The organism is Thermoanaerobacter uzonensis DSM 18761 (genome assembly GCF_900129115.1).
In the GTDB taxonomy this organism is placed as follows: domain Bacteria; phylum Bacillota; class Thermoanaerobacteria; order Thermoanaerobacterales; family Thermoanaerobacteraceae; genus Thermoanaerobacter; species Thermoanaerobacter uzonensis.
This window is the reverse complement of the sequence record NZ_FQUR01000018.1, coordinates 1-46,964: the sequence shown is the minus strand read 5'-3', so window position 1 is coordinate 46,964 and position 46,964 is coordinate 1. Positions and strand designations below refer to the sequence as shown.

Here is a 46,964-nt window from a genome sequence, read left to right as displayed (position 1 = left end):
AATACTTGACGAACTTTTTGAGCAAATCTAAAATCAAGAAGGCTCATACCACTTTCATTTGCAAAATACGTATTATTAGGATCTACTTCATTGGTTCCAAGGTACCACTCGCCAAATGTAAAAACTGGTCTATAACTTAAAATAGAATCCATAAAGTTCTTTTGCCATCCAAATGCCATGTGTTTGACTGCATCCATGCGTATGCCATCAATCCCCATGTCTAACCATAGTTTAATTGCCGCTTTTAAATATGAATCAATAGTGCTATTCTGCTGATCTAAATCTGCTAAGTCAAATAAATTACGGTAAATCCCATCTTCATATGATGAAAAATTAGTTCCTCCATAATGATGAAAATATCCATTTGTATCATTGGTATAACCACCAAGTAATACTCCATTGTCATATAATCTACCATTTTCCCCATATGTAGGGTCTGTCTCTGATGCAGGAGATGTATGATTTGGTGCAAAGTCTATTATAACTTTTATATTGTGAGCATGAGCTGTTGCTATGAGATTTTGAAAATCTGTAAAGCTTCCAAAAAAGGGATTTGTCTTTTTGAAGTCTCGTGCCCAGTAACCATGATAGGATGTGCTTCCACCAAAAGTGGAATCTGGCAAAACTGCGTAAATGTTTTCTACAGGTTGCGAAATCCATATAGCTGTAATTCCCATACCAGTAAGATAACCATCATTAATTTTGTTAATAATACCCTGCCAATCGCCACCAAAATATTTCTTTAAACTAGTATGGGTAGGGTCATATAAGTCGCCTGTTGGATTATTACTGGGATTCCCATCTAAAAAACGGTCTGTGACTATCTGGTAGATTACATCTGTCGAATAATTGACAACATTGGAAACTGAAGTATCCGGTGCTGCCGGTACGGATGGAATTGAGCTGAAAAGAAGAGCAATGGTTATCAACAGAATCGACAGAAGTTTAAGCGTTTTCTTCATAAACAAACCTCCTTTCTAAATTTAGTACAAGCGCTTGCACTATAAGGATAGTATAAATTTCTCTTTTTGTTTTTTCAAGTGCTGTTAAGCTATTTTTTTGACTTTTAAACGTAATTTTTCGCTTTGTTTTAAAATAATTTAAAATAATTTGCGGTTTTTTATTAAATTTCAAGATAATTTAAAAATATGATATTAATGTAATATTTTAGTAAATTTTATATAATTAAAGCAAATCTGTTTTTACTTTAGTATGATATTTTAAGACTCTGCCATAATAAGCGTTTTGTGTGACATATAATTTTTTGTTTTGTTAGCATTTCAAATTGTACATTACAGAAGTTTTTTTCCTTATTTATTAATTTCTTTTTGAAGCCTTATATAAACCTAAAATTTTATCTGCTTAACTTCCTTTTGGTCTTTACTGTTCTTTTTCTTTTCTGGCTTTTAGGAGGAATAGGCGGAGGAGATGTAAAAATTTTAACTGCTTTGTTTTTCTATGCAGGTTTCAAGATATGGGATATTCTTTTGTGGGCATCTGTGATTTTTATCTTTTATTCCCTTATTTTACGCAAATTCAGAACAAAGCTTCCTTTTATGCCTGCTGTTTTTGCTGGAACACTAGTAGGTTTATTTATAGATTTTTGAAAGAAACCAGGCTGTCTTCCCCTTATAAGAAGCAGCTGGCAGGCAGAGGAGTAAAAACAGCTACAGATACTATTACCATCAGAGTGAAAGGTTCAATATACGATAACTCAAAATCACAGATTATTGGTCCAAAGTTTTGATGTAAAACCCTGTACAAAGCAGTCGCTCTATACAGAGGATGTTTTTTATTATTCATTTGTTTTTTTGTTTTATAGAGGAATAAGCAAAGGAGACATAGAAATTTTAACTGCTCTGTCTTTTTACACTGGTTTTGGGATATGAGATATTTTTTACTTTATGGTATTGTTTTCTTACTCTATTCTCCATTATTTACTTTTTTAAAATTTAAAAGAAGACTGCCTTTTATGCTCCTCGTTTTTATTGGAGTCCTCTTAACCCTTTTTATGGGTTCATAAGGAACAGAAAATGGTTTGCTTTCCTTTTTATGATAGTACAAAATTATTCGTTCTTTGCATAGAACTTTTTTTTGTTCATTAAGATTATATTTGTTATAATAACATTAAAGGAGGATGGAACGATGGAAAAAACTTCTACTTACTCATTTGGGGTTTCAAAGAGAGAATCTCATGATTCTTCCGCTTTCTACTCACGGGAAATTTATAAAAACACAGAGAATCCTTTACAAGTACTTAATTATGTTATTGAAACTCTTCGGTCAGAAAAAAATATAAACAATTCATATAATTTTCAACAAAGCACAGGGGATTGGATGAATAAGATTTATTGTCAGTCTAGTGAGAACATGTTTCAAATTCCAGATGGAAGTATAGCACTTGCTTTTACTTCGCCTCCATATAACAGTGGTAAAGAATATGATAAAAATTTAAATTTAATAGAATATCTTATTTTGCTTGCAAGAGTGGGTAAAGAAGTTTTTAGAACTCTAAAAAAAGGAGGAAGGTATGTAATTAATATAGCAAATCTTGGCAGAAAACCTTATATTCCTTTACATAGTTTTCTCTATATTATGCATATGGAAATTGGATTTAAACCGGCAGGAGAAATAATTTGGCAAAAAGGTAAAGCAGCTAGTAACAATTGTGCATGGGGAAGTTGGCTTTCAGCAAAGTCACCACGGATAAGAGATATACATGAATATTTACTTGTATTTGTCAAAGAGGATTTTAGTAGAGTTGATAAGGGTGTATCAACGATAAATAAAGAAGAATTTTTAAGTTATACTTTATCTATATGGGAAGTTCCCCCTGAGTCAGCAAAAAAAGTAGGACATCCTGCTCCTTTTCCTGTTGAATTAGCTTCAAGAGTTATAAAACTTTTCAGCTACGAAAATGATGTTATCCTTGATCCTTTTGTTGGCTCAGGAACTACTTGCGTGGCGGCTAAAAAATTAAAGAGAAATTTCGTAGGTTATGATATTAATGAAGAATATTGTAAAATTGCCTTAAAAAGATTACAGGAGGAATAATTGGAATGGTTACTGAACATGATTTTGAACAGTTATTCAAAGAATTAAAAATATACGAAACACTTTGGAGTAAAGATGTTGAAAAAGGATTTTTAAAAATGTACTTAAAAGAGTATGGAATAGACTCACTATTTTACAAAGTAGAAGAAAATGATAACATAAGATACTATACTTATTATCCTTCTTCAATTTCAAGGAATCTTAAAAAGAAAGATACTATCCAATCAAGAAACGCTCTTATAGGAGAATTTACTGAAAAATTTGTAAAGTATCTTTTCAGTAGAACTGAAATAGTATCCGAAAAAAAGCTTTATGTAGTAAATGATGTTATATGTCCAGAGTTAGGATTAACGGCAAGTAGCCCTGCGGATATAGTAATATCATCCAAAAACGAACGAGTACTTAATAAGGATGATATATACTTAATTGGAGAAATAAAAATGTCTCTTGTATGGAATTGGAGCTTTAACCCTGACTATAATAGTCTTACTGAAGAAGGAGATTTTACTTCTCATACTGGACAACCGAGCTTACTAAGGTCCGATTCTGTATTAAAAGCCATAGGGAAAGCAGTAAATATTCGTTTGTACAATTTTGAGGAAGTTATACCTATCGTAATCATTTGCAATACACCTTTACATTCTTCTTATTTAGAAAAAATAGATAACTTATTTTCGAAATATTTTATTCACGGAATATTATCACTAAACCCCTATCTTAAAAATGTTCATGGTAATTATATACATAACACAGAGTCAGGATCAGTAGTAACGATAGAAAATCTGTCTCATCTTAATGATAAAATGTTTGATCTTATAAAGGAAAAAGAAAGTAAGAAAAAAATAATTATCAAAGCTATCGATGGTAATTTTAGAGAAGAGCTCCAAAGAGAAATAAGATACATTAAAAACGCAGACGAAGCAATAGATATAGTTTTAAAAAGACTTGGAATTTAATGTTAGATATTCACTTAATAAACTTTAAATAAAGTATTTAAAAATTATAGAAACAATGATAAAGGAGAATAACAATGGAGAAAATTAAATTTTCCCCAGCACGTGATCAAATTTTAAAGATTTTAAAAGAAAATAATATTAATTCTCTTTGGCATTTTACTAGTATCATAAACCTTACTCTAATAAAAAAATTTAATGGGCTAAGAAGTAAGCTTTTTTTAGAGAAGCAAGGTTGTTTAAATGATGTAAGATGTGGAGGAAATAAAATATCCCATGATTTAGATAAGGTATTGGGAAACTGGGATAAAATTTCTTTAGGCTTTACTCCTCATACTCCCATAGCATTTCAAAAGAAAAAAGAAATTGGCCACTTAGTATTTATAGAAGTAGATCCAGAAGTTGCTGCATTTGAAGGTGTTTATTTTACTGATAGCAATGCCACAAGACTTCGAAATGGACATACTAGAGAAGAAGGTGTAAGAGGTTTAACTTCTGTTAAATTTAATATAATCAATAGTACACCCGAGCCTTGGAATGAGGAGTGGAAGAAATATGTCCAAGCCGAAGTTTTAGTTCCAAATCATATTCCAATTGAGTATTTTAAAAAAATACACTTTATAAGCGAAGCTTCTTTAAAACTTGGGCAATATCTATGGAGTGGTAATTCTAATATTTTTTGCATAAACTCCGAAGTATTTGCTGATTATAAACATGATGAAAGCGAGTGGAGTATCATTAATCCCTATGTGAAAGAAGTAATTGTAAGTTACGAAGAAATTACCAGAGAAAATGCCAGGGGAAAACATATTGATGTGGGGAATGTAATACAAAAAAGGACTTTTTGGATGAAAATCTTTTTATATGCAGTAACAGGTAGCAAGGTAAGACTTATTTTAAAAGATTTAACTGACAATATTATTGTTGACAAAGAGGTAGAATTTAAAAACGAAGATAGTTTTATTTGGTTCCCAAAGATTGATATACCAAAAGAATACGAATCTGATGAAATAATCATAGAAATAATGTTAGATGAAATCTTGTGGTATAAAGAAAAAAGAAAGGTGGTGTTAAAATGAAGCAGTTATCATTATTTGACGTTAATAATAAGTTTTTAGAAAAATTCCAAGCTTCTTTGGTTTTTAGCGGTGTTGGTGATTCATTAGGATGGCCTCTAGAGTTTAGTACCAGTAAGCCTAAAAAAAAGATAGAATCTTTTGTAAAATGGAAAAAGAAGATTGGAGGCAGATGGTGGGGATATGAAGAAGAAATAGAACCTGGTGAATATTCAGATGATACCCAGTTGATGCTCTCTGTCGCCCGTTCTATAAAGAGTAATGGAGAATTTGACCCTACTTATTTCGCTTATTTAGAACTTCCTTTATGGTTGAACTATGAGAGGGGGGGAGGAAAATCTATAAAATCTGCTGCCCAAAATATAATAAAAAGAGAAGCCTTTTGGTTTCGAAATTTTTATAAAACAAAAGAAGTTCAGTATTTGAATGCTGGAGCAAATGGAGCTGCTATGAGAAACTTACCAATTGCATTAGTCAATGTGAACAATGAAAAAAGGTTTATTGTTGACAGTATAAAAAATTCTCTAATTACGCATGGGCACCCCCGAGCTATACTGGGGAGTCTTATAATAGGGGCTGCCCAAATTTACCTGCTAAAGTATAATCCTGATCCTATTCAGGAACTATTTAAATATATTTTTTATATTCTGCATGAATCCGTCGCTCTTATAGAAAATTCCCAGGATAAAGAAATTGCTATTTGGTTAAAAGAAGTAAAGAACCGATATAAAGTAAATATTGAAAAAGATTTTGAAAAATATTTTAAGGAAGCCCAAGAATTTATCCAAAGAATTCCTGATTATTTAGCAAAACAGGATGAAGAATATTACTCTTTTATTAAAGCTAATAATCCCTCTTTTAAAGGTTCTGGTATTTCAACAACTTGCGCAGCTATTTATATGTTTATAAAATATTTAAGAAACCCCTATGAAGCATTGATAAATACAGCTAATTTTGTAGGAAGTGATACAGACACAATAGCGAGTTTTGTAGGCTCGCTTATTGGAGCTTATTTTGGATTTTCGGTAGATCCTAAATTGAAAGAACTAGAGGCCAGATTACAAGACAGAGAGTATATAATTAAAATTGGAAACAATTTATGGAAAACATATACAGGAGATATAGAAATTTCTGAGAGTTTATTGAAAGTAGAGAAAAAAGAAAGCTATCTCAAAATATTAGCATGGGAGATTGGCTTGCATGAGTTGTTTTGGGAAGCGCTTAAAGAAGGTGATAGAGTTATTCACCCAACTCTTGGAAAAGGAACTATTGAGCGTAAGGTGATAAAGCAAATTCCCAGGAAAAAAGATTATGTTGCAAAATTATTTAAAATTAAGTTCGATTGTGGACAGACTGCTTTTTTCCATTCGAGAGTATCTACTAAAAATGGTCTAGTTTTAGAAAGTATGGCGAGAGAAATTAGTAACTTATTAGAAAAATAAAGAAAATCAGGAATATATTAATAACGGTGCAGTTTTTGTAATTTGTATTGTACAATATTATGTATATCGTAAAAGCTATAGAGAAAAATTACTAGGTTCTACATTATAGAGTGATTTCAAAACTAGAGGCATTAGTAAAATATTGGACAAGACCTAGAATTTCCCTAAATTACTGATTCTAAAAATAAAAAATATGCTTAAATTCGACATTAAAATGAGTAAAAAAGGAACAAAAAAGCGCAAAGAGTTGCTCTGCAGACCTCATCTTTCATTTAAGTTTCTCAAATGGAGTTTTGTTTGTGGGAAAGTAAGATGTGAAAAGGGGGATAATAAAATGGTAATAAATATTCTTCTTATAGTTGCGGTGAGTATTAATGTTGTAGTTGCTTTACTGCTTTTATCCAAATACAAAAATTACTTGTTATTGATTAATGAAAACCAAAAAAATTTTGGTATAGCTTTAAAAGAAGAAATTTCTGAAAATAGGAAGGAAATAAGCGAGGCCTTGGAACGAATACGAGATTCGTTAACAAACCAAATGGCAGAGCAAATAAACACTGTGTCGAATATCCAAGCAAATCAGCTTAAGAATTTTTTTGACCAAGTAAATAAGTTGAATGAAACAGTGGAAAATAAACTTACTTTAATACAAAGAGATAACAATGAAAAGCTTGAGCAAATTAGAATGATTGTTGATGAAAAACTTCATAGTACTTTAGAATCCCGTCTTGGCGAATCCTTTAACAAAGTAAGTGAAAGGCTTGAAGCTCTATATAAAGAATTAGGAGAAGTACAGAGTCTTTCAGATGGGATCAATGATTTAAAGAAAGCATTGACAAATGTGAAGACAAGAGGAATGTGGGGGGAAATAGCACTTGGAAATATTATAGAAGATATATTAACTGACACTCAATATGAAAAGAATGTTATAACAAAAAAAGGAAGTAATGAACGGGTTGAATATGCAATAAAACTTCCTGGTCGCGATGATGATGGAAGGGTAGTTTATCTTCCAATTGACGCAAAATTTCCTCAGGAAGATTATCAAAAATTGATAGAAGCGGAAAATGAAGGTAACAAAGATAAGATTGAAGAATTGAGAAAACAACTAGAGAAAAGAATAAAACAAGAAGCCAAAAATATTTATGACAAATATATTGACCCTCCAAATACTACTGACTTTGCAATAATGTTTTTACCTACCGAAAGTTTATATGCTGAGATTTTAAGAATACCCGGTCTTTTTGAAGCACTTCAAAGAGATTTTAGAGTTACAATTGCAGGACCAACGACATTATCAGCTATATTAAATAGCCTGCAAATGGGCTTTAAAACACTTGCAATACAAAGAAGGTCAGCTGAAGTCTGGAAACTTCTCGGAGCAGTAAAGACAGAATTTAATAAATTTAGGGATATTCTTGAAAAAACTCACAAAAAATTACAGGAAGCAAGTAATACTATAGAAAATGCTACCAAAAGAACACTAGCAATTGAAAGAAAACTTAAAGATGTTGAACAACTTCCTGAAGCCGATACAAATTTTATTTTAGGAGAAGTAAGAGAGTTAGATATAGGGGGCGATATGCAAGAACTAGAAATGTAGGTTTATTGATATAAGTCTTTTTTATTTAAATAAATTTCATTTATATATGTAGCTGAAAAGTGTTTTAGGTTTTTTATAAAATAAAACCTTTGATAGTTATTTCAGCGAAAGCTAAGTTTATCAGTTATATTGGTCATTTCTAGTTGTTAACCATTTTTTAAAAATAAAAGTGTGTGTTTTTAGAAGAAAGAATTTCCTGTTTTTATAGAGATTCCCCCACGTACTCGTGGGGAATCTTTCTGCCAACTTAACTGTTTCTTCAATAATTGTTGTATCTGATAGCTTTACCCATCAAAGATTCGCAAATAATAGTGATATATTAAACATCTATCATCACTGCAGTTATTCACTCATTGTTTAAATTCTAAATTTGCTTTGACCTCAGCTGAAAATGTTCCTATATTCTTTTTATAATAGTTTTATACTGTTTTTCGGTTAACTTTTTTGCTATTTTTACTGATATTTAAACCTTAAAAAAAGAACGAATTCCTAGCATCATTTATTTGGGTCATTGTAAGTCTCCTCTATTCCTTTCTTGCAATTAATTTTCCTTAACTACAAGGATAATCGTTTTTCTGAGTGCGTCCAATGATCCTTTGTAAATGTAGGAATTTTTAAATTGCAGAAGTGAGGATTTTTTACAACTTTTTACATTTTTATTCTACAAAAAACAGGTATGACTATCTTATAACAAGGTATTTAGAAAGTTGTTTATTTGAATTATTTAATTGTCTAATAATTGTCTAAAAATTTCGTTTTTATTTATTTTCATTATATATTTCTTCAAGAGTTTTATAATGTTCAGGATCTTTTGTTTTTACCGCATTTAATACAATTTCGATTACTCTTTTGGTTACGCTTAGATCATTATGTATTAAACTTCTTTGTAATGATTGTTGATGAGAAAGCTCATTGACAAACTTATCTATCATGATTCGTTGTGATTCATCGTCAATTAAATATTCGAGTTGATCTATTCCTTTTGAATATTTAAAACCCATGAAAGCTTCTAAAAATCGTCTAACTATATTAGGTAATTGATATAAGCTATCAAAATCTGTTGAAAGATTGTCATTAAAAGATTTGATTTTATAAAACAGGAAATGATATTCTGACTTATATTTTAATAATGTATTGGGTAGATTCTTTAGGGAACTTATTTCTTCCCCATTTTTAGTGATTCTTTCAACTAAATAGAATCTACATTTTTCTCCTTGTTCTCTCATTCTCTTCATCCAGTCTTTAATTAAATTAAAAAATTCCAAATTGTGAGTTGAAATAAATAATTGATTGCAATCATTTAATTTTGAAGCAATTAATGCGTAAGTGTTATATAAATGTTGGGAATCTAAACTTGAAATAGGATCGTCTATAAAAACTATAGTGTTTGAAATATTAGTTTCTTTGTCTTCTAACCGAGTCAAAAAATACGAAAAAGCTATAGCTGTTTTTTCACCTTCACTTAAATTTTTGGCTTTTTCACCATTTCTTAAAATTTGAAATTTTTCTCTTCCGATAGGTTGTATTATCAGATGTTCTTTTCCAAAAATACTTTTGAGGTAATTATTAATTCTACCAGCAGCTTTTGAAATGTCAGATAATTCTGCTTCAATTCCTTTAATTTCTTTTTCTTTTTCTCTAATTTGATCCTTTATTTCTATTATTTTCGCTTTCAATTGGTCTATTTTTTCTTCTTGTTCAAAATAATTATAATTTTGAACAAATTCACTGGCATAGTGACGTTCTAACTCCTTAAAAGCTTTTTCTTGTTCTTCTTTATACATTTCAGAAATGGAGTTATGTTCACTTATTAATTTATTTACTTTGTTTATAATATTGTTAACCTGTACTATTTGGATATTCAAATCTGGAATATTTCTTATTTTTTCGAAGGGATTGTTAATTTTTTTGTTGATTAAATTTATTATCTCATCAAGACTATTTGTGTAGTCTTTTAAAACAGTAGCTAGTTTATTTTTCACCTCAAGATATTTATCTTCTAAGTGAGGGTAAAATTGGTCTTCGCTTGGTAATTTCAGGTAAAGAACTTGATTCCTGTAGTTATCAATTTGATTTTTTAACATATTTAGTTCTTTTAGAAATTCATCATATTCTTTAGAAAAATGTTTTTCATATTGCTCCAAACGTTCTTCCAATAAAGGGCCACCACAAAACTCGCAACGTTTTTTCCCTTTATGTATCTCTAAACCTTCCTTAATCCAATTATTAAGCCTTGGATTCTCTTTTAGACGGTCTATGATTTGTGAAATTACTGTTTTCTCAAGTGCATGTATTAGTCTATTTGTAAATTCTTCAGTAATTGTATTAATACTAACTTCAGGTATACTCTTTTTATTGTCACTACTTAACATCCTATATAAGTTTTTCACTTCTGATTCTTTTAGATAGAACTTTTTGAAATCATATTTAATTTCTTCTAAAACTTTTTTAAATTTTCTTTTATCATAAGGTGGCTTCATTCTATCTAATTCTCTTGCTTTGTTGGTAAGATTTTTTTCAATTTCATCTGTTAACTTTTTTATTTCATTATTTTTTGTCTCTTTATCATTACTTAACTTTTCTAAATCTTTTTTTAAAGCTTCAAGTTTTTTTTCTAGACGAATGTCTTTTTCTCCAAGGACAAAAAGAGGATTAGCTTCTTGTGAATCCCAATACAGGTTTTCTTTAATAAAATCTACATTAAATACTCTAAAATGGTAAGGAGGTGAAGATAAAGTATTTTGATCAATTTCATTTCCGTTTTCATCGATTAAAACGAATTCTGAACCATTAAAATCAAATGGTAAGGCTTGAACTTCAAAATTTCTAAAAACTCTTGCTAATGTAGTTTTTCCTGAATAGTTCCATCCATATATTAGATTGTATTTTTTAAATTCGCTAATATTTTCACTCCAACGAAAATCTTTAAAAAGTCCAAAGTTTTTAATTAATTTTATTCTTTTGATCATTTTATCTTGCCTCCTAAGTTTGGCATTATTTGAAAAGCCAAATTAAAACCGAAATGAACTTTCACATCTATATAGTTTACCATCAATAATTTTGTTAAAGTACGCATAATACAACCATTAAGAGATTTATAAGCCGTTAAAAGAATATCCAAATTGCTCATTTTTATGTATCAATTACAAATTCTATTCTTTGACTTATATTTTACCTCTCAATAAAAAATTGTCAAGCAATTCTTATTCCATTAAAATCCTTATATGAAGAAAATTGTAAAATCTTGTATTCTTAAAGTGTTTTATGAATATTTTTAAGAGCCATTATTTAAAAAACATATCAACCTCATATTCATACTGTGAAAAACCATTTTTAGGCGACTGAAATTTTATAAAATAATTTAAATTTGCATAAATCAGTAATAAACTTAGTGGGCCTTAATCTGATAACAGAGACTAACTAGTTTTAGCACTGAAGCAAACTTAAAAAGCGTTTCAAAAAATAACTTTGGGTATAAACTTATAAACATACAAAAAATAGACTTTTTATTTTTTCTATTTTTGAGCCAGTAAGTAATACGGATTTTTCATTTTCGCTCTGCTCAAATCAAAAATCCGGTTAAGAAAAAAGCACCTCTTGCTTTCGCAGAAGTGCTTTTTTTGTTTGCCCCCGCGTCATAGATTATACGCCTGCTCGCCTAACGGTCAAGGGGCAAGCCTACGGTCGGTGAGCATATCCTCCCTCGCTTGCGCTCGGTCCGGTATCCCTCCCCGACCCCTTGACCTTCGGCTCGCAGGCCGTTTTGTTTTAACTGCCGGGGGCAAACAATTGCATTCCACATATATTTTTCGTAAACTCAAAGCAAAACTTCCTTATTGATTGGTCACAAAATGGTCACATAATAAATAAATTTATGCATGAAATGAGGCTAACAACTTCCAATTTTAAAAACAAAAAAGCCTATTTTTTAGGCATTTTTAAGACTTAATAAAACCAGTTAAAAATAGTTAAATAATAAAATTTCCTACTTGTAATCAGCAGGTTGAAGGTTCAAGTCCTTTCGCCAGCTCCAGTATTTAAGCAGGTTTCAGGGTATCGATAAAAAGTCGATACCCTTTTTTGATTGCGAGTTGATTGCGAAAAATAAGCGCTTATAACTTTGGCTCTTTGTCAAGAGTTGGGGTGGGTATTTTCCTGAAAGCCTACCCTTTAGTTTTAAACTGAAGCATATAATCACCGTGACATCTTTCGTAAATTTTGTGATATAATTTATATGCTTTTATTATTATTCTCTTTTTATAGCAGGCATTTAGAGTAAGTCACTATTTTTTATGAATGATTTTTTCTCTGCCTCACCACTTTGTAATTTTTTCATTTTCGCTTTGCTCAAAACAAAAATTAGCCTTATGAAATCAGAGTCTTTTTGCTTCGTTCATTTGAAAAAAGAATTAATTATTTTTTAAAGAGGCGATAATAATGCCTAAAGAAAACGAAATTTGTGTTGTCGATAGTAGTCTATTGAAGATTTAGCAAAGGACTTATTTAAAGATGAAGAAAGATGGATAAATGTTAAAAAGGTGCATAATTTGAAGGAGAGGTTTTAGCTATGTACAAGAAGAGATTATTGTTGCCCTTTATATTAATACTATTTGCATTTATATTGACAGGCTGTATAATATTTGACAATACATCTACTCATGAAGTTCAACAACTTTTACAGGATAAGGGGACAAAAAGCCAGCAAGAAACAGTTAAAAAATCCGAAACAGTTAGTTTAACAATAAATTATATAGACGTAGGACAAGGAGACAGTATATTTATCCAAACTCCATCAGGGAAAACAATGTTAATAGATGCAGGAACGTCTGAAATGGGCAGTAAAGTTGAAAATTACATAAAAAGCCGTGGAATCAATAAAATTGATATACTTATCGGAACACACCCTCATAATGACCACATAGGTGGTATAGTAGAAGTTATAAAAACCTTCAAAATAGGAAAGTTTTATATGCCTAAAGTAATGACGACAACAAAGACATTTGAAGAAGTTTTAAAAGCAGCAAAATCAAAAGGACTTTCGATAAATGTCGCAAAAGCAGGAGTAGTAATTGACCTTGAAGATGGGATAATTGCAAAAATGCTTGCGCCAAATAGTTCCCATTACGAGGACTTAAATAATTATAGTGCAGTAGTAAAAATTACGTATGGTAATACCTCTTTTTTGTTTACAGGAGATGCTGGTGAACAATCTGAAAAGGAAATGCTAAGTGAAGGATATAATTTAAAAGCTGACGTATTAAAAATTGGGCATCATGGCAGTTCTTCAGCTTCTACGTGGGCATTTTTAAAGGCAGTACATCCTAAATATGCTGTTATATCTTGTGGTAGATACAATGACTATGGTCATCCCCACAAAGAAATAATGAAAAAGCTTAGGTCATTAGGAATAATAGTATATAGAACAGATGAATGTGGGACTGTAATTGCAGTAAGTGATGGCGAAACTATAAATTTTAATGTAGAGCCGGGTGATTATTTGTCGGGAAGTGAGATTAAAAGATAATTTACTTTAATACATTGCATTTATAAAGTGATATGATATAATAAAAGCATTGAAACCAGTTGAAATAAATTTTTAGGAGGATTATTATGGCTACAGTAAAACCCTTTAAGGCAATAAGGCCTGTACCGGGATTGGCAGATAAGATAGCGTCCCTGCCTTATGACGTCGTAAATACCGAAGAAGCGAGAAATTTGGCGAAAGATAATTCTTATTCATTTCTTCATGTGGATAGGGCAGAAATAGATTTAGCTCCCTCTATAAATCCTTACGATAAAATAGTTTATGAAAAAGCGAGAGAAAATTTTGACAAAATGCTTAAAAAAGGACTGTTAATAAAAGATAATGAGGAGAACTATTACATCTATAGAGAAATAATGAACGGCAGGAGTCAAGTGGGATTGGTAGCGACTGTTTCGATTGATGAGTATTTAGAAGGGATAATTAAAAAGCATGAGCTTACTCTGCCGGAGAAAGAACAGGATAGAATAAATCACATGGATTACTGTGATGCTCACACCAGTCCAGTTTTTTTAACCTACAAAGCCAACCCAGAGCTTAAAAAGTTGTTAAATAGCTGGATGGGGAGCAAAAATCCTGTATATGATTTTACATCAGAGGATGAAATAAGACATACAGTATGGATTATAGATGACAAATCCTTAATAAATAAAATTACTTATGTTTTTAAGGAAATAGACTATCTTTACATTGCAGATGGACATCATCGGGCTGCTGCTTCTGTAAAAGTAGGCTTAAAGAGGAGAGAGCAAAATCCTGATTATAAAGGAGATGAGGAGTTTAATTATTTTTTAGCAGTGTTAGTGCCCCATGATGAAGTTTTTATCATGCCGTATAATAGGGTGGTAAAGGATTTAAACGGCTATTCCGAAAGTGAATTTATCGAAAAAATAGAAGAGAAATTTGAAGTAGAGAAATGTAATGAAGGCCAGTCTTTCAATCCTTCGCAAAAGCACACTTTTGGCATGTATCTATCAGGAAATTGGTACAAACTTACTGCCAAAGAAGGTACTTTTAACCCATCGGATCCGATAGAAAGTTTAGATGTGTCTATCTTACAAAAAAATCTTTTGGATCCTATTTTGGGGATAAAAGATCCAAGAACTGATAAAAGGATTGATTTTGTAGGCGGAATTAGAGGCTTAGAAGAATTAGAAAGAAGAGTTAAGGAAGACATGAGAGTGGCTTTTTCTATGCACCCCACAACAGTTGAAGATTTAATTGCTGTTGCCGATACGGGAATGATAATGCCTCCTAAGTCTACCTGGTTTGAGCCTAAACTAAGAAGCGGATTATTTATTCACGAATTGAGCTAAAAGCACCTTTTCGCTTTTTAAGGTGCTTCAGACTGTAGACAAACTTTCGTAAAGGAGATATTTTGCATAAGGAGCGACTTGTTACAAAGCGGTAACAAAACTTAGCAAGACAGAGGGTGGAGGCAGGGCCGAAGCCATGGATGGCGGAGGCGGGCACCTTAAGGCATGGATGCCGATTGTGCCCGGTACCCTGCAGGAGCCCGAAGGTCGAGCTTTAGTTTTGTCGCTTTGGAACATCGGAGCGACGATGCAAAATATCTCCTTTTGAATATTTTTTAACTTTGTCAACAAACTGAAGTACCTTTTCGCTTTTTTAAGGTGCTTTTTTATTTTTTAAGTGAAAAAGTTCTATTATTTAAAAATTTGTACTAATATATATTGAAGGATAATTTAGGGGAGCTGGTTATATGAAAATAAAACAAAAAGCACTATTGGGTTTAATTATAGTTGTAATTGTCGGGTTAGTGCTTTATCTTTTACCTAAAGAAAGTCAACTTACATCTTACACAATTGAAGCAAAATACGATAACCAAAATAAAATAATTTATGCTACTCAAACAATAAAATATATAAATACTAATGATATTCCTTTAAAAGAAATATACTTTCATTTATATCCAAATGCTTTCAAAACACAAAAGAATTTGCCTTTCACAAAGGAAGAGCTCCCTTTTGCTTATCCTAATGGGTTCCAACCGGGATTTATAGAGATTGAAAAAGTTACTTTTGATAAAAATATTCCTGCAACTTACGAATTAGAAAAACCTAACGAAGAAATTTTAAAAATAAAATTACCTAAAGAATTAAAAAAAGGGGAAACAATACAAATTAATATGAGTTACAAAGTACAAATTCCACCTTGTAGAAGTAGACTTGGCTATGGGAACAATACTGTACAGGTAGGAAATTGGTATCCTATACTCTCTGTATATGATAAAAATGGCTGGAATAATGACCCCTACTATATTTTTGGCGATCCTTTTTATAGTAATATAGCAAATTACAAAGTAAAATTGTCAGTACCTAAAGACATGATAGTTGCCTCCACTGGAGAAATAAAAGAAGAGAAAAACTATGGAGATTCCAAAGAATTAGTTATTGAAGCGCAAAAAGTAAGGGATTTTGCTATGGTTTTAAGCACAAAATTTAAGATAGCAGAGCAGCAGGTAGATGGCATAAAAGTTAAATCCTATTATTTTACAGAAGGATATGGGGATAAAGCTCTTAAATTTGCTGTAGATGCGATTAAGTTTTACAATGATTATATTGGCAGGTATCCTTATAAACAATATTCTGTTGTGCAGACTGATTTTTACATGGGGGGCATGGAATATCCCAATCTTGTAATGATATCAAAGGATTTGTACACAAATGCTAATTTGTTTAATTTAGAATATGTAATTGCTCACGAGACTGCTCATCAGTGGTGGTATGGTGTTGTGGGAAACAACCAAATAAAAGAATCTTGGCTGGATGAAGGATTGACGGAGTACACTACAATTATGTATATAGAAAGGTATTACGGTAAGGCAACAGCTGATGAGATTTATAGACTTGTTATAGAAGGGGAATTTAATAAATTTCTAAATACTAATTCAGATATTTCGTTTGCTAAGACTTTGGCAGATTTTAAAGAATGGAAGGAATACACTAATATAGCTTATAACAAAGGAGCAATGGTATTTTACAATCTGAGGAATCTGGTAGGTGACGAAGAATTCAAAAAAGTTCTTCAAAATTATTACGATAAATACAAATATAAAATTGCCACTACGCAAGACCTAATTGACGTAGTGGACAGTGTTACAGGCAAAGATACAGGTGGATTTTTCCAAGAGTGGTTCTATTAAATTATCATTTTTCGTTTTAGTCTTATATCTTCACCGTAGAAATTAAGCAGTTTAAAATGGCCGAATATTCGTGAATAAATTCTTTCAGGGTAAATTGACATTATTTCTGATAGAGGTAAATTTGTAGAAATAATAAATTTTTTGCCAAGCAACAATCTTGTATTTAAAATATTAAAAAATTCCTGCAAACTAAAAGCAGTTATGGACTCTGTTCCCAAATCGTCGATTATAAGGAGATCACATTCTTTTAACAATTCCAAATATTCATTATAACTACTGCTATCAGCATTAAGCTTGTTTATTCTCAAACCTTCAATTAAATCTGGCGCTGTTCGATATATCACACTTTTACCTCTATCTAATAGTTCCTTTGCTATACAATTAGCGAGAAATGTTTTGCCAAGACCCGAGTCTCCATAGAAAAAAAGACTTTCAGCGGTAGTTTCAAAATTTTTTATAAAATTAAGAGAAAACTCTACAATATTTTTCATGTTGCTTCTTGGAGAAGGCTTATCTCCGAAGGGTTTGTCTGAATAATATTCGAAATTAAAATTAGAGAAATTCTCTTTTTTAAGTATTTCTGCTATACTTGATTGTTTATAGTAAATATTTATAAGTTTTTGGTAAAAACATCTACATCGCTTTCCATTTACATATCCTGTATCTTTGCATACGTTGCATTCGTATTTAGGTTCTAGATAATCTTCAGGATATCCATTAGATTCTAATAGATAAGCCTTCTTCTTTTTTAATTTATTTAACCTCTCTTTTAAAAGATTTAAAAGTTCTTTTCCCTTTTCAGGTTCTTTAAAAATTGATTGAGTTATTTCGATTCCTACGTTCTTAATTTCTTCCTCAATTTTTTCGAGTTCGGGAATTTCTTTATAAAGCTTGTTCTTACGATAAAGGGCATCTTTCAAAGCCGTATCTCTTTTCATTTCATATTCTTTAAGGATTTCATGGATGATGTTTTCATTCATTTAATTCACCCCTTGAATGGGCTAAAAGCTTCTTTTCCAAATCTTCTATGTCGTAACTTCTCTGAGAGTAGCTGTTAAAGTAGTTTTTAGGAGCTTTAAAACTTGAAGTAACAGGGGTTTTCTTCTTTACAGAAGACTTTTTGTTTTCTAAATCTTCTACTGTTCGTATTCCTTCGTTAAACCAGTTGATTAGTATTTTGTTTATATAAGGGAAACTGGGTTCATTCAATTTAAGGGTACATTCGTTGCAGGCTTTTATTATCACATCTACATCAAAACCTAAATCCTCCATCCAGCGGTCCATCATTTCTTTGTGGGATTCCATTACTTCATCCTCTTTAAGACCTAGAGCACCTAAAATCCTTCTATAATTTTGCCATCTCTTGTTTTCTGATTTTAAATATTCTTCTACATCCAGTGCAGTTTTAAGACCTGCGTCATGCCAGGCTATTGCTACCTTTTCCATATATCTTAAAGAAGTTTTGTTTTTAGAAGCGCAATAACTCACTAACATTGTTATTATTTCCAAGGAAAAGCCGTATTCATCTATCCAGCTTAAATATGTTTCCATTTCTGTGGGGGTTAAAGGTCTTCCCAAAGTCAATTCGATTGCTTCAAACATTTGTTTTACTTGAGGGTCCTGTAATGACACGCTGTGATTTGAGGTTGGTTGTGGGATAACTGGGAGATATTCAACTGTGTATTCACCTTCTATGTATTTTAATTTAACTAAGCCCGATTTTTCCCAATACTTCAAAGCTCTGTCAATTTCTATATCTGACATAAATAATTTATCTGCTAAAGTTTTTAAAGGTATTTCATTGCCATAATAGCAATATTTCAATCCCAAAATATATACTTTGACATATTCACCTGGGGCATCCAACATGAAATGATTTATAAAATAATTGCTGATGGGAGTACTTCCCCAATCGTCATTTTCGTTTAAAAATCTAAAAACGCTCATCCTCCCCACCTCGAATATATTATAACACAGCGAAATAGCCTCTTCAATTGAAAAGAATTTAACATAATTATCGGAATATTTGAGTATATTGTTAAATTAAATAAGTATATATAAGAATATTAGTTTGAAGTATAACATACAATATAGAAAGGTGTTAAAAATTTCATTAATTAAAATTTGGTTTTATAAAAAAGTATGGTATAATTAAAAAAGATTAACAGAAGAAAGGAGAATACTATGGGGAAGGCGGGGGATAAAAGCTATAAGTTTTTTCTTGGTTTATTGAAGACTTACAAGAACAATATTATAGCTTTTGTGGTAGCACTGTCCATAGGTCTTTCTTTTATTGTATATGAGGAAGCATTTGCCTACAAGATAACAGTAGATGGTGAAACTATTGGAATTACCAAGAATATAGATGAGGTAAAAAGTTTTATAGAAGAATTACATAAAAAAGAAAAGCAAAAGACAGGAACGGATATAGTTTTAAATCAGCAAATAAAATTTGAAAGGGTAAGAGTATCAAATAAAGAGTTGACAGATGTACATAAAATTTATGCTAATTTGGAAAATGCTATGAGTTTTAGCTGCAAAGCTGCTGCCATAATAGTAGATGGCAAGTTTGTGACTGCGTTAAAAAATGAAGAAGAGGCAAATAAGGTTCTTGAAATGTTAAAGAATAAATACGCAAAGGATTCTGATAGAACGTATTTTAAAGAGGATGTCAAAATTGAAGAAAAGTACATACCTCCAAAATATTTAGTAAACTTTGAGGAAGCGTTAAAAATATTGCAACAACCTGTAAAAAAAGCTGTTACATATACTGTAAAAGAAAACGATAGTTTGTGGTCTATTGCAAGAGACCACGACATGTACATTGATGATATTTTAAAATTAAATCCTGGCCTTACAGAAAATTTAAAACCAGGACAAATAATATATTTATTTTCTGCTGTACCTAATGTCACGGTTGTTACTGAAAAGAGAATAGTTTACAAAGAGGAAATACCTTTTGAGACAAAGCTTACTAAAGATGACAAACTGTATACCAATCAGTCTAAAGTGTTAGTAGAAGGTAAAAAAGGCTTGAAAGAGGTAACTGCTGTTGTTGTAAGTTACAATGGCATTGAAGTTTCAAAAAAAATAAAGAACGAAAATGTCCTTGAAAATCCTATCAACAAAATAGTTGCTGTAGGTTCGAAAAGAATATCGTATATTGCTACAGGGTCCTTTAATTATCCTGCGAGAGGGACAATAACTTCACGATTTGGTCCTAGATGGGGGAGCTTTCATACGGGAGTTGATATAGCAGCTTCAGAAGGGACTCCTATCTATGCTGCAGATGGAGGTACTGTTATATTTTCAGGTTGGGAAAGTGGCTATGGATATTTAGTGAAAATTGACCATCACAATGGTTATGTTACTTATTACGGGCATGCTAGTAAACTCCTTGTTAAGAAAGGCGATAAAGTGGCGAAAGGACAAAAAATTGCTTTGGTAGGTTCGACAGGTCGTGCAACAGGCTCTCATCTTCACTTTGAAGTTAGAAAAAATGGTGTTCCAGTTAATCCTTTATTATATTTAAATAGATGAAATTGTGACAAGCCCTATGGAGGGCTTCAGACTGTAGACAAACTTTCGAAAAGAAGATATTTTGCAATCGGTGCGACTTGTGACAAAGCGCTAACAAAACTTAGTGAGACTGAGGGTGAAGGCAGGGCCGAAGCCACGGATGGCGGAGGCGGGCACTAAGACAAGGATGTCGAATGTGCCCGGGACCCTGCCGGAACCCGAAGGTCAAGCTTTAGTTTTGTCGCTTTGGAACATCGGAGCTACGATGCAAAATATCTTCTTCAAAAAATTTTTGACTTTGTCAACAAACTGAAGCCCTATGGAGGGCTTTTTATTTTTGTGGGGTTGCTACAAGTATTTATGAATGTTATAATACAGTTGTAATTATATTTGTCAAAAAACCTGTATCGCTTCATACATATAAAAGCCTCTACATATAAATTACATACAGAGTTTTAAATGTGTGTGAGGTGATACAGGATGAAAAAGAAAATTATCGTTTTTGCTTTTGCACTTATTTTGGTCATTTCTCTTTATTATGCTAACAAAATTATGGTAGTTTCCTATCCATATGTGAGAGAAATAAAAGAAAATGGTTTAACAGATAATGTAAAAGATTACAAAACAGCACAAAGTGAACACTTTATAGTGCGATATACACAACAAGATGAAAAATATGTTTCTCTTGTTTTAAAAATTGCAGAAAAACATTATGATAGTGTTACTAAAGATTTAGGTTACAAACCAGCCGGTAAAACTGTCATTATAATGTACCATGACCCTAAAAAAATGAATAGAGACTTTTCACTTGCAAAAGGGGATACTGCTATGGGGCTTTATTTAAATGGAGTCATAAGCATAGTATCACCTGAATTGTGGATTAGTCCTACAGAAGACATAGAAAAAGTTTTTGAGCATGACGGACCGATTGTACACGAATTTGCCCACCTTATTGTAGATGATATTGCAAAAGGCAATTACCCTGTATGGTTTACAGAAGGTATAGCCCTTCTGGAAGAATATCGAGAAAACGGTTTTATCTGGGGTGAAGGCATAACAACTGATAAGCCATATTCTCTTAAAGAGTTGACTTATAATTTTAACCAATTAGATGAGACAATGGCCTATAAGAGGTCTTTTGAAATAGTAAAAGCCATAGCTGATAAATATGGGATGCAAAGCATAAGAAATATTTTAAAATATTTGGGAAAAGGATTAAGTTTAAGTGAGAGTTTTTATAAAGTTACAGGACAAAATTTAGAGAAATTTGTAGACTCAGTAAAATAAAGCAAGAAGAGCATTGCTCTTCTTGCTTTAACCCTATAAAAAGGACAAGGGGGAACTAAAATGAGTTACAGAATACTTATAGTTGATGATGAGAAGCCTATAGTTGAGATAATCAAATACAATCTGGAAAAAGAGGGATACATAACTTATGAAGCTTATGATGGGGAAGAAGCTTTAAAAATAGCAAAAGAACAAAATCCAGATTTAATAATACTTGATGTGATGTTGCCTAAATTAGACGGTTTTTCAGTGTTAAGGACTCTAAGGCAGTCAATGACCATACCTATTTTGATGCTGACGGCTAAAGAGGAAGAAGTAGACAAAGTACTGGGATTGGAATTGGGAGCTGATGATTACATAACAAAACCTTTTTCTGTAAGAGAACTCATAGCAAGAGTAAAAGCTAATTTAAGGAGAATTAGTTTAAATGGAAATGAGCCTGGGAATGTTATCTACGTAAAAAATTTAAAAATTGATATGTCAAAATATAAAATAGAAAAAAACAATAAAGAGATAGAACTTACCTCTAGAGAGTTTGAACTTTTGAGATTTCTCATTTTAAACAAAGGGCTTATTTTTTCTCGCGAAATGCTATTAGAAAAAGTATGGGGTTATGAATACCTGGGTGATATTAGAACTGTAGATGTCACCATAAGAAGACTGAGAGAAAAAATAGAAGATGACCCCAGTAACCCCAAGCTTATTCACACAAAAAGAGGGGTTGGTTACTATTTTAGCGATGAAAAGCAGATTTAAAAGTATTCAATGGAAAATAATTCTCATATATACTTTGTTAATACTTGTAGCAATGGAAATCATATGGGTATATCTTTATAAATCTCTTGAAAATTACCACATGAATAATTTTGACAATTACCTTGAAGCGCAGGTACGCGGCATTTCTTTTACCCTTAAAGACAACATGGATGCAAAAAGTTTAAAAAACATTATAAATATGTACATGGGTCCCAATTCAAATGTGAAATACGTATATATTTTGGATAATAAAGGGAATATTTTGGCCAGTTCAACTGGAGACAAGGGAAAAATGATGACTCCCGCTATTGTCAAAGCCCTATCAGGGGAAATCGGAAGTGAAGTTACTGATGACTATAATTCTAGTGGGAAAATAAAAAGTTTTGCCATGCCAGTTTATAATAGCGATGGTAAAATAAATGGTGTTGTGTATATCAGCGGTTCTTTAAATGGAATATATGAGACTCTATCAGATGTCAATTTAATTCTTTTGAGTGCTACTCTTTTTGCTGTTGGAATTACTGTAGTGCTTGGGTATATTTTGTCCAAAACTATAACAGATCCCATTAAAGAAGTGACAAAATATGCACAAAAGATGGCAGAAGGCAATTTTGATGTGACGATAAAGATAAAATCTAATGATGAAATAGGAAAATTAGGTGAAATGTTTAATTTTTTATCTTTGCGGTTAAAGCAGACTTTAAATGACATTCAAGGTGAAAAAAAGAAAATAGAAGCTATCATACGATTTATGACCGATGGTGTTGTGGCAACTGATGCAAAAGGCAAGATAATACACTATAATGAGGCTGCCGAAAAAATATTAAATGTGAAATTAGAATTAGGGATGCCAATAGAGGGAATACTAAATTTACAAAAAGAAGATGCAGTAGCTACAATGAATTGCGGAAACAAGGTTTTAACAGTTAACATAGCTCCGTTAAAAAACAATCAACAAATAGAAGGATATGTTTATGTGCTTCACGATATTACGGAACAACATAAATTAGATACCATGAGGAAGGAGTTTGTGGCAAATGTCTCTCATGAGCTTAGAACTCCTCTTGCTACTATAAAAAGCTATGTTGAGACTCTTCTTTACAGCGATGTAGATACTGAATATTCGAAAAGATTTCTAAAAATAATAGATTCAGAAGCCGATAGGATGACACGTCTTGTAAAAGATTTACTTTTATTATCAAAAATGGATTCTGAAGGTAGTAACCTAAAACTTGAGCACAAAAATTTAAATGAGGTAGTAATTTATGTAATAAACAGGCTTTCTATTGAAGCTCATAAGAAAAATCAAAAACTTATCGTAGACCTTCAAGAAGCGCCAAGGCAAGTCTATATTGACAAAGATAAAATGGAACAAGTAATAGTTAACTTAGTAACTAATGCTATAAAATACACTCCAGAAAGCGGAATGATAAAAGTTATAACAGAATATGATGAAAATTTTGCAAGCTTCATTGTGGAAGACAACGGTATAGGAATTCCTAAAGAAGACCTGCCTCGAATTTTTGAAAGGTTTTATAGAGTAGATAAAGCTAGATCCAGAGAGCTTGGAGGTACAGGATTAGGACTTTCTATTGTAAAACAAATTGTAGAACTTCACAAAGGGGAGGTAAGCATAGAAAGCGAAGTAGGGAAAGGTACCATAGTGAGGGTTAAACTGCCATACCAGTAAATTTGTAATAATAGTTTAATATTACCGTAACAATACTGTAATAATAGTACTGTATAATAGAGTCATAAAAGAGAAGGAGGGATATCCTTGAAAAAAATAATTGCTTTATTTGTAGCAGTGATTATATTTATGGCCATTTTTATGTCATTCGGATACGCACAAGACCTAATAACGGTAAAAACTAATATAGATGATGTAAAGACAGATAACAAATATTTTATAATTTCTGGAAGTGGACAACCTAATACTGTTGTAGAGCTTATTTTAAACGATAATTTAAGCAACAAATGGGTTATTGACGATACAATGCTTTTTGCAAAATTATTGACTTTAAGCTATGGAGATAATTACATTGTCATAAAGGCTTATAAAGGTGATCAGCTGCAAATAATAAAAGGACATGTAATACTCACAAAAAAGGATGGGGTTTTACAAATAACAATTACTGCTATTGAAGACATAATAAAATCCCTTTTAAGATAGAGGGTTTGAGGAATGAAGGAAAAAGTTAAATCACTGCTATTGCTTTTTCTTGTTTTAACGAGCGTGTATTTAACTTATAAACTGTGGATATCCTTTCCTCAAAATGAATTATCTTTTATTAATAAAAAGTCCACAAATGCAAAAGTGGACATTTTTCGTATAATTAGGCCAGAATACACTTTTGTTGGTATTCAAGGTAAAGTATATTTGGTGTCAAATGGAGATTTTTCTTTTTCTCTATGGAAAAAAACAGCAGATTTTATTAATTCAAATAAAGAAGAAAAAATAAATGTAGTCGATGATAATAGTTGGGAAAACGCACAAAAAGGTACATTTATACGGTTTTTAATAGGAAAAAGTGTAAATGGTGACTTGTTAAAAGATATTTTTACCAATAGAGATAGCTGGTTTAGAAAAATAAATAGCGATATATATGTAGAAGAAATTATCGTTAATATAGACAAAAATCAAATTTTTATAAAGGATGCAACCAATAAAAAATTTTACTGCTTAAATTATTTAAAGATGGAGATTCTAAAAAACATTATAGAAAATTTGCCTAAAGATAAGGTCAGTGTATGTGAATCTGTTTATGAGGAAGGCAATACATATTTTGAAAAAAACGTGTACATACCTTCTCTTACTTTTTCGATTAAAGAAATATATAATAAAGAAACAAATTTTGAATCTGATCACCATTTTTTAGAGAAATTTTTTACGAATATTTCTGTTGTGAGAAAAATTACTGAAAATAGTGGATGTACTGTTTATACCGATGGCTTAAAAAGTTTGCGACTATATCAAAATGGGTATGTAGAGTTTTATAATACCATTTCTGAGCCTTCTTCAACTGATAAAAATTTTGCACTTAAAAAATCTATTGTCTTTTTGGAGGAAATAGGGATTAAAGTTGATGATATTTATTTGATGGATTTCAAAGAAGAAAAAGGGGAATATACTTTTTATTTTAATTATATATTTGATTATCCTCTTCGAATTTTGCAAAAAGAAATGCCGGATTTTCCAATCGAAATAAATATTTTAAATGGGAATATTAAATATGCACGAGTTTTGTATTTAGATTTGATGAGTAATGGAAACTATTTAATTTCTCATGCAAAATTGAAGCAATCTCTTGTAATGGGTATAAAGCATATAAGCTGGCAACAACCACTTTCTGATTTAAAAATAGGTTATGCGTATTATGAAGGTCAATTTATACCTGTTTGGATAGTAAAAAGTAATAATAGAGAGTTTTTTATAAACATATTTGATGGGAAGCTGATTTACAATGGGGTATAGATTATGAACTGGTCTAAAGCAAAAACAGTGATGATAATCACTTTTGCGATTTTGAATGTTCTTTTATATCTAACTATTGCTAAAATGAATAAATCGGAACCCTATATTTTATCTGGAAACGATTTACATTCTTTAAAGGAGGTTTTGTTACAAAATAACATAATTTTAAAGACTACAATTCCGCAAAATAAAGAACCGCTGCCACTTATTAAAGTAACGAGAGAAATATTTGATGAAGATTTTGTTTTAGAGAATTTTATTAAAGGACAAAAATATGGAAAGTACAAAGAAAATAGATATACAATTTTTAAATTTGAGGATAAAACCATCAAAGTGGACGGCGTAAGTTTTTATTATTTTGAAAGAAGTGATAAGTTTAAAAATATGTCTTCTTCACAAAAGGAAGAGTATATACATAATTTTATAAATAGTTATCATTTTAAAGAAATAAATGTACAAATTGAAAAAATTTTTCAAGGTAAAGAGGTAAAGATAAAGTATTTTCAAACCTATAAGGATTATTTTATAGATGGTGGATGGATGGAAGGGAAAATAGATGATAAAGGCTTTGAATTTTCAAAATGCTGGTTTGGGTCTGTTGCAATGGAAAAAGCTAAGAAAGATGTGATAGATGCGGTTTATGCTCTTTTAAAGCTTGTGGAGATAAAGACGGATACAAAACCTATGGTAATAAAGGAGATAAAATTAGGCTATTATTTTAACTGGAGCAATGCCACAAAAGGAGAAGCAGTCCCTGTTTGGAGGATAACTACTGAAGAAGGTGATAAATATTACGTAAATGCTTATACAAGAAATTTCGAAGAAGGTAAATAATACCTCCTTCTTCTTTTTTCTTTTTCTTCTTTAAATACTTGTAAAATATTTTAAATTGTATTAAAGTATATATTGTGATGACATTTGACTTATTTTAATTTAATTGATTTGAAGGGAAGATTAAGAATGGAAAAGTTTATAATCAAGGGAGGAAAGCCTCTTAAAGGAAGTGTACAGATAAGTGGTGCCAAAAATTCTGCTGTTGCAATTCTTCCCGCTGCGCTATTGGCTGATACTCCGAGTGTGATAGATAATTTGCCTGATATAAAAGATATAGAATTATTAGCCCAGATGATACGCCATCTGGGAGGGAAAGTAGAAAAGAAAAAGCATGAAGTAATAATTGACCCCACAGGCTTAAATTCCTTTTATCCTCCTCGGGATTTGGCGAGCCAAATGAGGGCTTCTTATTATCTTATTGGGGCACTTTTAAGTAAGTTTAATGAGGCAGTAATTGCGATGCCAGGGGGATGTAATATTGGCGTAAGACCTATTGACCAGCATATCAAAGGTTTTGAAGCTTTAGGGGCAAAAACTACCATAGAGCATGGACTTATAAGAATTAAAGCTGAGAAATTGGTGGGGAATCATATATATTTTGATGTAGTAAGCGTAGGTGCTACTATAAATTTGATGTTGGCATCGGTTAAAGCCAAAGGGGTAACAATATTAGAAAACTGTGCAAAAGAGCCCCATGTAGTTGATGTAGCAAACTTTTTAAATGCAATGGGGGCAAATATCAAGGGCGCTGGTACAGATACTATAAAGATAACAGGGGTAGACAAACTTTACGGGTGCCACTATACCATTATTCCTGACCAAATAGAAGCAGGAACTTACATGGTGGCAGCTGCCGCAACAAAAGGTGATGTGTATATAAAAGGAGTAATTCCAAATCACTTAGAAGCAATCATTGCAAAACTCACAGAAATGGGTATTATTGTTGAAGAATACGATGATGTGATAAGAGTAAGAAGAGAAGGACCTTTGAAACATGTTGATATAAGGACTTTACCTTATCCGGGTTTTCCAACAGATATGCAACAGCCCTTTGCGGTGCTTTTGGCTTTGGCGAATGGTATGAGTGTTATTACTGAAAATGTCTATGAAAATAGATTTAAATATTTAAATGAGTTAGAAAAAATGGGAGCAAAAGTAAGAATAGAGGGAAGAAATGCAATATTTGAAGGTGTAGAAAAATTGACAGGTGCGCCTCTTAATGCAACAGACTTAAGAGGAGGCGCTGCAATGGTTATAGCAGGTCTTGCTGCAGAGGGCACGACGGAGGTTATGGGGGTTTATCATATAGATAGGGGTTATGAAGCGATGGAAGTAAAGCTCCAACAGTTAGGTGCTGATGTAGTAAGAGTAAAAGAATAAAAAACTATAAAATTTTAAGTATAATGCGCTGCATAATATCTCATCCTATTTAATGAGGTGATATTATGCAGCGTCAATTAAAGAGTTTTTTTGCTATTGTAATTATAACTACTTTGGCTAGTTCTTTGATATTTATATATATTGCACCAAAATATTTATGGGGTAAAGTCATTCCTATACCTTATCCTCCTTCATCAGGAATAAGAACAGAGATAGTGATACCAACAAAAGAATCTCCTACAATAGCGGAAGTAGTGGCGAAAAAGGATACTCCTGCTGTTGTAGGGATTACTACTGTAGAATTTCAAAGAGAGTATTATTTTTTAGAAAAGGCTGTGGAGGGTATAGGCTCAGGATTTATAGTAAATCCTAACGGTTATATCATAACAAACAATCATGTAGCAAATGAAAAATCCAAAAATATAAAGGTATATTTAAGCAATGGCAGTATACTTCCGGGTAAAGTTTTATGGACTGACCCTGTTTTAGACCTTTCTATTTTAAAAATTGATGAAAAAGATTTACCAATTATAGCTTTGGGAGATTCTGACAAGATATCAGTAGGACAAACCGCAATAGCAATTGGAAATCCTTTAGGTCTTAGGTTTCAAAGAACGGTTACTTCTGGAATAATAAGCGCTTTAAATAGAAGCCTTCCCATTACTGAGGATGGAAAACCGCGAATCATGGAAGACTTGATACAGACAGATGCTTCTATAAATCCAGGGAATAGCGGAGGGCCTTTAGTGGATTCGCAAGGCTATGCAATTGGAATAAATACTGCGAAGGTAACAACTGCTGAGGGGTTGGGCTTTGCTATACCTATAAATATTGTAAAGCCTATACTAAAAAAAGTGGTAGAAACGGGCACATTTAAAGCGCCTTATATTGGTATAGTTGCCTATGATAGGGAAATTGCCAGTTACATTTCCGCAGATGTTTATATATATGAGGGGATATATGTGGCAGATATTGACCCTAAAGGTCCTGCTTATAAAGCTGGCATTAAAAAAGGCTATATTATTTTGGAGATAGATGAAAGACCTGTAAATACTATGACAAGTTTAAAATGTATTGTTTATGAAAAAAATCCAGGTGACAAAATAAAAGTTAAGTACCAAACCGTATCGGGAAAGACAGGATATACTACTATAACTCTCGGAGAATAGGAGAGGTTTTATGTTTGTTGTGTGTGAAAAGCATTTAGAGGATGCCATCGAAGAATTTGTCGAAGTGTACGAACAGCCACCGGATATTTACAAATTGGATGAAGTTTCTTTTACTGATTGGCTGGTACCTCATAAATGTGATTTTTGCGATGAGCCACCTAAATACCTTGTAGTTTAAAAATGAGGGAAGTAATAATGAAAATACATATAATAGCAGTTGGGAAAATGAAGGAGAACTATATAAATAATGGTATATATTTTTATTTAAAAAAATTGCGCCCTTATTGTGAAATAGAGATTAAAGAAGTAGAGGAAGAAAAAACTCCTCAAAATTTAAGTCAAAAGGAAAAAGAGGAGATTTTGCGTAAAGAAGGAGAGAGGGTTCTTTCTAAAATAAAAAAGGGAAGCTTTGTTGTTTCTCTTGCTATAGAAGGAAAAGAAATAGACTCATACAAGTTTTCACAGTTCATAAAGACTACTTTTCAATCTGGTTACAGAGAAATGACCTTTGTAATAGGTGGTTCGTTGGGATTGTGGGAAAATATAAAAAAACAATCTCATTTAAATCTTTCTTTTTCTAAAATGACTTTTCCTCACCAGCTTATGAGACTTATACTTTTAGAGCAGATTTATTTAGCTTTTAGTGGAGAAAATCACTTGTGATAAGGTTCATTGTTTAAAATTTTATATGCCCTATATAACTGTTCAAAGAAAATAGTAGAAGTCAAACCTAAACTCATTTTCATGCTACTTATGCTTATGACCTCATTACAATGAATTTCTTCATTTCCTATGATTATTAATATATCTGTTATTCCAGTGAGTTCAAACTCTTTTATTTTTTCTGATAATTCCTCTGAAGACAAAGATTTACCTGCAGGTGATATTACTATTTTATAATATTTATCTATTTCTTTAAAATGTAATTTTTGAAAATTTTTATAGTTCAAAAAAGTGATATTGCAAAATCGGCTCAGCCTCTTCTGATATTCTTTTATTGCATCAGAATAAAACTTTTCTATTTTATTACCTGTAGCACAAACTTTGTAATTCATACAATCACTTCTCTTTTATTTGTTGATAGTAAATATTATAAAGTGATAAAATTATATTGTCAAAAATATTTGAAAATATGCTTTTCATTTGATACAATATACAAAAATAAGATGATGGAGGTATTATCGTGTCTGTACTTGATGTTTTGCAAGAAAGAGGATATATTCAGCAAATGACTCATGAAGAGGAAATACGAGAACTTTTAGAAAAAGAAAAAATTACTTTTTACATAGGCTTTGATCCTACTGCTGATAGCTTACATGTGGGACATTTTCTTCAAATTATGGTGATGTCTCACATGCAAAAAGCAGGCCACAGGCCTATTGTGTTAATAGGCGGTGGCACAGCGATGGTAGGAGACCCAAGCGGCAGGACTGATATGAGAAAGATGATGACTAAAGAGGAAATAGATAGAAACGCTGAAGCTTTTAAAAAGCAGATGCAAAGGCTTATCGATTTTTCTGATGGCAAAGCCATTATGGCCAATAATGCTGATTGGCTTTTAGACTTAAACTATATTGAATTTTTAAGGGATATAGGAGTTCATTTTTCTGTAAATAGAATGCTTACAGCAGAATGCTTTAAATCTCGATTAGAAAGAGGCCTTTCTTTTTTGGAGTTTAACTATATGCTTATGCAAGCCTATGATTTTCTTGAATTAAATAGAAGATACAATTGTGTAATGCAAATGGGCGGAGACGATCAATGGTCTAATATTATTGCTGGTATAGAGCTTATACGAAAAAAAGAAGGTAAACAGGCTTATGGCATGACATTTACTTTACTTACCACCAGTGAAGGGAAGAAAATGGGGAAAACTGAAAAAGGCGCAATATGGCTTGATCCTAATAAAACTTCTCCTTATGAATTCTATCAATACTGGAGAAATATAGCTGATGCGGATGTGGAAAAGGCCCTGGCACTTCTCACTTTCTTGCCTATGGATGAAGTGAGAAGATTAGGGGCATTAAAAGATAAAGAGATAAACGAGGCTAAAAAAATATTGGCATATGAAGTCACAAAACTTATACACGGAGAGGAAGAGGCTATAAAAGCCCAAAAGGCGGCAGAGGCTTTATTTGAAAGCGGTGGAGATTTAGATAATGTGCCTTCTGTTACTGTCTCTTCTGATGTTTTTGGTAAAAAAATTTTAGATGTGCTTTTTGAAGCAAAGATAATACCTTCAAAGAGTGAGGGCAGAAGGCTCGTTCAACAAGGTGGACTGTATATAAACAATGAAAAAGTTGAAAGTATTGATGAATATATAAAAGATGAGATGATAAAAGATAATAGCATTTTAATAAGAAAGGGCAAAAAAGAGTATCACAGGCTTGTCATTAAAGAATAAAGGGGGAGCTTTTTGTGTCAAGTGAAGAATTATTAAACCTTGTGTTAGAAAGGCTTAACAGTATTGACACAAGGCTTGAGAAAGTAGAAAACCGCATTGACAGATTAGAAGTTAAATTTACTGAGTTTGAAAAAAGGATAGACAAATTAGAACAAAGAATGGATAGCTTTGAGAAGAGAATGGACAATCTTGAACAAAGAATGGATAATTTCGAACAGAAGATGGGTAGTTTTGAGCGAAAGTTGGGAAATTTTGAAGTAAGGCTGGATAATTTCGAGATAAAGATGGATAACTTTGAAAAAAGGTTAGATAAAGTTGAGCAAAGAATAGATAAAATTGAAAGTGTTGTTACAAGCACATTTGAACAAGTAGCTAGAAATACAGAATCTTTGACTGAGATAAACTTCCAATTTAAGCGGATTGACAAAAAATTTGAGGTTTTAAATGACCATATACTAGAAAGAGATGCAGATGTGAAGCTTTTACTAGAAAAAGTGGGGTTATAAAAATTTGTGTCAAGAGAATTCTCTTGACACAAATTTTATATGTTTTTGAAAGAGGTGCTAAGATGGTCTTTATTGCAACCGCTTTATATATTGAGGCAAAACCTCTAATTGAATATTTTGGATTAAAAAAAGATGTAGAAAATCGATATTTTCAAGTTTTTAGAAATGAAGAAATAACGTTGGTAGTAACAGGAGTGGGCAAAATAAATAGCAGTATAGCTGTTTCTCATGCGGCAACTCGATATTTGTGGGATCCACAAAGCTTTATAATAAACATTGGTGTATGTGGCTCGAAAGATATGAATGAAAAAATAGGGAACATATACCTTATTAACAAAATTGTAGACAATGAAACTCATAAAAATTATATACCTGATATTTTGATAGACCATCCTTTTGAGGAAAGTGATATAGAGACTTTTAATTATATAGTGAAAGATAAAGAGTTGATGACAGCAAGACTTTGTGATATGGAAACCAGCGGTTTTTATCAAGCAGCCTCTAAGTTTTTCGAGACCCACAGAATTTATATTTTAAAAATTGTCTCTGATAGTACAGATTTCGAGGATGTGTCTAAAGATAAAATTTATGAGTTAATAAAAAACAAGTTAAAGGAAATAGATGAATTTATTAAAATATTGAAAAATAGTTTTAAAACTATCGATATATTTTCCTTTTATGAAAGAGAAATTATAAATTTTCTTTCACAAAAGCTAAAACTTACGGTAAGTCAAAGGCAAATTTTTTATAAAGCTTGTCTACATTATAAGGTTAGAAAGGGTAAAAATATAGATTTTTTAAAAAACTTTTGTGATGTACAGGTAAATAATAAAGAAGAGAGGAAGAGGGCCTTTGAAAAAATTCTCTCACATTTACGTTGAGAAGGAAATACTTTCTAATCCTATAACGCAAAATATTTTAAAGAAATTTCCTAAAAGTAAAGTGGTGCTTATTGACAGATACAGTGAGGTTTTCAATAGACCTAATCAAAACTACCTTATACAAAAAGAAAGGCAAAATCTTATATTGGCCCAAAAAAGATACGATTTTATATATAAAGGTTCTAAGCTTTGTGAAGACTTTAAAAATTCTAATTTTTACCATACATCAATAATATTCAATTGTATGTATGATTGTGATTATTGCTATTTACAGGGTATGTATCCTTCAGGACATCTTGTTATTTTTGTGAATATTGAGGACTATTTTAAAGAGATAGATAAACTTACACAAGACCAGAAAGTCTATTTAAGCATATCCTATGAGACGGATTTACTTGCTTTAGAATACCTTACAGGCTTTACTAAACAGTGGATTGAATATGCCAAAGGGAATAAAAACCTTGTAATAGAAATACGAACAAAAAGCGCCAATTTTTCTTCCGTAGAATCTATCGACATACCTTCTAATGTAATTTTCGCATGGACATTGTTGCCCCAACCGGTCATCGATAAATATGAAAAACTAACACCTTCTCTCGGTAAAAGGATAGAAAGCATAAAAAGGGCTATATCAAAGGGCTTAAAAGTTAGAATTTCTATTGAACCAGTGATGTATATAGAAGGATTTGAAAAAATATATAAAAATTTTGTGGGATATGTTTTTTCAAAAATACCTAAAGAAGGTATACAAGATGTCAATATTGGTGCTTTTAGAATGGTAAAGGAGCAAGCTAAAAAAATAGAAAAATTAAAAGAATATTCTCCAATATTTTGCTATGATACGGTTTTGAAAGAAGGGATATTTACCTATAAAGAGGCAAAATATTTTGAGGAATTCGTTTATAGGGAAGTAATAAAATATATTGAAAAGGAAAAAGTGTACGTATTAAACAAACTCCCCTCTAACTAAGGGGAGTTTTTATCTATCATTCTAAAAGCAGAGAGGCTCTTACTTAATTCAATAAGGAGGAGTGTTAAAAATATCTTGATTTTTAAAATAGTTTTCCTTATAATATAAATTGCGACCCAATACTTATGGGGGGTAGCCGTAGCCTGCAGTAGTTTATAACAAAAAAGAATTGCGATTTTGCTCATATAAATTTTCGATTTTGGATAACATAAATATTTAAAGAGGTGATTTGATGTTAGAGCTTATAAAGGATTCTCAGCACTTTGAAGAAGTAAAGAATAAAGAAGAATTTTTTATGCTAATGTTCTATTCTAATTCTTCACAAAAGAGTCTTGAAGCCCTGGAAGTTATGAAGAAATTCAGTGAAGACAATCCCAAAGTGCCTGTTTATGTAGTGAATGCATCTGAGATAAAAGATATTCATCCACAATATGGAATCAAAGTAGTGCCTTCAGTGATACTTTTCAAGGATAAAGAGCCATGGCAGTTTGTATTTGGACTTCAAAGCAAAGAATATTATGAAAAACTTTTAGTTGTCGCTCCTTCAAAGGTTTCTGATGGAAAAGGTCAAAAGGTCCACAGAGTAACTGTTTACACCACTCCCTCTTGCCCCTGGTGCAATGCTACAAAGGCATATTTAAGGCAGCACAACATACCTTTTAGAGAAGTAGACGTGAGCAAAAATCCAAGTGCGGCAGCAGAATTAGTAAGGCGGAGCGGCCAAAGAGGTGTGCCTCAGACGGATATTGATGGCACAATTGTAGTAGGGTTTGATAAAGCTAAGCTTAATAGATTGCTGGGAATTACTGAACAATAAGTTTTTGTTCTTGTACCTTTTCTTATAAGTGAGGTATAATAAATAATGTAATAATGGACGATAAAAAATAATAAAAGAAAGGAGAAGGAGTTATGACAAAAATACAACCTATAAATGGCCATGCACTTATTAAATTGGAAAAAGAGCCTGAAGAGAAAAAGATAGGCGGAGTAATAATTCCCAAGACCGCTGAAGAAAAATTAAATCAGGGAGTAATTGAAGCTCTTGCAGCTGGTGCCTCCGATGAGCTTGCTGTAGGGGATAGGGTTATATATAAAGAGTTTTCGGGTACAAAGATAAAACACGAGGGAGAGGAATATCTCATAATTCCAGTAGACGACATACTGGCTAAGTTTGTGGAAGTTGACGAAATATAAGAAGTCGGGGAAATTGAAGTCCCGACTTCTTATATTTTTTGTAAATAATTATTGACATATGTTTATTAAATGAAAATAATTATCAATTTTGTGCCTTTTTCTATTGATTTGGTTGTTTAGGTGGTGTATAATAGTATTGCTTGAGTATTCCTATTAAAATAGTCGGAATTAAAAAGGAGTTGTAAAAGATGAGGGAAACATTGTTAGAAATAAAGGACTTGCATGTAGAAGTTGAGGACAAATATATTCTTAAAGGGCTTAATTTAACAATAAAAAAAGGAGAAATACATGCAATTATGGGACCCAATGGTGGTGGTAAAAGCACGTTGTGCAATTCCATCATGGGGAATCCTAAATATAAAGTGACTTCAGGGCAGATTTTATTTGAAGGAGAAGATATAACAAATCTAAAAGTCAATGAAAGGGCAAAAAAAGGCATCTTTTTGTCTTTTCAGTACCCTGAAGAAATACCTGGCATAACAGTGGATAATTTTATAAGGACCTCTGTTAATATTGTAACAGGCCAAAATATGTCGATGCTTCAATTTGCAAAAGACATGAAAAACGCATTAGAGCTTTTAGACATGAATTCCGAGTACAGAAGTAGGTATTTAAATGTAGGTTTTTCTGGAGGAGAAAAGAAAAAAACTGAGATACTCCAGATGGCTTTTCTAAAGCCTAAACTTGTAATGCTGGACGAAATTGACTCCGGTCTTGATATAGATGCTTTAAAAGTTGTGGCAGAAGCGGTTAAAAAGTTAAAAACTGAAGAGATGTCTATCTTAATAGTCACCCACTACAACAGGATATTGGATTACCTTGAGCCGGATGTAATATCTGTTTTAATGGATGGAAAGATTGTAAAAAGCGGTGACAAAGACCTTGCAAAGATTCTTGAAGAAAAGGGTTATGACTTTGTGAGAAATGGCGTGTAACCCATAGGAGGCGAAAATAATGAAAAAACCAGATATAAAGGAAATAGATTTTAGTATATACGACGTCAAAGACAACGTAAAGTATGAGTATCAGACAGGTAAAGGACTTTCTAAAGAAGTTGTTTTAGAAATATCTGAGCAAAAGAATGAACCTTCTTGGATGAGGGACTTTCGATTAAAAGCCTTGGAGATATATCAAAAAATGCCTATGCCCACATGGGGTGTTGATTTAAGTCAACTTGACATAGATTCTATTATCGCCTATATACGTCCAAGTGCAAAAATGCAAAGGTCGTGGGATGAAGTTCCAGAAGAGATAAGGCGTACTTTTGAAAGGCTGGGGATTCCTGAAGCGGAAAGAAAAGCATTGGCGGGAGTAGGTGCTCAATACGACTCTGAAGTTGTATATCACAATATTAAAGAAAGCCTTACTCAACAAGGTGTCATATTTGAGGACATGGACACTGCAGTAAAAAAATATCCTGACATAATAAAAGAGTATTTTATGACAAAAAACGTGACGCCTTATGACCACAAATTTGCAGCCCTTCACGCTGCAATATGGAGCGGAGGCACATTTGTTTATGTTCCAGAAGGAGTCAAAGTGGAGGTTCCACTTCAGGCTTATTTTAGAATGAATGCACCAGGAAGCGGACAGTTTGAGCACACTCTCATAATTGCTGACAAAGGTAGTGAAGTACACTTTATAGAAGGCTGTTCTGCACCACAATATTCTGTTTCAAACTTACATGCAGGTTGTGTAGAACTTTTTGTAAATGAAGGGGCTCGCATAATTTATTCTACTATAGAAAACTGGAGTAAAAATACCTATAATCTAAATACAAAAAGGGCAATTGTTGAAAAAGACGGCATCATAGAGTGGATATCCGGCTCTTTTGGAAGCCACAAGACAATGCTTTATCCTGCTTCTATATTAAAAGGAGAAGGAGCAAAGGCGGAATACACTGGTGTGACTTTTGCTGCAAAAGGGCAGCATTTAGATACCGGTTCAAAAATGATACACTTAGCTCCTCATACTTCTTCAAAGGTTTTAGCAAAGAGTATATCAAAAGATGGTGGAATATCAAGCTATAGAGGACTTCTCAAAATAGGACCTAATGCGGAAGGTGCAAAGGCTTCTGTCCAGTGTGAAGGCTTGATGTTGGACGATATTTCAAGGTCTGATACAATGCCAGTAATAGAAATAGAAAATGACAATGTGGACATTGGTCATGAGGCAAAAGTGGGAAGAATAAGCGATGAACAGATATTTTACCTCATGTCCAGAGGTTTAAGCGAAGACGATGCAAGGGCTATGATTGTAAGAGGTTTTGTTGAGCCTATAGCTAAAGCTTTGCCATTGGAATATGCAGTGGAGATGAATAGGCTCATTAAACTTGAGCTGGAAGGCGCAATAGGATAGGAGTGAAAATATGTGGAAGAGAGTTAGTATGGAGGAAATACAACAGCCTTCTTATAAAGAATACACTTCAGCAGTAATAAAAGATTTGTCTCATGATACAGTAAAAATAAAAGAGACAAAGAAATTAGCTGGATTGCCGGCAGAGATATTGGCTTTGAGGGATAAAGCTTTTGGCATAGAAGGCAAATTTATAAATATGGTAAAAGATTTTTACAATGCAGGTTTTCACATTGAGATTTCTCAAAACAGTAATGTTGAAAAACCTATAGTGATTGATTATATAACAAATGAACAAAATGACACATTGATTGATTATAACATAATTGAAGTGGAAGCTAATTCGCAAGTTACAATCGTTTTTGACTATAATTCAGGTACAAAAGGCTTTCACAATGGCATAACGCAGGTGATTGCAAAAGAAGGTTCTAATGTAAATATAGTAAAAATACAAAGATTGGGAGACGAATTCAACGACTTTGACAACAACCTTGTAATTGTAGGAAAAGATGCTATGGTCAACTGGTCAAATGTTGTTATAGGTTCTAAAGTAAGCGCTTTTGATGTGGCGGTATATCTTGATGAGGTAGGAGGTACCTTTACTTCCAAATCCATTTTTTTAGGTGTGGATAGTCAAAAATATGACATGGCTTATAAAGTATACCACCAAGCTCCTAAAACTACCAGCAGTGTGGACTTAAAAGGAGCCTTAAAAGGAAGTGCAAAGGCTACCTTTATAGGAAATATTGACATTAAAAAAGGTGCAAAAAAGGCAAAAGCTGAAGAAAATGAAACAGTACTTTTATTAGACAAAACTGTAAAATCCGTTGCAATTCCTGCTCTTTACTGCGGAGAAGATGATGTACAGGCAAACCACTCAGCCAGTGCAGGGCAAATAGATGAAGACAAACTCTATTATGTGATGAGCAGAGGCTTTAGTTTAGAAGAGGCAAGGCTTTTAATGGTTCAAGCCATATTAAATCCTGTTATAGACTTGATTCCTTATGACCCTGTAAGAGAAATCATCATAAAGGGTCATATAGGAAGGAGGATTATAAGGTGAAAAATATTGATATTGAAAGAATAAAAAAAGACTTTCCTATATTGAGTGTTACGCCCCATGGAAAAAGGCTTGTATATCTTGACAATGCCGCTACAACACAAAAGCCAATTGAAGTAATAAAGGCTATGGATAGATATTATGAAGAGCTAAATGCCAATGTGTACAGAAGTCCCCATTATTTAAGTGTACTTTCAACACAAGCCTATGAAGAGGCAAGAGAACGGGTAAAAAAATTTATAAACGCCAAAAAAGAAGAGTCTATAGTTTTCACAAGAAATACAACAGAGTCTATAAACTTTATAGCCTACACTTGGGGTATGAAGCATATAAACGAAGGAGACGAAATACTACTTACCATAGCTGAACACCACAGTAATATACTCCCATGGCAGATGGTAGCAGAAGCTAAAGGGGCAAAGCTTAAATATGTCTATCTTGATGAAAATTTTAGGCTTTCTATGAAAGATTTCAAAGAAAAAATGTCTGAAAAAGTAAAATTAGTTGCTGCACAACACATGTCGAATGTTTTGGGAATAATAAATCCTGTGGAGGAGATTACACATATTGCCCACAAATACGGGGCAAAAGTATTAATAGATGGAGCACAAAGTGTACCTCATATGCCTGTTGATGTACAAAAGATAGATTGTGACTTTTTTGCCTTCTCTGGTCACAAGATGTTAGGGCCTATGGGGATTGGGGTTTTATATATAAAAGAAGATTTACTTAATGAGGTACCGCCATTTTTAAGAGGAGGAGAAATGATAGACGAAGTTTATGAGGACCATTCTACATTTGCACCTTCCCCTCTTAAATTTGAAGCAGGTACTCCTAATGTAGAGGGAGGTTATGTGCTTATTTATGCCATAGATTATATAGAGAAAATTGGGCTTACCAATATATATAAACACGAAGGCGAGCTTTTGGAGTATGGTCTTCAAAAAATGAAAGAATTAGACTTTGTAAAATTGTATGGCCCCAAAGACGCGAAAGAAAGAGGAGGGATAATTTCCTTCAATGTAGAAGGTGTCCATCCTCATGATGTTGCTACAATACTAGACGAAGAAGGAATTGCTGTAAGAAGTGGACATCACTGTTGCCAGCCCTTAATGAGATACTTAGGCGTTCCTGCAACTGTAAGAGCAAGCTTTTATCTCTACAACGATTTTGAGGATATTGATGCTCTTGTGGAAGGACTAAAAAAAGTCAGGAAGTGGTTTAAATGAGCGATTTAAATCAGCTTTATTCTGAAGTTATAATGGAACATTATGAGAATTCTCCTCACAGAAGGGAGATGAAAGATGCCACTCACAAAGAAAGAGGTCACAATCCTCTTTGTGGTGACGACATTACTCTTTATCTAAAAATGAAGGGTGACATTATAGAAGATGCTTCTTTTATAGGCCATGGTTGTGCCATAAGTCAAGCTTCAACTTCTATGATGATAGACCTTATAAAGGGAAAAGACAAAAAAGAGGCCTTAAGGCTTGTGCAAGAATTTATAGACATGATACACAAAAAAGACGTAAATTTAGATGAATTAGGTGATGCACAAGTACTGCAAGGAGTATCTGACTTTCCTGCCCGTGTAAAATGTGCATTACTGGCATGGAAGACACTTCAGGAAATTTTGTAAAGAGAGAAAAGCTCAAAATGGGCTTTTCTTTTTTGTTTTATGGTTTACTATTTATTAAATAAATTTAGACAAAATCATTAAAAATTTTTTAAAAGTTAAGAAGGAAAAATGGGAATTAATGTAGAATTATATACACGTAAAACCAATATATCCATATCTTCACTGGAATAAATTTATGAGGTGTTATTATGAGAATTACTTTGGAATTTGTGGGAGAAAAAAATTTAGTATTGCCAATTCATTATAATTATGTAGTTCAAGGCTTTTTGTATGACCTAATGGGAGATAGTGATTTTGCAGCTTTTTTACATGATGAAGGGTTTCAATATGAAAAAAGAAAGTTTAAATTATTTACTTTTTCAAGAATTGAAGGAGAGTTCAAAATTTTAACAGACTCTAAAGGGCAGAAAAAAATAAGCATAAAATCTCCTTTTAAATTTACTGTTGCCTCTCCTTTAGATGAATTTATATTTGATATTTCAAAAAATGCGTTAAAGAAGGAGTATTGCCATTTTAATGGTCAAAAATTTATTTTGAATTCACTCAATATAGACAATCCTCCTGTTTTTAAAAATAAAGCAAGGATAAAATTTATTTCTCCAGTTGTGATGTATACTACTTTAAAAGATGGTGACATAAAGTATACTTATTATTACTCACCTTGGGATGAAAAATTTTCTCCCCTTTTACTTAATAATCTGCTTAAAAAATATGAATTAGTCTATAATGTAAAAGCGAAAGATCCATACTTTAAGCTTTATCCTTTATCAGAAAAGGAAGACAGAAGATATTCAAAGATGATTAAATACAAAAATGTTTATGTGAAAGGATGGATGGGTATATACGACGTAGAAAGCAGTCCTGAATTATTAGAACTTGCTTACTATACAGGTTTGGGTGCAAAAAACTCCCAAGGATTTGGGTGTTTTGAGATAGTTGGGTGAAAGAAAGGAGGGAGAGAGGATGAATTTGCCTTTAATTACTGCAGCAATTGGTGCACAGTTTAGAGACGATATAGATGTTCTCGATTCTCGCATCAAATCTATAAAGCTAGAAGAAGACGAGAAAGATAGAGCTTATAACATTTTTATGACCTTTAATTTGGATGAGGATAAACTACTATTTGATGATCCTCTACTCTATAATGAAAGACATACTAGGGAATTTAAGTATTTTGGCAACAATTCAGGTTCTTCGTTACAAACTTATGTAGTTAGGGAAGTAAAGGCATTGTATTACCTTTTGGCTGAAGTATGGATGGATTTATATAAGGCATTAGAAAAAGAAAATATGAATAATAGTGAATTATATCAATTATTAAAAGAGCTAGAGGAAAATAAATTTGTTTTTTTAAAAGAAAAGAAAGGGAAAATGTGTATAAATTTTAAGAAACTAATTCTGCCACAAGATATAGAAATAGAAATTAAAAGCGACGATAAGAAAAAAATTTTAGTTAAGGACAAAAAAGACGAAAAGGACCAAACAATGAATTATGAAAATTTCATTAAATATATAAGAGGCGAAGGAAAGAGCAAATATAAATATGTTTTAGTAGTGCCACGCATAATAAAAGATGGCAACGAAATAATAGTTTCTAAACATCCTGATTATATTGAGTTAATTAAACGCTTAAATAAAATTGGCGAAGGAACATCAGATAACTCTATTGAGACTGTTGAAACAGCACAAAAACGCGTTTGTTATATTTGTGGGAACAGCAAAGTTGGGGTATCAAGTTCTAAAACGTCAAAGTTTTCTAGAAGTGGGATAAATAAATTTTTTACTATTACGACCAAAAATTCCGCTCGATTTCTTGAAAGTACTATTGACAATTATGATGATGTGTATTCATTTTGCGACGAATGTTATCAAAATTTACTTATTGGTGAAAAGGTAATAGAAGAGAAATTTAAAGGAAATATTGCTGGAGAAAGTGCTTATATACTTCCTGAAAGTATGATGGGAGAGTTTAATTTTAATTATATTTCTAAAATTAAAGAGCATGTTGATTTTGCTTTTAACGTCAACGATTCTTTAAATTGGTTAAAAAGTGTAGAGGCAGAAGCTATAATAGATCAGAAAAATCCTTACGTAGTAAATTTTATCATATATCGTACAGATGGAAGATCTGTTGAACTTTTAGATGCTTTTGAAGATATTCCTTTTTCTCGCTTTGTTAAACTAAATGAGTTATTTAAAGAAAAAGTAAAAAAAATCAAACCACATCTTGAGTACTTTTCATTGAGTAGTATTTATCACATTATACCTGTTAGGAAAGTAAAAGTAAATCAAAAAGAAAAACAAATTGACATTGGGAGAGTACTTACTCTTTATAAATCTATTTTATCTGATTATCAGGTAGAAAGAGAAACTATTTATAGTTATGCATCTGAAGCATTAGATAAGGGGATACGGCAACTATCCAAAGGTAAAATTGACAATTATGAAAACTTGCAATTAACGAAATACATAGGTAAGACGGATTTTTTTATCAAAACTATAATTATGAGTTATATAGTGCTTATGAAAGTTTTACAAGAACTTAAAATAGTTGATAAATACTTTTTTAAAAACCGACAATTTTGGGAAGGTGAGAAATTAATGGATGAAAAAAAAGAATTTCTTTTGGCACAAGTAGAACAAATAGAAGTTTTTTTAGAACAGCAAGGATTTACAGATGAAGAAAAAGCTCTATTTTACCTAGGAACTCTTCTTTATAGAGTAGCTTTAGCACAATTTATAAAAGAGCACAAAACAAAACCTATACTCAAAAAAATCCAATTTCAAGGGATGAACATAAATGAGGTATTAAGGTTGTATGAAGATATAATAGAAAAATTAAGACAGTATGATAAAATGACTTTATTTGCCGAAAATTTAATAAACCGTTTTCATAATTATTTTGGACCTCTTAGAAAGAGATGGCCTCTTAGTGACCAGGCCAATGTATTCTATATTATGGCTGGCTATGCATACATGGTAGGGCAGAAGACACCAGATATAAATTAAGTGAAGTAATAAATCAAATGAAAGAAAAAGGTTATATAGATAAAGTTATTGGGTGGTTTTATCCTTTTATTAAATTAGAACAACTTGTAGGTATACCTGAGTATGAATATATAGACCTATGGGAAGTAATTAAATAAATTTGGAGGGCTAAAGATGAGACTTTTAACTTTTCATCTGCAAGGTAAGGCAGCTCATTTTCGCAGATATCATTCAAATTCTTCTGCACTAACTTATTCTATCCCTCCTCGCACAACGATAATAGGCATGATAGCAGGTCTTTTAGGATTTGAAAGAGATTCGTATTATGAACTCTTTTCACTTGATAAATGTAATATTACGGTAGCGATAAAAAGTCCTATAAAAAAATTAGTGCAAAAGATGAACTTACTAAAAATAGAAGGAATAAATGATTTTAATGGCTCTAAAGGAGTTCATACTCAAACGCCAACAGAGATAATTTTTCCACAAAATTTAAGGAATGGATATATAGACTATCAGGTTTGGTTTTATCATAAAGATAAAAGTATTATGGAGGACTTTAGAAAGCTTATAGCTGGTGGAAATGATTTTTATATTACAAAGGGAATTTCTCTATCACTTGGAGGAGCCCAATATTTAGGTTGGCTAAGGTATGAAGGAGAAATTGAAGGGGAAGAAAAAAATTATGAGGCCAGTATTCCCATTAGTTCTGTGATTCCAATAAAGTATATTAATGACATCGAAATCGGGAGAGATAGCTATAATAAATATTTCTTTGTAAAAGAAGATATTCCTCTTGAATTTGATAAAGATAGACGTTTAACAGAAACAGGAAAAGGAAACATGCTTATAAATTTATTTTCACATCCCATTAAAGCGACAGTTACAAAATATATGGAATTAAGTAATAATGAATATATAACATGGATGGAATAAGTAATTAGCTAAAGTAGCAAAGTGATATATTTTAAGTGGAATTAACAAGAAGGTGTTCTTGAATGGAGTATTATGCTCATTATGATCAAAAACAAAATTTAAAGCAATATTTAAGTGAACATTTACTTGCTGTTAAAAATATTGGTGAAACTAATTTTGTACCGTCTGTTTCCTTTCAAGAAATAAATAATAGTGAATTAAAGGAGTTAATAAAAAATATATTATTTTTCCACGACTTTGGCAAATATACAACATATTTTCAAAATTATTTGGTCAAAAATATCCATAATAAGTATAAAGAACATGCGCATATTTCTGCTTGTATAGCTTATCTATGGATTAAAAAATATCTTTTTAACGAAAAAGAAAATATTACAAAATTAATTTGGGCATTTTTAGCTTATGTTGTTATACTTAGACATCATATGAGTTTAGAAATAAATACATCTTTTGATAATGAGAAATGGGGAAAGCTTGAAGTACAGGTTGCAGATCTTCGTGAAAATATTGATGCAATAGTTGCTGATTTAAATGATAGATGGCCAGTGGAACGAGAGGAAATTTTAGAAATTTTAAAAGTAAATGAACTTAAAGAGGAAACATTATTCATTTATATGCCTCAATATATATCAAACAGATTTAAAAATGAGGAGTGGTATTTTGCCTCAATATATCTTTTTTCTTTACTAATTGATTCAGATAAATTGGATTCAGGAACTGTTCAAAAAAAGCAAATGTGTTTGGTCGAAGATAAAAGAGTGGAAGATTATATTAAGCAAAAGCATAAAAATGATACACATACAAATTTTGCAAGTGAAAAAAATGAGGCGAGAAAAGATATGATTAGAACTCTTCAGGAACTAACTAGTGAGCAAATAAAAAATCAACACTTTTTTACTATTACGGCACCAACAGGCATTGGTAAAACACTGGCTTCCTTGCAATGTGCTCTTTATCTTCGAAATAGAATAAAGGAAGAAATGAATTATACACCGCGTATTATTACTGCAATCCCTTTTATTAATATAATTGAACAAACTCAAAAAGATTATGAAGCTGTTGTTGGCAATACAGCTCACTTGATTGTACATCATCAATTTGCCGATTTTGAAAATAGATCAAATGGAGATGAAATTATTCCAGTTGAACGTAAATTATTAGAGGTAGAGGCGTGGGAAGGAGATATAATTTTAACTACTTTTGTCCAGTTATTTCAATCATTACTTACAGACCAAAATCGCTTGTTAAAAAAAATTAACAAATTAGCAGGTAGTATCGTAATTTTAGATGAGATTCAATCAATTCCTGATGAATATATGCCACTTATTGGAGCAGTATTGAGAAAACTGGCTCAGTTTTATGGTACTCGTTTTATTTTAATGACAGCTACTCAACCAAAAATACTACAGCTTTGTGATATGTTATTGAATGAAAAGAAAGAAGAACCTATAGAGCTTTTAAAAAACCATGATAAATATTTTAAAAACAAGAAAAGAACAATATTGTTTCCGCTTTTTAAAAATGAATTTAATGATGGTAATGAATTTGTAGAATTTTTTATGAAAATATGGCAACAAAACCAGTCAGCTCTTATCGTTGTTAATACTATAAAACGAAGCATTGAAATTTTTAATCTTTTGAGGGAAAAACAGCAAAAATATAAAGAAATCAATGATAATATAAAAATTTACTATTTATCAACCAATATTATTCCAAAACACAGAGAAAAAGTAATTGAAAAAATTAAAAAAAATCTTGAGAATAAAGAGCCTGTAATATTAGTTTCAACTCAAACTATTGAAGCGGGTGTAGATTTGGACTTTGATATTGGATTTAGAGATCTTGCACCTTTGGAATCCATTATCCAAACAGCAGGACGCGTTAACCGAGAAGGGAAAAAAGGAGAAGGAGCACCACTTTATATTTTGAAAATTGATAGAGATTACGAAAAGGTATATCATCTTCACCATATAGATCGCGTTAAAAAATTATTGGCAGATAAAGAATGTATATGGGAATCTGAATATAAAGAACTGGTTGAAAAATACTACGAGGAACTTATTAAATCAGGTGTATCTGATAAGTCGCAAAAAATTTGGGAGGAAGGAATTATAGGCTTAGATTTTACAAAATTAAAGGAATTTGAACTCATTAAAAATATAGGTGAAGTAGTTGATGTTTTTGTAGAAATTGATGACGAGGCAAGTGTATTATTAGATGCATATGAAGATATAAAACGAGGAGCCTGGGGTTCAGAAACTTTATGTAGAATATTCCCTACGGAATGTAAAAATTCAGGTATAGAACCTACATTTTTTAAAAAAAGAGCACTATTACAACTACTACTAAAAAAAATGAGAAAATATATAATACAAATCCGTATAAATCGCGCTTTGAAAAATCCTCCTATAAAATTTAGTGCTCGGAATGGTATAGAAGCTAATTTTTACTGGATTCCCAAGAATCAAGTTGAAGAGTATTATGATTTTGAAACAGGTTTTATTGACGAAACGGCGGCTGTATATATTTATTAAATTAATAATTTAATTTTTACAGATTGATTTTTTGTCGTCGATGCCCAATAGTGCAAAAACGCCTGGAGATCGACGACATTTTTATTTTTTTGATTTTTAGAAAGTAATTGATTTTATTGGACAATATGGTATAATAAAGCCAAGATACTTGACAAGAAAGATATAAAGGAAAAATTTTTTCTCCTCTTTTTATGCGCCTTTTAAGGTGTTTTTAGCCTACCTATAAGGAATTGAAACGAAG

At 31.9% G+C, this 46,964-nt stretch carries 40 protein-coding genes; 35 read left to right on the top strand and 5 right to left on the bottom strand.

Annotation, left to right across the window (positions count from 1 at the left end):
* A partial coding sequence (locus BUB32_RS10610) for an alpha-amylase family glycosyl hydrolase (protein ID WP_268807563.1) occupies positions 1 to 962 on the bottom strand: 962 nt, incomplete at its 3' end.
* A 294-nt stretch (positions 963 to 1,256) separates the two neighbouring features.
* On the opposite strand from BUB32_RS10610, the gene BUB32_RS13290 reads away from it, so the two are divergent.
* From BUB32_RS13290 to BUB32_RS10580, 6 genes are all read left to right on the top strand, one after another.
* Complete coding sequence (locus tag BUB32_RS13290; protein ID WP_072969356.1) at positions 1,257 to 1,607, top strand: prepilin peptidase; 351 nt, start codon at positions 1,257 to 1,259, stop codon at positions 1,605 to 1,607.
* Positions 1,608 to 2,145: 538 nt separating this feature from the next.
* On the top strand, positions 2,146 to 3,054 hold the full coding sequence (locus BUB32_RS10600; RefSeq protein WP_072969355.1) for a DNA-methyltransferase: 909 nt from the start codon (positions 2,146 to 2,148) through the stop codon (positions 3,052 to 3,054).
* Positions 3,055 to 3,059: 5 nt separating this feature from the next.
* Positions 3,060 to 4,010 (top strand): hypothetical protein, encoded by a 951-nt coding sequence (locus BUB32_RS10595; RefSeq protein WP_072969354.1) that lies wholly within the window; start codon positions 3,060 to 3,062, stop codon positions 4,008 to 4,010.
* 74 nt (positions 4,011 to 4,084) lie between these two features.
* Positions 4,085 to 5,086 carry a DarT ssDNA thymidine ADP-ribosyltransferase family protein gene (locus BUB32_RS10590; protein WP_072969353.1) on the top strand — a complete coding sequence of 334 codons (1,002 nt, stop codon included), beginning with the start codon at positions 4,085 to 4,087 and terminating at the stop codon, positions 5,084 to 5,086.
* Positions 5,083 to 6,525 (top strand): ADP-ribosylglycohydrolase family protein, encoded by a 1,443-nt coding sequence (locus BUB32_RS10585; protein ID WP_072969352.1) that lies wholly within the window; start codon positions 5,083 to 5,085, stop codon positions 6,523 to 6,525. The genes BUB32_RS10590 and BUB32_RS10585 overlap by 4 nt, the downstream gene beginning before the upstream one ends.
* 334 nt (positions 6,526 to 6,859) lie before the next feature.
* Positions 6,860 to 8,128, top strand: a complete 1,269-nt coding sequence (locus tag BUB32_RS10580) for a DNA recombination protein RmuC (RefSeq protein WP_072969351.1) — start codon at positions 6,860 to 6,862, stop codon at positions 8,126 to 8,128.
* Positions 8,129 to 8,886: 758 nt separating this feature from the next.
* Here BUB32_RS10580 and BUB32_RS10575 read toward each other — a convergent pair.
* Positions 8,887 to 11,097 (bottom strand): AAA family ATPase, encoded by a 2,211-nt coding sequence (locus tag BUB32_RS10575; RefSeq protein ID WP_072969350.1) that lies wholly within the window; start codon positions 11,095 to 11,097, stop codon positions 8,887 to 8,889.
* Positions 11,098 to 12,695: 1,598 nt separating this feature from the next.
* Here BUB32_RS10575 and BUB32_RS10570 point away from each other — a divergent pair.
* The 3 genes from BUB32_RS10570 (at position 12,696) to BUB32_RS10560 (ending at position 16,836) form a co-directional block, all read left to right on the top strand.
* Positions 12,696 to 13,652 (top strand): ComEC/Rec2 family competence protein, encoded by a 957-nt coding sequence (locus BUB32_RS10570; protein ID WP_072969349.1) that lies wholly within the window; start codon positions 12,696 to 12,698, stop codon positions 13,650 to 13,652.
* Between the two features lie 86 nt (positions 13,653 to 13,738).
* Positions 13,739 to 14,986: a DUF1015 domain-containing protein gene (locus tag BUB32_RS10565; RefSeq protein WP_072969348.1), complete on the top strand. Its 1,248-nt coding sequence runs from the start codon at positions 13,739 to 13,741 to the stop codon at positions 14,984 to 14,986.
* A gap of 407 nt (positions 14,987 to 15,393) precedes the next feature.
* Positions 15,394 to 16,836, top strand: a complete 1,443-nt coding sequence (locus tag BUB32_RS10560; protein ID WP_072969347.1) for a M1 family metallopeptidase — start codon at positions 15,394 to 15,396, stop codon at positions 16,834 to 16,836.
* On the opposite strand, the gene BUB32_RS10555 is transcribed toward BUB32_RS10560, so the two are convergent.
* Both BUB32_RS10555 and BUB32_RS10550 read right to left on the bottom strand, forming a co-directional pair.
* Positions 16,833 to 17,816, bottom strand: a complete 984-nt coding sequence (locus BUB32_RS10555) for an ATP-binding protein (protein ID WP_072969346.1) — start codon at positions 17,814 to 17,816, stop codon at positions 16,833 to 16,835. The two genes, BUB32_RS10560 and BUB32_RS10555, sit on opposite strands and share 4 nt — an antisense overlap.
* Positions 17,809 to 18,783, bottom strand: coding sequence for a DnaD domain protein (locus tag BUB32_RS10550; protein WP_072969345.1), 975 nt, complete (start codon positions 18,781 to 18,783; stop codon positions 17,809 to 17,811). Before BUB32_RS10550 ends, BUB32_RS10555 begins: the two co-directional genes overlap by 8 nt.
* Before the next feature lie 237 nt (positions 18,784 to 19,020).
* On the opposite strand from BUB32_RS10550, the gene BUB32_RS10545 reads away from it, so the two are divergent.
* The 11 genes from BUB32_RS10545 to rlmH all read left to right on the top strand — a co-directional run bounded on the left by BUB32_RS10545 (position 19,021) and on the right by rlmH (position 29,919).
* Complete coding sequence (locus BUB32_RS10545) at positions 19,021 to 20,376, top strand: M23 family metallopeptidase (RefSeq protein ID WP_072969344.1); 1,356 nt, start codon at positions 19,021 to 19,023, stop codon at positions 20,374 to 20,376.
* Positions 20,377 to 20,835: 459 nt separating this feature from the next.
* Positions 20,836 to 21,642 carry a peptidase MA family metallohydrolase gene (locus tag BUB32_RS10535; protein ID WP_072969343.1) on the top strand — a complete coding sequence of 269 codons (807 nt, stop codon included), beginning with the start codon at positions 20,836 to 20,838 and terminating at the stop codon, positions 21,640 to 21,642.
* A gap of 60 nt (positions 21,643 to 21,702) precedes the next feature.
* On the top strand, positions 21,703 to 22,398 hold the full coding sequence (locus tag BUB32_RS10530; RefSeq protein ID WP_042834483.1) for a response regulator: 696 nt from the start codon (positions 21,703 to 21,705) through the stop codon (positions 22,396 to 22,398).
* Positions 22,382 to 24,088, top strand: coding sequence for an ATP-binding protein (locus BUB32_RS10525; RefSeq protein ID WP_072969342.1), 1,707 nt, complete (start codon positions 22,382 to 22,384; stop codon positions 24,086 to 24,088). Before BUB32_RS10530 ends, BUB32_RS10525 begins: the two co-directional genes overlap by 17 nt.
* A gap of 87 nt (positions 24,089 to 24,175) precedes the next feature.
* Positions 24,176 to 24,571, top strand: coding sequence for a hypothetical protein (locus BUB32_RS10520; protein ID WP_072969341.1), 396 nt, complete (start codon positions 24,176 to 24,178; stop codon positions 24,569 to 24,571).
* Positions 24,572 to 24,583: 12 nt separating this feature from the next.
* Complete coding sequence (gene yycH / locus BUB32_RS10515; protein WP_072969340.1) at positions 24,584 to 25,873, top strand: two-component system activity regulator YycH; 1,290 nt, start codon at positions 24,584 to 24,586, stop codon at positions 25,871 to 25,873.
* 3 nt (positions 25,874 to 25,876) lie between these two features.
* Positions 25,877 to 26,707: a two-component system regulatory protein YycI gene (locus tag BUB32_RS10510; RefSeq protein ID WP_072969339.1), complete on the top strand. Its 831-nt coding sequence runs from the start codon at positions 25,877 to 25,879 to the stop codon at positions 26,705 to 26,707.
* 126 nt (positions 26,708 to 26,833) lie between these two features.
* Complete coding sequence (locus BUB32_RS10505) at positions 26,834 to 28,087, top strand: UDP-N-acetylglucosamine 1-carboxyvinyltransferase (protein WP_072969338.1); 1,254 nt, start codon at positions 26,834 to 26,836, stop codon at positions 28,085 to 28,087.
* A 65-nt stretch (positions 28,088 to 28,152) separates the two neighbouring features.
* Positions 28,153 to 29,256, top strand: coding sequence for a S1C family serine protease (locus BUB32_RS10500; RefSeq protein ID WP_072969337.1), 1,104 nt, complete (start codon positions 28,153 to 28,155; stop codon positions 29,254 to 29,256).
* Positions 29,257 to 29,266: 10 nt separating this feature from the next.
* A complete protein-coding gene (locus BUB32_RS10495; RefSeq protein ID WP_003870754.1) occupies positions 29,267 to 29,434 on the top strand; it encodes a CxxH/CxxC protein in 168 nt (55 codons plus the stop codon).
* 17 nt (positions 29,435 to 29,451) lie between these two features.
* Positions 29,452 to 29,919: a 23S rRNA (pseudouridine(1915)-N(3))-methyltransferase RlmH gene (gene rlmH, locus BUB32_RS10490; protein ID WP_072969336.1), complete on the top strand. Its 468-nt coding sequence runs from the start codon at positions 29,452 to 29,454 to the stop codon at positions 29,917 to 29,919.
* On the opposite strand, the gene BUB32_RS10485 is transcribed toward rlmH, so the two are convergent.
* Positions 29,910 to 30,311, bottom strand: a complete 402-nt coding sequence (locus tag BUB32_RS10485; RefSeq protein ID WP_072969335.1) for a 23S rRNA (pseudouridine(1915)-N(3))-methyltransferase RlmH — start codon at positions 30,309 to 30,311, stop codon at positions 29,910 to 29,912. The genes rlmH and BUB32_RS10485 overlap by 10 nt on opposite strands.
* A 128-nt stretch (positions 30,312 to 30,439) precedes the next feature.
* Between BUB32_RS10485 and tyrS the strand changes: the two genes are divergently transcribed.
* From tyrS to BUB32_RS10410, 15 genes are all read left to right on the top strand, one after another.
* Complete coding sequence (gene tyrS, locus BUB32_RS10480; protein WP_072969334.1) at positions 30,440 to 31,660, top strand: tyrosine--tRNA ligase; 1,221 nt, start codon at positions 30,440 to 30,442, stop codon at positions 31,658 to 31,660.
* Between the two features lie 14 nt (positions 31,661 to 31,674).
* Positions 31,675 to 32,166: a Dynamitin gene (locus BUB32_RS10475; protein WP_072969333.1), complete on the top strand. Its 492-nt coding sequence runs from the start codon at positions 31,675 to 31,677 to the stop codon at positions 32,164 to 32,166.
* Between the two features lie 62 nt (positions 32,167 to 32,228).
* Positions 32,229 to 33,047: a 5'-methylthioadenosine/S-adenosylhomocysteine nucleosidase family protein gene (locus tag BUB32_RS10470; protein WP_072969357.1), complete on the top strand. Its 819-nt coding sequence runs from the start codon at positions 32,229 to 32,231 to the stop codon at positions 33,045 to 33,047.
* On the top strand, positions 33,019 to 34,017 hold the full coding sequence (locus BUB32_RS10465; RefSeq protein WP_072969332.1) for an SPL family radical SAM protein: 999 nt from the start codon (positions 33,019 to 33,021) through the stop codon (positions 34,015 to 34,017). The genes BUB32_RS10470 and BUB32_RS10465 overlap by 29 nt, the downstream gene beginning before the upstream one ends.
* 232 nt (positions 34,018 to 34,249) lie before the next feature.
* On the top strand, positions 34,250 to 34,834 hold the full coding sequence (locus BUB32_RS10460) for a glutaredoxin domain-containing protein (protein ID WP_072969331.1): 585 nt from the start codon (positions 34,250 to 34,252) through the stop codon (positions 34,832 to 34,834).
* 92 nt (positions 34,835 to 34,926) lie between these two features.
* Positions 34,927 to 35,211, top strand: coding sequence for a co-chaperone GroES (locus tag BUB32_RS10455; protein WP_003868733.1), 285 nt, complete (start codon positions 34,927 to 34,929; stop codon positions 35,209 to 35,211).
* Between the two features lie 188 nt (positions 35,212 to 35,399).
* Positions 35,400 to 36,146, top strand: a complete 747-nt coding sequence (gene sufC / locus BUB32_RS10450; RefSeq protein ID WP_072969330.1) for a Fe-S cluster assembly ATPase SufC — start codon at positions 35,400 to 35,402, stop codon at positions 36,144 to 36,146.
* A gap of 19 nt (positions 36,147 to 36,165) precedes the next feature.
* Positions 36,166 to 37,569 (top strand): Fe-S cluster assembly protein SufB, encoded by a 1,404-nt coding sequence (sufB, locus tag BUB32_RS10445; RefSeq protein WP_003868735.1) that lies wholly within the window; start codon positions 36,166 to 36,168, stop codon positions 37,567 to 37,569.
* A gap of 10 nt (positions 37,570 to 37,579) precedes the next feature.
* Positions 37,580 to 38,629, top strand: a complete 1,050-nt coding sequence (gene sufD / locus BUB32_RS10440; RefSeq protein ID WP_072969329.1) for a Fe-S cluster assembly protein SufD — start codon at positions 37,580 to 37,582, stop codon at positions 38,627 to 38,629.
* Positions 38,626 to 39,855, top strand: coding sequence for a cysteine desulfurase (locus tag BUB32_RS10435; protein WP_072969328.1), 1,230 nt, complete (start codon positions 38,626 to 38,628; stop codon positions 39,853 to 39,855). Before sufD ends, BUB32_RS10435 begins: the two co-directional genes overlap by 4 nt.
* Positions 39,852 to 40,265, top strand: coding sequence for a Fe-S cluster assembly sulfur transfer protein SufU (gene sufU, locus BUB32_RS10430; protein WP_072969327.1), 414 nt, complete (start codon positions 39,852 to 39,854; stop codon positions 40,263 to 40,265). Before BUB32_RS10435 ends, sufU begins: the two co-directional genes overlap by 4 nt.
* A 188-nt stretch (positions 40,266 to 40,453) precedes the next feature.
* Positions 40,454 to 41,209 (top strand): CRISPR-associated endoribonuclease Cas6, encoded by a 756-nt coding sequence (gene cas6 / locus BUB32_RS10425; protein WP_072969326.1) that lies wholly within the window; start codon positions 40,454 to 40,456, stop codon positions 41,207 to 41,209.
* A 19-nt stretch (positions 41,210 to 41,228) separates the two neighbouring features.
* Positions 41,229 to 43,274, top strand: a complete 2,046-nt coding sequence (locus BUB32_RS10420) for a TM1802 family CRISPR-associated protein (RefSeq protein WP_072969325.1) — start codon at positions 41,229 to 41,231, stop codon at positions 43,272 to 43,274.
* A gap of 153 nt (positions 43,275 to 43,427) precedes the next feature.
* Positions 43,428 to 44,189, top strand: a complete 762-nt coding sequence (cas5, locus tag BUB32_RS10415) for a CRISPR-associated protein Cas5 (protein WP_042834503.1) — start codon at positions 43,428 to 43,430, stop codon at positions 44,187 to 44,189.
* A gap of 62 nt (positions 44,190 to 44,251) precedes the next feature.
* Positions 44,252 to 46,723, top strand: a complete 2,472-nt coding sequence (locus tag BUB32_RS10410) for a CRISPR-associated helicase/endonuclease Cas3 (protein WP_072969324.1) — start codon at positions 44,252 to 44,254, stop codon at positions 46,721 to 46,723.
* Positions 46,724 to 46,964 lie beyond the last annotated feature (241 nt).

What these genes read in the sequence shown, in the direction of transcription:
- BUB32_RS10600 (WP_072969355.1), top strand. Translation starts at nt 2,146, where the DNA reads ATGGAAAAAACTTCTACTTACTCATTTGGGGTTTCAAAGAGAGAATCT.
- BUB32_RS10595 (WP_072969354.1), top strand. Translation starts at nt 3,060, where the DNA reads ATGGTTACTGAACATGATTTTGAACAGTTATTCAAAGAATTAAAAATA.
- BUB32_RS10590 (WP_072969353.1), top strand. Translation starts at nt 4,085, where the DNA reads ATGGAGAAAATTAAATTTTCCCCAGCACGTGATCAAATTTTAAAGATT.
- BUB32_RS10585 (WP_072969352.1), top strand. Translation starts at nt 5,083, where the DNA reads ATGAAGCAGTTATCATTATTTGACGTTAATAATAAGTTTTTAGAAAAA.
- BUB32_RS10580 (WP_072969351.1), top strand. Translation starts at nt 6,860, where the DNA reads ATGGTAATAAATATTCTTCTTATAGTTGCGGTGAGTATTAATGTTGTA.
- BUB32_RS10575 (WP_072969350.1), bottom strand. Translation starts at nt 11,097, where the DNA reads ATGATCAAAAGAATAAAATTAATTAAAAACTTTGGACTTTTTAAAGAT.
- BUB32_RS10570 (WP_072969349.1), top strand. Translation starts at nt 12,696, where the DNA reads ATGTACAAGAAGAGATTATTGTTGCCCTTTATATTAATACTATTTGCA.
- BUB32_RS10565 (WP_072969348.1), top strand. Translation starts at nt 13,739, where the DNA reads ATGGCTACAGTAAAACCCTTTAAGGCAATAAGGCCTGTACCGGGATTG.
- BUB32_RS10560 (WP_072969347.1), top strand. Translation starts at nt 15,394, where the DNA reads ATGAAAATAAAACAAAAAGCACTATTGGGTTTAATTATAGTTGTAATT.
- BUB32_RS10555 (WP_072969346.1), bottom strand. Translation starts at nt 17,816, where the DNA reads ATGAATGAAAACATCATCCATGAAATCCTTAAAGAATATGAAATGAAA.
- BUB32_RS10550 (WP_072969345.1), bottom strand. Translation starts at nt 18,783, where the DNA reads ATGAGCGTTTTTAGATTTTTAAACGAAAATGACGATTGGGGAAGTACT.
- BUB32_RS10545 (WP_072969344.1), top strand. Translation starts at nt 19,021, where the DNA reads ATGGGGAAGGCGGGGGATAAAAGCTATAAGTTTTTTCTTGGTTTATTG.
- BUB32_RS10535 (WP_072969343.1), top strand. Translation starts at nt 20,836, where the DNA reads ATGAAAAAGAAAATTATCGTTTTTGCTTTTGCACTTATTTTGGTCATT.
- BUB32_RS10530 (WP_042834483.1), top strand. Translation starts at nt 21,703, where the DNA reads ATGAGTTACAGAATACTTATAGTTGATGATGAGAAGCCTATAGTTGAG.
- BUB32_RS10525 (WP_072969342.1), top strand. Translation starts at nt 22,382, where the DNA reads ATGAAAAGCAGATTTAAAAGTATTCAATGGAAAATAATTCTCATATAT.
- yycH (WP_072969340.1), top strand. Translation starts at nt 24,584, where the DNA reads ATGAAGGAAAAAGTTAAATCACTGCTATTGCTTTTTCTTGTTTTAACG.
- BUB32_RS10510 (WP_072969339.1), top strand. Translation starts at nt 25,877, where the DNA reads ATGAACTGGTCTAAAGCAAAAACAGTGATGATAATCACTTTTGCGATT.
- BUB32_RS10505 (WP_072969338.1), top strand. Translation starts at nt 26,834, where the DNA reads ATGGAAAAGTTTATAATCAAGGGAGGAAAGCCTCTTAAAGGAAGTGTA.
- BUB32_RS10500 (WP_072969337.1), top strand. Translation starts at nt 28,153, where the DNA reads ATGCAGCGTCAATTAAAGAGTTTTTTTGCTATTGTAATTATAACTACT.
- BUB32_RS10495 (WP_003870754.1), top strand. Translation starts at nt 29,267, where the DNA reads ATGTTTGTTGTGTGTGAAAAGCATTTAGAGGATGCCATCGAAGAATTT.
- rlmH (WP_072969336.1), top strand. Translation starts at nt 29,452, where the DNA reads ATGAAAATACATATAATAGCAGTTGGGAAAATGAAGGAGAACTATATA.
- BUB32_RS10485 (WP_072969335.1), bottom strand. Translation starts at nt 30,311, where the DNA reads ATGAATTACAAAGTTTGTGCTACAGGTAATAAAATAGAAAAGTTTTAT.
- BUB32_RS10470 (WP_072969357.1), top strand. Translation starts at nt 32,229, where the DNA reads ATGGTCTTTATTGCAACCGCTTTATATATTGAGGCAAAACCTCTAATT.
- BUB32_RS10460 (WP_072969331.1), top strand. Translation starts at nt 34,250, where the DNA reads ATGTTAGAGCTTATAAAGGATTCTCAGCACTTTGAAGAAGTAAAGAAT.
- BUB32_RS10455 (WP_003868733.1), top strand. Translation starts at nt 34,927, where the DNA reads ATGACAAAAATACAACCTATAAATGGCCATGCACTTATTAAATTGGAA.
- sufC (WP_072969330.1), top strand. Translation starts at nt 35,400, where the DNA reads ATGAGGGAAACATTGTTAGAAATAAAGGACTTGCATGTAGAAGTTGAG.
- sufB (WP_003868735.1), top strand. Translation starts at nt 36,166, where the DNA reads ATGAAAAAACCAGATATAAAGGAAATAGATTTTAGTATATACGACGTC.
- sufD (WP_072969329.1), top strand. Translation starts at nt 37,580, where the DNA reads ATGTGGAAGAGAGTTAGTATGGAGGAAATACAACAGCCTTCTTATAAA.
- sufU (WP_072969327.1), top strand. Translation starts at nt 39,852, where the DNA reads ATGAGCGATTTAAATCAGCTTTATTCTGAAGTTATAATGGAACATTAT.
- cas6 (WP_072969326.1), top strand. Translation starts at nt 40,454, where the DNA reads ATGAGAATTACTTTGGAATTTGTGGGAGAAAAAAATTTAGTATTGCCA.
- BUB32_RS10420 (WP_072969325.1), top strand. Translation starts at nt 41,229, where the DNA reads ATGAATTTGCCTTTAATTACTGCAGCAATTGGTGCACAGTTTAGAGAC.
- cas5 (WP_042834503.1), top strand. Translation starts at nt 43,428, where the DNA reads ATGAGACTTTTAACTTTTCATCTGCAAGGTAAGGCAGCTCATTTTCGC.
- BUB32_RS10410 (WP_072969324.1), top strand. Translation starts at nt 44,252, where the DNA reads ATGGAGTATTATGCTCATTATGATCAAAAACAAAATTTAAAGCAATAT.